The sequence below is a fragment of the endosymbiont of Acanthamoeba sp. UWC8 genome (assembly GCF_000730245.1).
In the GTDB taxonomy this organism is placed as follows: Bacteria; Pseudomonadota; Alphaproteobacteria; order Rickettsiales; family Midichloriaceae; genus Jidaibacter.
Genome location: NZ_CP004403.1, coordinates 1,095,761 through 1,153,431 on the forward strand (window position 1 = coordinate 1,095,761; position 57,671 = coordinate 1,153,431).

Consider the following 57,671-nt stretch of genomic DNA (forward strand, 5'->3'; position numbering starts at 1 on the left):
CTATATTAGGCAAATTTCTATTTAGCCACTCGCTTAATTCAGGTTTAAGTAATTCAATAACTAAATCTTCTAAAGTAGCACCTGACCTAAAATTTATATTTTCGTCATGATTTTTAGTGGTAGCTTTTATAAATGATCTTAATAGGTCTTGTGATTCCTTAGCTACTTCTTCAGCTATAAATAATTTATTTGAAGGAGATATATTTTCTTCTTCATTAACACTTTGCTCTTCAACATCCTTTGGTTGAGTTTGATTAGTTTGCATATTTTCCTCCCTATTAATTTTCGGGGGAGAGGTTCTCAGCTTTTTAGCAGCCACGCTGTTATCAATTTTTTTTAGTATATCTTCAGAACTTTCACTTAAATTATTGGTAACTGCCTCATTAAGCTGAGCAACGTTCTTTTTTATAGAGGGCGGAGCCTTTTCAGTTACTTTATCGGAATTGCCGTCTTCTACAACTTCCGTAAGCTCAAGAATATCACTGCTGACATTAGTTTCAGAAATCATAGCCTTTCTAATATCTTGTAATGCCTCATCAATTTTTGATGCCGCTTCATTAGCACCTGATTGAGTTCTGTTATCCGAAGTATCCATTTCTTGCTTAAGTAGTTATCCTATATTAATTTTTACCAGCTTGAATCTTTTAAGTCTATATATAATTTAAATAGTTAGCTGCTCCTTAGGTTAAGTTAATTTAAAGTGCTAACCGTCAATCACCTCTTTTACCTTAAGTAATAATTCTTTTAAATTAAAAGGCTTGGGTAAAAAATTAAAGTCTCTGGCATTGCCGTAAGCCTCATTAAATGCTTCTTCTCCGAAGCCTGATATGAATATTACTTTAATTTTCGGCTGAACTTTTTTTATCTCATCAACCAGAGTAGGCCCGCTCATTCCCGGCATAACTACATCGGTAACGATTAAATCAATATTTTTTTTAAGCTCGATAATTTGACTCAATGCCTGGTGTGGTGAAGCAAAATCTATGACCTCATACCCTTTGCTTATCAACACATGCTTAGCAAAAACTCTTACCGCCTCTTCATCTTCAACCAGTATTATTAACCCCTTTCCGAAAACGTCTCTTCCGGTTTTTTGCTGTATCTGCCTATGCGCATTTTGCTCTTCAACAGTTATAACCGGTCTAGGTATTAAAACTATAAAAGTAGTACCTTCACCGATTTTAGTTTTAAAGTAAATCTTTCCTCCGGATTGTGTCACAATCCCAAAGACGGTGGAAAGTCCTAAACCAGTTCCCGATTTATCTTGCTTAGTAGTAAAGAACGGTTCAAAAATATTGTTAGCAATACTCTCATCAATACCTACCCCGGTATCTTCTACTTCAATAACAATATAATCCCCTGCCGCTGCAGGAGGTTCTCCTTTTGGCGCTATACAACTTGCGAGATAAGGATCATGTTCTTTCAATTTTAAATTAAAAGCCCGGATCGACAGCTTTCCGTTCTCTCCCATTGATTGCTGTGCGTTAATCGCTAAGTTTAAAACTACTTGCTCAAATTGCACAGGATCAAATTTAATATACCATAAATCACTAGCTATCTCCTGATTAATTTGAATTTCCCCTCCCACCAGACGCTGAACCAAGGAATAAAAATCTCCAAAAAATTCATTTAAATTCAATATTTCAGGTTTTAATGTTTGCCTACGTGAGAAAGCAAGTAGCCGGTTAACCAAGCTTGATGCTCGGTTAGCACTTTGCCTAATCTGCATAATATGGGCAAAAGAAGGATCCTCAGGGGTATGCCTGATTAATAATATATCACAAAAACCTAAGATTGCCGTAAGCAAGTTATTAAAATCATGTGCGATAGATCCTGCTAAATAACCGATAGTTTGCATTCTAAGAGCGTGAGATAAGCTCTCTTCCATTTCTTTTTGCTGTGTAACATCCGTAATTCTCGGCATAAACCCGTATAAGTTACCGCTTAAATCCAAAATCCTCCCCATATACACTGCGGTTGTTTTTCCGTTAGCAAGCTTCAGATTCTTTAATGGAATGATCGGTGAAACTATATCCGTAGAAATCTTTTGCATTTCTGATTTTATTTGTCTTTGGCTTTCCGGAGTAAATAGATTTATAAAGTTATCATTAATAAAATGCTTGCCTACCATTACTTCTAAAGATTGGTTCATTTTCGTAATCTTTCCGTCTTTTTTAAGTAACGCTACCGGGTATGGAGAGTCTTTAAAGAAACACTGCCAACTATGATCAATCCACCCCTCTTCTACACCTCTTGCTCTTGTAATTAGGCTTTTATCGGGTAATTTAATAAAGTACCCTGTAATTTTTTTAATTGCTCTTGTTTCAGAGTAAAAAGCTTTTTGTACTACGAGCGCATGAATCTGCTCATTAAATTTCGTTGAAAGAGTTACAAAACCTTGCCAGGTGTTATTTAAATGGCCGGTCTTTGTGTTTTGCCCTTCATTTTTATTTAAGTTAAGGTCAGCCTGAATAAAATGAGAAAAACTTACTAAATCATCAAGCAACTCTTCTCTTCTAAAACCAAGCGCTCTTGCAAAAAAAATCATTACATTGGATAATATGCCCCAGCTCATCAAGCTCATAATAACCACAGCCAAGCTTATCAACAGTTTCAATTATTTCTTCATCGCCGTTAAGCCTTGTACCTTTTATGACATAAAACCTTTTGTTATTGGAAAAAATGCTATCAGTCTTATCATACGGATCATAGACGGAAAACGGTTCAGCTACCAGCTTGACTTTTACGGCCTTAAACGCAATCAATACATCTGTATTAGTTGAGAATTTTATAAGTTTATTAATCGCATCCATAATAGAATTTTTTGCTGCTGCTTTGATATTCAGCAACTCAAATATGCTATCTAATTCGCTAGGTTTTAAACTACTCCCAAGCAACTTAATTTGTGAAGAAAGATTAGGATCTAAAAAAACTATCTGGTTGTTATCATTTAATATTATATAAAATTCACACTCATTGGAAAGAGCAGTAGAAAATATTTGCGTTTGATACTCAGCTAGCCTTTTAGAAAGTGATATTTTTTTTAAAATAAAAAAATTAATAACACCGGCTGCGCATAATGAGATAAAAAATGATAACGGCTCAATAACAGTATGATAATGCGATACCTTGAGCCCTAAAACCAAAGTTACTACTAAAGTAAAAAAATAAATTAGAAATACCACTATTGCAGGTATATATGACATCATAATAAAAGAAAGTAAATCTTTGCTCCTAAACTTCTAATACTACAGAATTTTAAGAGCATCAAGCAAACTTATCTTCTTACCGATGTTTTTAAACAATATCCTGCAAGTCTAATAGTTTTAATTAAATCTTCACCATTAGGGCTAGCTTTTATTAAAGCTTTTCTAAGTCTGGTTACATGCACATCTACTGTCCTTGATCCGACGTAAATATCAACACCCCAAATCTTATCTATTAAAGCCTCTCTTGAAAGCACTCTGTTCGGATGCTCCATTAGAATTTGTAATATTTGAAATTCAATAGGCGCAAGCTTCACTTCCACCCCGTTTCTGCTCACGGAATGAGTCATGAGATCCATAGTAATATCTTCAAAATCCAGAGTTTTATTTGAAAATGCAGGACGCAATCTTCTGAATATTGCTTTAATCCTTGCAATTAATTCCGCCGGAGAGAAAGGTTTAACTATGTAATCATCAGCACCGCGTTCAAGTCCGCTTATTCTATCAAATTCTTCGCCTTTAGCCGAGATCATGATAATCGGAATATTGGAAGTTTCAGGAGTTTCTCTTAAAACTCTGCAAACCTCAATACCTTGAATTGACGGTAGTAACCAATCAAGAAGAATGATATCCGGTTTACTATTTTTAGCCAAGTATATTGCTTCTTCGCCATCTGAAGTAATTTGGACTTGATAACCTTCTTTTTGTAAATTATATTTAATTACAGTAGCAATTGACTCTTCGTCTTCTACTACCAGTATAGAGGGCTTTAATACCTTCGACATTGTTTTTTTGCTCCGCTTTTCTGCTAATTTAGCTCCTAATATTAAATTTTATAAACTTTTTAATATTTTTGCAAGCAAATACACAGACTAATAACCTAAAATTTTTGCAATTATTAAAATCTCAACTCACCACCGGTTTAGATAAAGCTACATAAATTCTATAGTTCTAGCCAAAATTAAAAATTATGAAATATTACTACCTATAATAATTCAATCTATATTTAACAAACACTTAGTATTACTTTGCAACTCAAGTATTAATATTTCACATAACTTTTACTGTTTAATAAGATTTATCCCCTATTCCGATTTATTTTAAAACCATATATTTGACAAGGATTCTTAATATCAGCTATTTTTTTAACTTTTTCATATCTAACAAATTATATAGATGTTAAAATAAATTAATGGGGGAGTTATGTATTTTATTGAAAAACATATTGAAAGTATAGACAAGCAGCTTAAAAGCTCTGATATATTAATTATAGGGGTTGGTAAACACGAAATAAACTTTATTAAAAATACCTTAGAAAAGGAGAGTTTTAGTAAAGTGAGTATAGCCGACACCTGCCATGAAGCTTTAGAAACAATAGAAACAAGCATTCCTGATTTAATTATTTTGGATATGGTTACTCAAGAACTCGATGGTTATCAGACTTGTATGAAGCTTAGATCAAACAGTAAAACACAGCACATACCTATAATCGCTAAAATAAATTGCAAATCTCATAGTAAAAAGAAGAAAGCTTTCGCACTTGGAATCAATGATTTTCTTAGCACCCCGGCATTAGAAGTAGAAATACTTACCAGAGTTAAGATGCACTTATCTCAAAGCAAACTCTTTAAAAGCCTTGTAGAGTTTCAAGAAAGATTAAATTTTGAGCTGGAAGAAGCAAGAAAAATGCTTTTAAGCTTAATCTCCAAAGATAATGTTCATAGCGAAATTTCTAAAAGAAATAACCTTTCTATCGCCTCTTACTATAAAACCTCAGAAGAACTGGGGGGAGATTATTATGCCATAAAGGAAATGGATGACGGTTTGGTTGCAAGCTATATATGGGACTTTTCAGGGCACGGCATCAGGGCAGCTATTAATACTTTCAGATTACATTCATTAATTCAAAGCATTACGGGAACCCAGATAAATCCGGCTGAATTTTTAAATGAAATAAATAGCTATCTCTTTACCATGCTAAGCAGAGACCAATTTGCTACTATGTTCTACTGCTTAATAGATATTCCACTGCAAAAGCTAACTTATGCCGCAACCGGTACTCCCTGCCCTTACCTGGTCTCATTTAAGCATTCCAAGGTAAAAAAATTGGATTCTACAGGTTTTCCGCTTGGTATAATTGATAATCCCCGCTATAAAAATCATATTATCGATTTTACTAACTGGGACTTAATAATATTTTACAGCGATGCTTTAATTGAAACAAAAAGTCGAGATAACATTTTGTTTAACCTAAGTAATTTTCTGAAAACCCTGGCTATTAATCCTCAGGATATACCAAGTAGCAATATAAGCAACTGGCTGCTTGAAAAAATTATATTTGAATTTGACAAAAGCTATGCTTTTAACCTCAAAGATGATCTAACAATTTGCATTATTTCAAAAGTCTAAGTGAAAATTTATTAATTTTTAAATTAGTCATCTTATTATTATTATGTTTTGTTGTATTCATATATTAACTCAGTATAGAGGTTACAAATTTTATGCAACAAGAGAAAACATACTTATTGCCAAAAATTTATGGTAAAGCCGGGTGCATAATTAAAAAAAACGGAAAGCTCTTAGCCGTTAAAAATGCAAATTGTCATAAATGGGACATACCCTCAGGTAGACCGGAAGGAGAAGAGTTGGCTTATCAAACAGCTGCAAGAGAGACTTACGAAGAGACCGGGCTTAAAGCTGAGCCTATTAGGTTACTTAAGAACTCAGGAGATTTCTACATCTTCGAATGTAAAATCATATCTAACGAACCTCCAAGCCCACAAGTTCCAAAAGAGTTTGAAAATGAAATAGAAATGGCAAAATTTATTGAAATCGATTTTTTAAATAAAGATAACGTTAGATTTCCGGATGCCCTGGAAGATTTTAAAGAGGTTTTTAGTAAAGTAGAATAATTCCATCTACTACCCAGCTTTCTAAAATAGGGATGATATTATTTGCCCTTATCTATTTTTTTCTAAAAATAAACTGTAAGATACACATTCCGTTAGCTGCATCGGTAGTATAGGGTGCGGTAAGAGTATTAGGAAAATAGCAACCACCCGGAAAACCGTAGATTGAAGCTCCCCAAACTAAGCCGTTTCTCGGATATCCGTCATCAATTTTATTATCTATGCTGTAAGCATCGATGGTAGGAAGTATGGAATCATCCGGAGGAAAGCCCAAACGAGGCCCCCCTATATTTAAATATTGCCCCGGCGAATTAGGCGGGTCATAGGGAACATCCGATAGAATACTCCATCCTTTTTTATTGTATTGAGATATTGGAGCATTGACTCCAATATAAGTCCCTCCCTCCATATCGGTAACACCAGTATAATTCCCGATAATCATCCCAGCTAAAGATAAGTGCTGCCATGCTCTTAACCCTTCATTTTGCGTACGAGTTGTATAGCTGTATTCAATTACTCCGTTACCATTGCCGTTACAGTTACTTGGAGTGGAATCACATGCAGCTCCCCATTGAACGGATGCATAAGGAAAATCACCCGGAAGGCTTTTATACTTTTGTTCGAAGAGATTAATAGCCTCCGTAAAAGTATTAGCTTCGGTAATTATACTTCTTAGACTCGTTTGCTTAATCATGGAATATGCAATAGAAATACTACTGATTAAGAATGCGATTATTAAAATCACCACTGCTAACTCTATTAAACTAAATCCTGTTTTCTTATATTTCTGCATATTTCTCTCTTTCAATTTTTCCTATTTTCTAAATATAAATTTCAAAATACAAACTTGGCTATTAAGGTCATAATTGTAAAGGGAATCAAGAGTTTTAGGCGCACTGTAGCAATCATTAAAATCTGCATAAACCAAGCCTCTTCTGGGATAACCGTCATCAATTTTATTATCTACAACATAAGCATCGGTCGGAAATAATAAAGGATTATCTGACGGCCCACCCGGATGGAAACCCCCGATTTGTAAATATTGGCCTTGCGGATAAGGTGAACCGTAGGGATCAACGGAAAATATACTCCAACCGGCAGCAGAATAAGCTGAAGCCGGGCCATTAATTCCAAAACCGTTTGCCCTGCAACTGTCGCAATCCCTGTATAGCTTCCGCTGATCATTCCGGCTAACGATAAATGCTGCCATGCTCTCATGGACTCATTTTTTAAAAGAGAAGAAGAGTAGGAAATCATACCATCACCATCCCCATTACAGTTACTTGGCGTAGAATCGCATGCCGTTCCCCATTGAACAGATGCATACGGAAAATCACCCGGAAGGCTTTTATACTTTTGTTCGAATAGATTAATAGCCTCCGTAAAAGTATTAGCTTCGGTAATTATACTTCTTAAACTCGCTTGCTTAATCATGGAATATGCAACGGAAATACCACTGATTAAAAATGCAATAACCATTACTACCGCTGCCAACTCTATTAAACTGAATGCTTCTTGTTTATGATTTTTCATACTTTATATTTTATAGTGTTTACTTGCTATTAAGCTAATCTCTTATCATGCTTATTAAAACCATAAATTAGGTTTTCTAAATATAAAACTTAAGATACATGCAGGGGTAGTCGTATTTACGATATTATAAGGAGAATCAACATATGTTGCATTAACGAAACAAAATGTAGTTGCTGAATCTCCCCATACCAATCCCGTTCTTGGTAAGCCATCATCAATTTTAGTATCAATATTATAAGCATCTAAAGGAATTATTAATGAGTTGCCTGGCAAAGAATTTGCCTGGAACATACCTATTATTAAGGATTGTCCTGTATCATAGGGAGGATTATAAGGTTGATGATAATATATACTCCACCCTCCGTTGCTATATTTTGATTCCGGCGCATTAACTCCGATATCGGTTTGATTAGCAATGCTTGCTATTCCTGTATAGCTTCCTCTGATCATTCCGGCTAACGATAAATGCTGCCATGCTCTCATAGCTTCATTTTTTAAAAGAGAAGAAGAGTAGTAAATCACGCCATCACCGTTCCCGTTACAGTTACTTGGTGTAGCATCACATGTTGTGCCCCATAGATCGGAAGCGGTCGGAATATCTCCGGGTAGATTACCGTATTTTTGCTCAAACAAGTTTATAGCCTCCATATATTCGTTAGCCTCGGTAATTACACTTCTTAACCGAGCTTGATCGGCTAAATTCAACCCGTAAGATACGCTGCTTATTATTATGCCGATTATTAAAATTACGGCTGATAGTTCAATTAACGTAAAACCTTTTATCGAGTGATTATTCATAATTTTTCTTCACTTCCTAAATACAAATTTTATCCAGCAATAGGGATTTAATTCTCCTAAATTATAAGTAGAGGGCGTAGTTCCATCATTAGTACAAAGACTACCTTCAGCCCATACTAAACCATTCCTTGGAAGGCCGTCATCAATTTTAGCATCAATGGTATATGCATTATTAGGAGTAATTATATTTTGACCATAAAAGTTCACCAACTGAATAAATTGGCCTTCATAATCGGGAGGGTTATACGGGTAATTATAATAAAAGCTCCAAAAAGCACTATTATTATAATTTGAAACCGGGGAATTATATTGATCTAAATTGAATACCGCCACTGTAGAAACCCCGTTATATTTACCTTTAATCATACCGGCTAAGGCCAAATGCTGCCATGCTCTTAATGCTTCATTCTGATTTGTGCTACTTGCTGTAAATCTTGTAATCCCATCGCCGTCTCCGTTACAATTACTTGGAGTTGAATCACAATTTGCACCCCATACATTAGAAGCGGTCGGGAAATCCCCCGGTAGGCTACCATAAGTTTGTTCAAATAAATTAACTGCATTGATAAAATCTTTTGACTCAGTGATGATACTTCTTAGTTTAGCAGTTTGAATTAAAGAATATCCATTATATACTGCTGAGATTAACAAGCTAATTATAACTATTACAAAGGTTAACTCCAACATAGTATAACCTTTTTGCAATTTGTTTGGCATCCCCCCCTTCCTCAAATTTTTTCTTGCTATTAAACCCTTACAAATTATGGTAGTACTTTCTTAAATTTAAGTAAATTATTTTATAATTAAATGAAAAATATTGCTTTAATTATGGCAAGTGGACTAGGAACTAGAGTTAATACTTCTACACCTAAACAATATTTAAAATTAGGCCATACCTCGATCTTAAAACTTACCCTTCTTAAGTTTATTAATAATCCTAAAATTGATGCTGTAAGGGTAGTAATAAATCCAGAGCATCATGATTTATATTGTGAAGCGACTGAAGGGTTAGAGGACAAGTTACTGCCTCCAGTTAGTGGCGGAGAAAGAAGGCAGGATTCGGTAAGAAACGGATTACAAAGCCTAAACTTATTATCGGAAATTAAGAATGTATTAATCCATGATGCAGCCAGGCCTTTTATAAGCGAAGAAGTAATCTTAAATGTACTAAAAACCCTGGAGTTATTTAAAGCAGTGGATACCGGAATATCAATAAAAGATACTTTAAAATCTAAACATCCTAATGCAACTTATAACAGGGATAACTTTTACCTTACCCACACACCTCAAGGGTTTGATTTCCAAACTATTTTAGAACTTCACAATAAATACCAGCATCAAACCTTCACTGATGATATAAGCTTGTGCATAGAAGAAGGAATTGAGGTCGGTTTTGTAGAGAGTAATGTACAAAATATTAAAATTACCACACCTGAGTGTTTAATTTACGGAGGATTAATTATGCAGCAAAACTATATTACTCGAGTCGGTTACGGCTTTGATATACATAAATTTCAACCTGCTTCAGACCACGATAATACCATAAAATTATGTGCGGTAGATGTACCGTTCAACAAGTCATTATCCGCGCATTCCGACGGGGACGTTGCACTACATGCGATTACGGATGCATTACTTGGCGCGATGGGCGAAGATGATATTGGAATGTATTTTCCCCCGACCGACGAGAAATGGAAAAATGCAGACTCTACGATATTCTTAAAGCATGCTTATATGTTATTAACCGATAAGGGAGGCATTATAAATAATATAGATGTCACAATAATTACGGAAAAGCCTAAGCTCATGAATTTTAAGGATATGATGCGAAAAAAAATTGCAGAATTACTTAATATAAGTAATAATCAGGTATGTGTAAAAGCCAAAACTTCCGAGAAACTGGGATTTGTCGGCAGAGAAGAAGGTATTTCCGTTTCTGCGGTATGTGCTATTATGCTTCCTAAGAACTATTGAGAGGAATTTTGAGTAACATTTATAAAAATTATGATCTTTCCAGGATCACCCATGCTAAGCATACTAAAGTAAAAATTCCTTTTACTTTATATTCACTAATATCAACTTGGTTTTTTATAGGTAGAATCAGGTTTGCAAGCGGCACATTAGGCAGCTTAGGGTTTTATCCGCTTTATTATTGGTTATTGCTTCATGCAGCCGATAGTTCTGAAGCAATTTTAAACCTTTGGATTTGTACTATCGTATTATTTATTTTAGGGTTATGGGCGGTAACGGCCTTTCAAAATAATACTAAAACTTTTGACCACTCCTCAATTGTTATTGATGAAGTGATCGGAATGAGTTTAACTCTTGCAATAAGTTTTAAATGGTTATATCTCATCTCACAAAGTTATTTCACTCTATTTGGGATTTCTCAGATGGATTTAACCTTTATTATTGCTTTTATCGGGTTTAGGTTTTTGATATAAGGAAACCTTTTTTTATAAAATATGTTGATAGGTATTATAAAAATCCTTTTGGTGTGATATTAGATGATTTATTGGCTGCAATATTTGCAGGAGTTGTTTTTTATATTTTATATGTGATATATGATTTTTTTAGATTCTTATAAACTTGCAGAAGAAGTAATAATTAAAGCCAAGGATCAGCTGGTTAGAATTGGTACCGCCGAATCATGTACCGGTGGAATGCTATCCTGTTACCTGACAGCCGTGCCCGGAAGCTCACAAGTTTTTGAGAGAGGCTACGTTACCTATACTGAGAAATCCAAGCGAGAAGTATTAATGGTAAGCTCTAAGGTGTTGAACGAGCAAGGAGCGGTTTGTGAAGAGGTAGCACGCCAAATGTTATCGGGGTTATTCGAACTCTCCTCAGTACATATGGGAATAAGCATTACAGGTATAGCAGGCCCAAGCGGTGGCAGCTCTACAACACCTGTGGGTTTGGTTTATATTGGTTATGGCAGCAGAGGTGATATCAAATGTAAAAAATATACTTTTGTCGGAGACAGAAATGAGATTAGGCAGCAGGCAACGGTAGAATCTTTAAGATTATTAATTAAATTACTAAGTTTTTAATTAAAAATTTATTTTCTTTTCGTATGTTCAGCATAATTAAACTTTAGTATCATGATAGTTCTTAAGTTTAAGTATAGTAAACTCACCTTTTATTTAGTATAGATAAAATAAAATAGTAAAAACCATATCAATTTATGAAAAGCAATTATCGAGAATTAAAAAGAACAAGACTTAAGGATATTAAACCTGAAGATAATAAATCAAAATTATCCCTAAATTTATTTTTAAAAATTAAGCCTCGTTATGCTTTTTTATTAATCTCCGTGTTGGCTTTTGCAATAATATACTTTTATTCTTATACATATACCGTAAAGCCGGTCGATCTGGAAAACCTCCCTTTAATCAAGCGTGATCCTTCCTATTTAAGAATCATTCCGGAAGATAGAGGGGGTATAATATTTTCCAATCAGGATAAAGAAATATATAATAGTATCACTCCTCAAAATTCGACTTTACAAACTAAGGCAGCAACTCGGGCTAACCAAGCTGAACAGCTCCATTCAGACAAGATGTCTGATTTAATTACCAAGATACAAAATGCTAAAGACAGTACTGAAGGAATGGCACAAAAACCTCAAGAGATTATAGCCAAACCTGAGAAGCTTGAAGAAAAATCAACACAAGCAACAACAAAACCAAAAGAACCTAAAAACAATTCTAAACAAACTTTAGAAAGAAATGCATCCATTAAAAACGATAAAAAATCTTTAAGTAGCGTTTTTGATGTGATAGAAATTGATAATAACAAATAAATTTTAGCTTGAAAAGCATTGGAATATGAAAAACTTAACCACCTCTTTAGTAACAAATGTAATATTCGGGTTAAATAGCACTCAGCTTAATTATGAAGAAAAAGCATTTTTTAAAGAAGTTAATCCATTGGGTTTTATTCTTTTTAAAAGAAACTGTGAAACTAAGGAGCAGATAAAAAACTTAATAAGATCGCTTAAAGATTTATTGGGCAGAGATAGTATTCTAGTACTTATCGATCAGGAAGGTGGTAGAGTTGCAAGATTAAGACCACCTAATTTTAGAGAAAGCTTACCTGCTAAAATTTTTGGCGACCTTGCACTTATGGATTTAGAGCAAGCTAAAGTTGCAGTATATGTTAATCATCTACTTATGGGTAGAGAACTTACAAACCTTGGAATAAATGTAGACTGCACACCCGTTGCCGACCTTTATTATAAAGATGCCAACGACATCATCGGAGATAGAAGTTACGGGAATGATCCATATATCGTAGGAGAGCTTTGTAAAATTGCCGATATTGGCTTAAGAGATGCCGGGGTTCAATCAATTATTAAGCATATACCGGGACATGGCAGGGCAGATAAAGATAGCCACCTCGACCTACCTATCGTAAATGAAAATTTAGCGACTCTTGAACAAAATGATTTTAAAGTGTTTAGCCGGCTATCTGATTTAAATTTAGCTATGACTGCGCATATAATTTATAGCGCAATAGATGATAAATTTCCCGCAACAATTTCACCCCGAGTTATAGATTATATACGCAATATAATAGGTTTTAAAGGCTTATTAGTTACCGATGATTTATCGATGAAAGCTCTGACAGGTTCACTAAAACAAAATGCTGCACGAGCTTTAGAAGCAAAATGCGATATATTACTTCACTGCAATGGTGAAATAGAAGAAATGAAAGAAATTGCGGAAGCAGTGCAACCTTTAACCACACAACAAATAACTAAAGTTAGCAGGCTTAACAATTTTTTGAATTTTGAACCCTATAATGATTTGCTATATGAAACGGAATTTGCCGAGTTGGAAGAAAGGTTATCGGCTATTATTAAAGTTTAAAAGGATAGTCGGAATCCTACTTCTTACTTTTATTGTGATTTATTTCTTTCAAAGCCATGCCTTAAAGACTGAAGACTATTTTCTAATTAGCGAGAATAATATTATTAAACTAAATTTAGAAATCGCTGAAGATACTTCCGATATCAGAAAAGGTTTATCCAATAGAGATCATCTGGCTAAAGATAATGGCATGTTATTTATCTTTAATAAACCGAAAAATTTAAAGTTTTGGATGGATAATACTCGTATACCTCTTGATCTATTTTATCTTGATAAAAATCTTATTATAAGAGAAATACACCATAATTTAAAACCCTACAGTAAAAAGATAATAGAATCTGAACATCCTTACTCCTACGCACTTGAAGTAAACGCAGGCTTTGCTGATCATCACAATATCAAGCCAGGAGATAAATTAATTAAAGCTTCTAATTAATTGGCATAAAATTTGCTTAACCAATAACTAAGTTATATTTATAATGCTGTATAATGGATAGTTTAATAGTAGGAAGTTTACCCGTCAATATTGCTGCAAATGAGCAGAGCGTTATTACACAGCCTCTACTTAATGGGATAATAGGTGGTAATATCGATTCGGAACTTGGTAATTTTGAACAATTACTAAATGGCTTATCTAGCTTCTTGCCTTCTGAAGGTAATATAAATTTAGAAATAAAGCCTGAAGCAAATCAGCAAAACTATAATTTTTACAGTAGCCTCACCTTATTAAATGAAAAGCAGGATATAGCAGAATCTAATCCTTCTATGCCTTCTTTGATAAACCATTCTTTTTCTCAACCGGAATTTAATTTAGCTCAAGATATAACATTTCAGAGCACCCCTACATTCGATATAGAGAAAAATTTTGATTTTGAAGGATTTATTGGCCAGCCAAGAGAATTTATAACTTTGGTAAACCTTGAAAATGCAGTTAAACAATTACCCTCAAATGATCAAATAGAAGAGCAAAACACGGAACTGTTTCTAACCCCGAATGTTAAAAAAGAGAATAATACTGATTTAAACATTAATAGTAAATTAACAAACGAATACAGCGAAATCCAAATCATTCCAAATGAAATGAGTAATATCCCGCTCAAAGAAAACTTACCTTTAGACAAAAAATATTTTATAGCTGATAAAGAAGAGTATACATTCTTTGAAGAAAATGATTCTTTACCATATTCGCCAAATTTAATATATGAGGAAAATTCTCATTATATTAATACTCAAACACTACCGATTCAGGAAACTTCTACTTCAATAATATTTCCTAAGGAAAAGCCGGATGTAGATTTAACAAACTTTAAAGAGAAAGAGCCTAAATTAAATATTAAGAAAGATGATGACCAAGGAAAGTTAAATTCAGAAAACTTGGAACCACATGCTGAAATACAGCCATTAAAAGATTCGCGGCTAAATCATCAGGTTCAGGCAAATTTATCTACCGGATCATTGAGTGAATTTGATAAAGAATTAACAGTTGAAGCTGATTCAAGTGAAAGCAATTATCAAAACTCAATCAGCGGAATAACACCTAAAGCCGGCAAATACTCCGTAAAACCTCTTGAAGAGTTAAAAACAAATAATCTGCCGAGCTATAGCCACATTGCCGAGCAAGTTTCCATGCGAATCAATAAAGCAATCAACTCCGGAGAAACAAGAATCCAAGTTGAATTATCACCTCAAGAGCTTGGCAAAATTGAGATATCTTTGCAGGTTGATGCTATGGGAAATAAAAAAATAGAAATATTAAGTGAAAAATTTACTACTTTTGATATTTTGCAGAGCTCGGTAAAAGAATTAGAATCATCCTTATCCGCATTAACCGGAGGGAATGAGGGCACTTCATTAAATTTCGGGCTTCGCGATCATCAGCAACATCAGCAGCATAGAAGCCAACAAGACAGCAACTTTAAATTTGAACAGGAAAATCTTGATTCATTTGAAAGCCAAGAATCTGAATTTTTGATAAGTACTGAGCATGAAGAAGACAACATTAATATTTTAGCATAGCGGAGAGAAAAAAATGGTAACATCAGCATCCCTATCAACCAATATTTCCGATCTTAAAAGAAGAGAGCCCGGCAATGAAGACTTAAGTAAAGCCGAGCTTGCGGAGCAGAAAATTGCTCAGCAGAAAAAAACCTTTTTTAAATTGCTTGCAGTTCAACTACAGAATCAAGACCCAACTAGCCCGATGGATACTAATCAGATGACCGCACAAATCTTTACTATGAATGCGGTTGAGCAACAATTAGAATCAAATAGATTGCTGGAAAAAATTTATGATGTTCTCCATGATCAGCAAATAGCTCAACCTTCAGCGAATATCGGTAAGGTTGCTTCATACGAAGGCAATTCGTTCAAATTATCAAACAGCAGTGGTGAATTTAGTTATACTCTAAACTCAAACCTTAAATCAGTAGGTGTTGAAATTAAAAATCAAGCTGGTGCCGTAGTATATAAAGATTTATTAAAAACTAATATAGGTAACCATACCTTCCAATGGAACGGCGAAGATAGCAATGGCAATAAATTACCTGAGGGTAATTATAATTTTTTAATTACCGCACTTGATGCTAATGATGACCCGGTCTCAATTAAATCCTTCGTCAGCGGTAAAATTGACGGGATAGTTTCAGAAAACAACGATTTCAAATACAGCATTGAAGGAAAAGAAATCAATAAAGAAAAGATTAGAACAATTAAAGATGATAATAATACTTTTAACCCTAATGCTAAAGGCAGTTCGTCTACCGAAAGCAAAGCAAAAGAAACTACCGGGCAGGATACGGATTCAGCAGCAAATAACAATAAACCTTCTCTATTTAAGCACTTTTTAAACTTAATAAGCTAATATTCCCTGCATAAAACACTTAAACTTAGCTGCGTAGAATACCTAGTAGTTTATACGCAGCTAAAATCCGAAGAGGCTCAGTAATAATATTTATTACTCTAGTTTTTTTAAAAACTGCTATGTGTTTGTATTGTTTACCGAATACTCCGGATCTTCATTTTAATAACTCCCCCTCTTAACAGGATACGGTTTTTTGCATTATTACAGCTTTCATAGCAGCTTCAGTTAAAAGATTTTCATTAGTAAATTTATAACTTGAGAATGCATAAACAGATAGTGCTAAAGCACCTAGGATAAAAGCTTTTTTAAAAATAGACATTTTAAAAACCTATATTATGTTTAACCTACTCATACGGTAAATACCTCCCAACCATTTAACAACTTACTTTTTATTAAAAATCAGGTAACAAATACATCTTCTTTACTACAATGAATTATTTGACAATATATTTTCTTAACACTAACTTAATTCTTATTTAATTTAATTATTATAAAAATAATATTATTTTGTTTATGACAAGTTTTAGAACTTTACAAATTTATTTGCATAGCAATATTTATTTCGAACCTATATCAAAATCACTACAACCATTCTAAGTAGTAATCCGAGTAATTAAAAATAGATTCGCTTGATAACTCTAATCCTCTTAGGCTTTCCACATACAACCCTTTTGTTATTTCACTCTCTCCCTCTATTTACCGCTGCATCCTCAAACTCCTTACTATCCTTATCTCTTCTCCTCATTTCTCTTGCTGCAAATCCCTCCCCCCGCTCTCTTTCTGCATTATTTTTGGAATTATCTTGATTGGCATGATTTATACCGCTTATCCCTACATAACTACCTACCACTACCATAATCCACACTTCATTTGGGAACAGCTGAGCAAGTTTAATATTACCGCTATTATTACTAACTTTAACCTTTTCCACTTGCACACATAGTTTTATTCTATATAAATTTCCAATATAAATCACCGGGGGTGCTGTTAATAATGATAGCTGAGAAAAACCCTTATAACCTGATCCGGATAACGCCGGCGGAGGGAGTGTGTAAAACTGTTAATCTATTTTTACACCCCTCTCTCTCTTACTGCATATTCGGCTATTTAATTTAAAGGCTAAGATATGCAAATTACGAACAATCTATCTCTTCTTGACTTAAGTGTTTTCGCTATTTGGATTACTCTCTCAATAGGAGTGATTATCATACGCCGGCTCAAAAATTTGAATTCTAAAACAAGCGACAAGGATTATATCCTGATGGGCAGAAAACTGACCCTACCGTTATTTGTTGCAACCCTGGTCTCCTCTTGGTATGGCGGGGTATTCGGGGTAACGCAGATTGCTTTTGAGCATGGGATATATAATTTCATTACTCAAGGGCTGTTTTGGTATATTGCTTATATTATTTTCGCCTATTTTTTGGTTAAAAAAATACATCAAAAAAACGCTCTTACTTTTCCGGATTTAATCAAAAAAACTTACGGTGAAAAATCAGCTAAGCTTGCTGCAATACTGCTTATTTTTAAAGCATTGCCGATAACTTATGCCCTAAGCCTTGGCGCTTTTATTCAAACAATGTTCGGTTTATCGCTTCCGCTTTCAATTGTAGCGGGTACTTCGGTAGTCGTGTTATATACCTGCATTAGCGATTTCAGGTCAGTGGTATACTCTGATTTCCTGCAGTTTTGCTGTATGTACTTCGGGGTAATAACGGTAGTAATATTTTCATTTTACAGCATAGGGAATCCGCTAGTGTTAGTAGAAAATTTACCTCCCCATTATTTTACTCCTTCCGGCAAGCATGAATTCAGCACTATTATATTATGGTTGTTTATCGCATTTTCAGCTACCCTGATAAGCCCGGTTTTTTACCAAAGATGTATGGCGGCAGGCAGTCCGCTTATAGCTAAAAAAGGAATAATTATTTCCACAGCTTTTTGGATAGTTTTTGATATCTGCACTACATTAGGCGGAATGTACGCCAAAGTGCATATGCCTGATGCTAATTCGTTAAATGCCTACCTGCTATTCGGCTTAGAAATTCTCCCTTCCGGCTTTCGGGGTATTTTTCTTGCGGGAATTACAGCAACGGTTATCTCAACATTAGATTCATTTATTTTTGCAAGTAGCACCCTTTTTTCTTATGACCTTAGACCTAAGAAATATACCGCTTCTGGTAGATATAGAACGATAAGCGTGTTATCAATCGGTTTCCTCACTGTAATCATTGCACTTCAATTTGATAATGTAATTGAAGATGTTTGGATAACTTTGGAAGGATATTTCGGCGCTCTTTTAATTATTCCGATTATTTGGAGTTATTTCATTAAAACTAAAATTTCGGATAAGGCATTTATATTCACTGCTTTTTTAAGTATGAGCATAATGCTAATAAAAGATGTCTTTTTCAGAAATATAAAAATAGAAGCATTTTACTTTGGGCTTATTGCTACCTTGACAGTTTATAGCTTTATTTTTTTATATGAGAGATCTATAAAAAAACTTATATGCAAAGTCTTTAAAAAAATACTATTCTAATTTATTAAAAGTTATGCTAATACTTCTGACCATATCTCTTTTAAAATGGGGCCATAGCTCAGTTGGTAGAGCGCTTGGATGGCATTCAAGAGGTTGGCGGTTCGATCCCGCCTGGCTCCACCAGATAAAATAAGGCTTTTAAGGTTTTTCTTCATTTTATAAAATTACCTCGTACTACTCTAGTGCTACCCTTAGTTATTATACGGGTGCAGGACAAGAATGATAGTATAAACAAGAGAAGACAAACTCTTAAAATATAATGCACATGTTATATACGTAGAAAAACTTACCAAAGTTAGAGAATTTGTTAACTAGCTGTTAATATTTATCTAATATAGTTAAAAATTAGTGAAAGACCTTAGGGGAAAGGGATGAATAATAAATCGGATGATAACCGCGGCGGCTTAGGTAAATCATTACTTGAAAGGGTAAAAGATATATCTCAGAAAGCCGGAAAAGCACTCGCCGGGTTTGTCGGGTCAGGCGGTGAGCTTGAGAAGGAAGCACGGAGAAAAGCTGAAATAAGGATTAATGAAATCATCAAGCGATTAAGCAGCGGAAATTTGAGCGCTACAGAAATACAAGAATTGATTAGAGAGGGTAATGAATTATTACAAACCTTTCCCGGCTTATCCATAGCCACTGCGTTCTCCTCAGTTGCCTCACAAGTCGGCGGAAATTCGGCAACCATCAGTCAAAGCCAACCGATTGTAACAAACAATGCAGGAGGGATAAAAGATGAGAAAATAATAAGTTTAAGTGAATTATTTGATTTCCATCCTGATATCATAAAAGCTGAAGAAGAGAATAAAAAATTACAGAACAGATTCGATGCTATTAAACGTGAGCCGCCTAATGAAGAAAGTATCAAAGCAACGCGTGAGGGGCTTGATGATAGCCGCGATGATAATTATATAACTAATTACGTTGAAACTCAAAAGAAAAGTTTGCAAGTGATGAAAGAAAAACAGCAAAATTTACATAAAGAAGTACATGAACATAATCGAATTGACTTAAAGGAAAATCTTAAACATGTAGAGAATGCTATAAAACATCATACGGAAGAATGTGTTGAACATTTAAAGGATATATTTAGAATAAGAAAAGTAGCGAGCCAACTTGGTGATAAGAAAGCTAGTGAGTTAGATGATAAGAAAATATTAGAATGTAGAAACAATTTAAAACAAGTAGAACTTACTTCCAATGAGGAGAAGAGGGTTAATAATATTATAAGACAAAGTACATCTATAGGCGAAAATAGTAGCTTAAAAAGCCTTCTTAATAGCACAGCACTAAAACAGGAAGTTGATCAACCTTCGAGAGAAAACCAAAACCCTGAAAATGGAAAGTGGGTTAGAAAAATTTCACTTGAAAATGATTCTAATGAAAAAGGTAAGAATGGTAGTGGAGACAATAATAAAAATAGAGGAGGAAGAGGTGGGTGATCATAATTTATTAAATAGAACTATATTTTAATATAGTTCTATTTTTAAAATACTACATCATTATACAACAACCTTTATTTTCTTTTTCAGCTTTCTGTTGAAAATTTTTAGTGCTATAATTTTGCTTAGGTTCTATGAGAGAATCCTTGTATGCTGCTTTAAACGACCCATCATCAAGTTTAATATGCGAAGAATCCTTAGTAAACTTATTTATAACTTCTCTTAGATCTTCACTTGCCGTTATACCCTGATCATTTGGTAAGTTTAAATCAGCTCCATAACTTACAAGAAGTCCAAGTATAGGAGAGTATAATTTCAAATAATCTTTAGCAATATTTTCTCTATATTTCTCTAACATACCTGCACCTATCTCATGTTTTATTGCAGCTTTAATAGAGTTGATTACATGATGTGCAGGGGTATCACCATTTTGGTCAAGTACATTAGGATTAGCACCGTTTTCTAACAATATTTTGCTTATTTCTTTTTTATCATAATAACTTGTGTGGTGTAATAAAGCCATTTCATTATTTATATAGTTAAGACTATTTAAAACTGATGATAAAGCGGTTTGCATTAAATCTTGTCTTTCTTGTGCTAGTTTAGGATTAGTGCGCGCTTCAAATGAGGTCAAGTGCTTGTAATCATCATCGCTATCAATAAGTACATATATCTCTCTTTTGATCTTAACAAAATTAGCTTTAATTTTTTCAGGATCTTTCCCTTCAATTATAGATCTAACTAGCTCACTGGAATTTAACATAAAAAATCTCCATAAATAATAATAATACTGTTTTGCCTTATTATATTAAGCTAACAGCATAAAAAGATATAAATATCTTAATATTAATGTAATTTTACTATGAAACAAACTAAAATGGAAGCGCATTATTTAATAAAATATCAAAATTTTCTCATATATTATAAAAAACTTTAACCTAAAAGGTAATTAATACTTACTTTATGTTTAACTAAAGTTAATATATTTACTTAATGCCTTGGTTAAAAAATTTTAAAGTTAAATATTATTATATTTTTTATTTTTAAAACTGTCATGTTAGCACAGTAATAAGGCTGCAATTATTTTTAGTATATCAAGCTCTTAGACTTTTAACCATTATTATTCAGGTGTAGTAAATGGTAATTATTTATTATCCAATTCTTAATAAAATAGCTATTGTCAAATTAATTAACATTCTTTAATCTATTTCAAAGTTAAATAAATAACTTTGAGGCTATTAAAATGTCTATTTTCAAAAAAGCTTTTGTTGCAGGTATTATAGCTATAGCAATGATTGGAACATCTAATCCAAAACATACTGTAACACAGTCTTTCAACAATATTGAAAATACAATTTCTTTAGCAACAAATTCTAATATCCTTCTAAGCCAAGGAATAGGTAATGGGGATTAGATTCATAACTTTATTAATAAAGTTATAGGGCTCACCGCTTAATATCATTAATATTAATTATTTAGTCTAATTTAAACATATTTAATCATAAAAATTGATAATAATGTATCATTTATTATTTGTATATTTTAATATAATAAGAATTATTTTATATTGATTGTGTGAGTTAATACAATCTACTTACAAGCTAGTAAAAAACTTAGCGGCCATTTAATTCCCCTTAAATTTTTCATTTAAAAAGTATTATAGTAATATTTTTTTTGTAATATATAAATATTTAGTTTATAATTTAGTAACTTTTTCTTAATAAGAGATGAGATGCTAAAATTAAATTATATTGATTTATTAATTGTTGTAGTTTTTTTAAGTACATGCTTAATAATTGGATTGTATAGAACTACAAAGATAAATACTATTAAGGAGTTTGCTTTAGGATTTAAAAATATATCCGTAATAGTGTTAGTATGTGCTGTATTCTCTTCCTCAATCGGGGCTGCAGGCACTCTTGGCGCTGTTGGGAAAATTTATGAATTTGGTGCAGTCTTTGTAGTAATCCAGCTGCTTTCTCCTCTATACTGGTTAATAACAATCAAAGTTATCGCTAATAATATTGAACGTTTTAAAAAATGTATGACGCTAGGCGAAATAATGTATAAGCTTTATGGAGCTCCAGGTAGATGGATAATAGCCATAGCTTCAACACTAAGAAGCTTAGGTTCTATAGCAGCTCAAGCTTTAGCGTTAGGACTTGTGTTTAATTATTTTTTAGGTATTGAAACTGGTTATGGTATATTAATTGGTTATGGAATTATTGCTATATATTCAGCTTTAGGCGGAATAAGGGCAGTTATACATACAGAAGTTTTTAAATTTGCAGTATTTTTCTTTATTATTCCAATATCCTATATAGTTATCTTTTCTAAAACAGGTGGGCTTGAAAATTTTGTTTCTTATTTACCAAATTCTCATTTAAATATAAAATTATCTAAAGATAATATAAGTTTATTAACTAGTTTTGCGTTATATTCTCTCTTACCGGGGATAGATCCTGCATTTATACAAAGATGCTTAATTGCAAGGGATACTAAGCAACTTAAGGCAGCATTAAAGATGATTGCCTTAATATCAATACCCTTCTCAGCTGCGCTTTGCCTTATTGCTTACGAAATGAGAATGGCATTTCCTAATATTATGCCGGATGAGGTCTTATTAAAATTCATTTCTCTCCTACCGATGGGGCTTAAAGGGATAATGGTATCTGGACTAATGGCAATTATAATGTCTGTAGGTGAGGCAAAAATTAATGCAACGAGTATTATTTTAGTTAATGACGTTCTAAAAGTATTACGTCCAACGATGAGCAATACAATGCAGCTAGGCGCATTGAGGGTTATTACTATAATTCTCTCTATTTCTTCTCTTTTTCTTATAAAATCAAGTAGAAATATTTTAGATATAGTATGGTTAGTATCAAATTTTTGGGGTCCAACAATCTTTATACCAGTAGCATCAGGATTCCTAGGCTTTAAAACTAATAGCAAATCATTTATGGTAAGTGTTATTTTTGCTATGATCTTTACTTTATCTACCGGCATTATAGTTGGAGACTTTGCTATCATGAGTTGGAGCTTCGGTATTTTAGGAAGCGCTATCGGCTTATTCGGCATGCATTACTACCAAGTTTCCAAAGGGTGGATACAAGTAAAACCCACTCCTAAAGTTATTAAAGATTCAATGCTAAGCAGGATTGTAAACACTATTTTTGACCCTGTAAAAAATACATATAAGTTTTTAATTTCCAGTATTAAGTTGCTTGCAGAGGATCCCGGGCAACATAAAATAGAAATCAGAAAGTTTTGTACCTTTACCCTTTCTTATTATTTCCTATATAGCTTGGATGTCACCTCAAGCCCGGGGCATGTTACATTTGCTTACCTTATAACCATAGGATACTTTTTCTGCATGGTTTTATTATTTAGAGAGTTTATTGTCAGCAAAAGGTTTTTAGAAAAATATCTACATTATTATTGGTATTTCCTGATTACCTTTTGTTTGCCGTTCGTTTCAAGTTATATGCTATTTATTGGGTTTAATGATCCGTTCTGGGTAGTAAACGGTATATTATCCGCCTTTTCTTTATACTTATTCGTAGATGCGAGAAGGTTTTTATTACTCTACTCGATCGGAACCTTAGGTGGGTTTATTTTATTTAAGCAAAGCGGTTTTAGTTTAGAAGCATTTCAGGAAATCACCACTACCGGCCGCATAGCCTATATTTATTTATTTTTCTTATTCGCCACCCTGTTCTTTCTTAGGAAGCGTGAGAAAGAGCAGGAAGAAAGAGTAGAAACCATGCATATATTCGGCGGAGCTATGGCACACGAGGTAAAAAGCCCGCTTGCGACACTTAATATGTGTGCAGTGACCATAAATAATTTATTCCAGGGCGCTTTTGATAATAAAAAAGTAAAAGATAATACTTATACTTTTACATTGGATAAGGAAGAAGGGGATACTTTATTAGAATTTACTCAAATGCTTACTAAAGTTAGTTCTCAGGGTATAAGTACCGTAGACGGCCTCCTTGCCTCACTTAAAAGCACGGTAATTGCCGATGATAAGAAGAATATTACTATAGAAGAATGCGTTACCGCAAGCATATTAGAATATAAGCTACTTAACCCCGAGAAAGACGGTGTCGTTATTAACATTGTAGAAAACTTTTTATTTTACGGCTCAATGCATTATATTAAACGCTTGCTGTCTAATTTGCTGAATAATGCATATAAATATGGCGGCAGGAACGTAAAAATAGAGATTAGAGCAGAGAGCAATAAGCTATATTTTAGAGATAATGGTAAAGGCATATCAGAAGATGATATACCATATATATTTGATAAGTTTTATACCAAAAGCAAAAGCGGCACCGGCATCGGTCTTGCATTTTGCAAAATGATAATGCACGATATGGGCGGCTATATTGAATGTAAATCAAGAATAGGCAAGTATACAGAATTTATCCTAACTTTCCCAGCACTTAAGAAGAAAAAGAAGAAGACCGTTAAGAAACAATAAGTGCTTCAGTAAAAGATAGGCGTAAAAGAAGCTCTTTCAAATTTTATTAAAAGAGCTTTAGCATATATCGGGGAACGGCTCGAAGCTTACTATTACTCAAAATCCCGATAAAGCGATTTTAAATTGGCAAAGTTTTAATATAGGGAGTAATGAACATACCGTATTCATTCAGCCCTACTCAAGTTCAGTTGCACTGAATAGAATAAATCACGGCAACTCTTCTGAAATACTTGGGCGCTTAGGTGCCAATGGGCAGTTAATGTTAGTTTTTAACCTTGTAAAATGGACTGAGAATGAAGATAACAATGATGAATTGATTACTATAGATTATAGCCTATAAAGATTAATATGCTAATGAAAACGCCTGAGTAAAAAACTTTTATAAAAACACTATTAAGCTTTAGTATTTAAATAATTGTTTCTTATTAAATAATTAAATACATTTAATTAAATTGGGCAATATATGAAAAAACAAGAAAGTAACAATTATAAAATTATTATTTCTAAACTTCAAGGGAACCTAAAGCCTAATAAGGATGCATTAAAAGATGCAATGGCAAATGGCAGCGAAGAAGAGCTTCTATATTTTATAGATTGTTTTTCAGTAGAAGAATTACTCAAGGTAACAGATGATCAATACAAAGCAAATTTCTTTTTTCATCTATTAAGGCGAGGTTTTACCACAGCCGCTGAAAAATTAATAAATAAATCTCCGGAAGCTAAGAATCTTTTTCTAAACTTGATTGAGGAAGGTGGAAGTGATATGCTTCCGCACCGTGTTCTAGTTAGGCAACCGGAAGTAAGGGAGTGGTTATACCGGAGAAAGCCGGATTTTATTTATCGTAAACGTCCCTTGTGGGTATATAATGATTTTATATATGCTATCGAAGATAACGACCTTGAGTTGGTACAATGGCTGTATGAGAAGAACCAGAATTTTATTAATTCCGTTGGTCGGAAGAAAAGCAATGTATTTATAGAGGCTGTTGCTAGTGGCTCCTTAGAGGTGGCACAATGGTTGTATGAAAAGAAACCGTATTTTATCGATTCAGTTGACGAGACTGGAGAAAATGCATTTCTAGTTGCTACACGGAGATCACATTTCAAAGTAATGAAATGGCTTTATGAAAAGAATCCAAATTTTATTAACTCGGTTAGTAAATATGAAAAAAATGCATATACATATGTTGATAATTATTCCCAACATAAAAGGGTAAAAATAAAATATTGGCTTTTAGAAAGAAAACCTGATCTCTTTTATTCTAAAGATGCTAAGTTGGAATTCCCTGATATTAGTATTCCTTTATTACTTCTTGCACATGGTATTAAAGGTTTTTTGTCCGCAAATGCTGATGAATTGAAAAAATACCTAGAATTATTAGAACTGAAGAGTGAAGAACAATTTAATTTACTTTATGATTATGTAGATAACTTTGGCAGAAGCTTAGCCTGGATTGAAATTAATCAAAGCATTATGTTAAGCAACATTCCTACCGAGATACAGTTATATATAACAAATATAGCTATCTCTTTATTAGTAAGCGAATCTATATTCCCAAAAATAACTAGCGCTCTTTTAAAAGATGTTAAAGCTTTAGAGATATTAAAGCAAAGATGCGCAAAAGAAATGTTACCGGAAGGTTACCCTAAATTTATTAAAGACCATTCACCTAAAATTAATTATATGGAAGAATTAAGAAAGGCAGTAATTCAAAATCACATATAAACAACTTCAAGGTTTATGGCAACCACGGCAATTAAGGCATATAATGATGATGCTAAGCCTCAGGACACATTTATAGAGAAGATAATCAACTGGACATCATTTGCGCTGGAACAAATAATTAACTGGGTTAAAGGAAAGCCTTGCAAAGAATATAATGAAAGGCAAATGAGAATTAAGATGAAATAGCTAAAATTTTAATAAATAACGGTATTGATATTAATACTATTAATGATAATAAAGAATCTCCTCTTTTTAAAATGTTAAGTTTAAGAAGCGCCGAAGGTTGGGGTAATGATGTAAGAGATTTATTTAATCAGATTTTGGATAATACGGATAATCTTGAAATTCCTTTATCACACACCTCTTTAATACAAATGGCCATCTTTAGTCCTTTATATCAGCCACTTGGTAAAAAGGGAGAAGAAGATATTTACGTTGCTGATGCAGTTAAAAAGTTGCTTGATAAGGGCGCCTCTATAGAAAAAGCAATTCTTAATGATAAAGTAGTTAGTGAATTGGGGTATGCTTTAGATACAGAGCAACAACATGTTTCTCAATTACTGTTTTGTTATGGAGCAAATAAAGACCTCCTCAATGAATCCAGACAACAAAAATTGACGGAATTAGGTGAGTTCGAGTGCGATACTCAATTTACCGCACCTCAAATGTTGCATGAAGATCTTTAAAACCGGGGATAAAGAGAGCTAAAACTCTCTTTAACATAAGTAATTATTTAATCACTCGGGGTTATAAGCTTAAACCTTGCATGTTGAAAGTAAGCCTACTAATTGGCCAGCTTCCGGTTAACAGGGGAAAAAGATGAGTCTGCCGTAAACCTTAAGGCACAAAGCCTGTATTTGAGGCATCCTCTCCCCCTTTCGCACAAGCTATGAAGCCGGACAGTACTTCAGAGAACCCCATCGGTGATTCAGCATTTACAAGGATAGCCCGTACTAATAATAACTCTTTAAAGAAGAGGGAAGTATATGAGCATTGTAACAATTGGGGTCGAGATATCAAAAAAAACTGTCCCTAATAAATTTGTATCTTCCACAAAAGTAGTAAAAAAAGCACCTTAGTAACTTCAGTCTTTACTTTTCCAATGCTCTGATTTCTTTAGAGAATCGGCAATTTCTTTGGGCATATAATTTTCATCATGCTTAGCAAGCAGTTCCCTGGCAATAAATACTTTATTGTCAACAAGTTTACCTAATGCCACCGTTCCTTGGTTTTCAGTAAATAAATTTGGGATTATGCCTCTATATTGAATAGTAAGCTCTTCATTTAAATCAGTAATCCTAAACTGCAATGTTTCCTTATCTTTAAGATATTTAATACTGCCTGCGACAACCAACCCCCCTACCCGAAACTCTTTACCTCTAAATTCGGTTTCTCTTTCCTTAAGCTCAGTAGGATTCAAAAAAAATACAATATTATCGTTAAAAACTTTTAGAGTTATAGCAATCGCCACGGCAAAAAACAGCACAAAAACTGCTATTATATATGCACGTCGCTTCCATGCCTTATTTCTTTTTATTAACGACATTCTGATATAAATACTTTAAACGTTTATACTTAAAATATACTGCTCCCGCTAGGATTAGCAGTAAAGCAAAAGTGACAGAATAAGAAATTAAAACATAAAACATTTAAAATTATTTATTCATCCAAGTCTTCATCTTCATAAGACATTCCTTTTACATCCTTAGCTTGGAAAGTAAATTTAGCCATATCCTGTTGAATTTCTAAATTATCGTCGCTATCAGGTAGATCTTCTTCTTCAACCACAGACCTGGTTAAGTATTTCTTGATTACGGATTCCCTTAAAGTCTCAGCATCGATAGCATCACTTGCAATCTCCCTTAAAGCCACAACTGCATCTTTATCATTGTCTCGCTCGATAAGAAGCCTGGCTCCCGATGATATTTCCTTAGCTCTTTGTGCCGCAAGAACAACCAGTTCAAACCTGCTCTTAATCCGTTCAATGCAATCTTCAATAGTTACGCGCGCCATAATAACTCTTAACAAAAATTTGCACCCAGTATAATTAAAATATTTTCAAATGCAACTTTTGCAATACACACTTACAATGTTTGCATAAAAGTTTGTATTAAGTTATAACATCTCAACATAAAATATTTCTGAGAATATTATGCATAAGTATAGAACCCATACCTGCGGGGAATTAAATAAATCTCATATAGGCCAAAAAGTTAAACTTTCAGGATGGCTACATAGAAAACGTGATCACGGCGGTATTTATTTTATAGACTTAAGAGACCATTACGGAATAACACAAGTGGTTTCATCCGATCAGGATCAGGATTTAATCAGAATAAGTAAAGAAAGATACGAGGAGCTTACCTCGCTAAGTTTTGAAAGTGTTTTAACCGTAACCGGCGTTGTGGTCGGAAGATCGGCAGAGACGATGAATAACGAACTTTCTACCGGTGAAATCGAAGTTATAATCGAAGATTTCACCAGTGAATCAATTGCCGAGATGCTGCCGCTCAATGTAAATAGCGAACTCCCTTTCCCGGAAGACTTAAGGCTTAAATATAGATTTTTGGATTTAAGAAAAGAAAAGTTACATAAAAATATTATGCTCAGAAATAATGTTGTCGCGCATTTACGTAAAAAAATGACTGAGCAAGGATTTATGGAATTTCAGACTCCGATCCTAACTGCGAGTTCCCCTGAAGGGGCGCGGGATTTCCTTGTCCCGAGCAGGCTCCATCCGGGTAAATTTTATGCGCTCCCCCAAGCCCCACAGCAGTTTAAGCAATTGCTTATGATTTCAGGATTTGATAAATATTTTCAAATCGCTCCTTGCTTCAGGGATGAAGATGCAAGAGCCGATCGTTCGGGAGGTGAGTTCTATCAGCTTGATATTGAAATGTCATTTGTTACCCAGGAAGATGTGTTTAATACCATTGAACCGGTGCTTTACAGCACATTTAAAGAATTTTCAGAGTTTGAGGTTACTCCAGTTCCGTTTCCAAGGATTACCTATCATGATTCAATGCTTAAATATGGTAGTGATAAACCGGATTTAAGAATACCTATCGAAATTGCAGATACTACCTCAGTATTTACCGATTCCGAGTTTACCATATTCAGAGAAGGAATTAAAAAAGGCTCATTTGTTCGCGCTATCCCTGCCCCAAAGACTTCCGAACAGCCGAGAAGCTTTTTCGATAAAATGATTTCATTTGCACAAACAGAACTGGGAGCTAAAGGCCTAGGATACATAACTTTTGCTCAAGACGGTAGCGCTAAAGGGCCGATTGCAAAATTCCTGGATCAGGAAAGACTCGCTTCTTTAAAAGATATTGCAAAACTTGAAAACGGAGACTCGGTATTCTTTGCATGTGAAGAAGCCTCTACTGCCGCAAAAATAGCAGGTCGGGTAAGAACAAAGCTTGGCGAAGAACTAAACATAATTGAAAAAAATATTTATAAATTCTGTTGGGTTACGGATTTCCCGTTTTATGAATGGAATGAAGATGAGAAAAAAATTGATTTCACCCATAACCCGTTTTCAATGCCGCAAGGTGGTTTAGAAGCATTAAATGCAGCTGATACTACCGATAAGAAACTAGCAATTAAAGCTTTCCAATATGATATAGTATGTAATGGTATAGAGCTTTCAAGCGGCGGAATCAGAAACCATAAGCCTGACCTTATGTATAAAGCCTTTGAAATTGCAGGCTATTCGAAAGATGAGGTTGATAACAAATTTGGCGGTATGATAAAGGCGTTTAAATATGGCGCTCCTCCTCACGGTGGTTTAGCTCCAGGTGTTGATAGGATTGTCATGCTTCTTGCTAATGAACCTAACATTCGTGAAGTTATCGCTTTTCCGTTAAATCAAAGCGCTCAGGATTTATTAATGAATGCTCCTAACACGGTAAGTGACAGGCAACTGAAGGAGCTTAATATTATGCTCTCTCCAAAGCTTAAAGTAAGCGAGAGCAAATAGGCTTTTTAAAAAATAAGTTTAAGTAGAAGGCTCCTAAAAGTATAATTTTCGGGAGCCTTTTTTATTATATAGTTACTTGTGATAGGGATGGCCGTTAACTATTGAATAAGCCCTATAAAGCTGCTCTACCAGCATTAGTCTTACCAGCTTGTGAGGGAAAGTCATTTTACCGAATGCAATCAGTGTATTAGCTTTTTGCTTTACCTCTTCACTTAAACCAAAAGCACCACCGATCAGAAAATAAATATTTTTATAAATACTCTGATTTTTAACTAAAGACCCGGAAAACTCATGACTTGTATACTGCTTTCCCTTCTCATCCAAAACATAAATAAAAGTATTATCAGGAATATTGCTCATCAACCATTTTCCTTCTTGTAGTTTCTGTTCATTCTCACTTAAATTTTTATTTAGCTCATGCTCGATAACAGAAATATGCCACCTGGTTCTTATTAAGTATTCTTGAGCCAATTGTTTGATTTCTCGAGATTTCTCTTTCCCCAAAGCTTTAATTACTATTTCCATTGCTTCACACAATCAATTCGCTTATTAACCTATTTAAAACTAACCTTCCCTTTTCGGTTGCGCGCACTAAATTCTCCCCTTCATCTAAGTACCCGTCCTCTAAAAGCTGCTTATATTTTCTCTTATTAAATAACAGCTTTTTATCTACCCCCTTACTTAACCTTAACCCCATAATAATTTTTTCCTCATTTTGCTCATCCTCTGATAGCTCTTCTTTATGCTGTATAGCATTACCCCTTTCTTCAATTTGCTTAAGCCATTTTTCCGGCAAATGAGTATTAACGGTTGCATACTTTATGTTATTAAAAGTATATCGTCCGTGCGCCCCAGCCCCAATACCTAAATAATCTCCGTACTCCCAATAAGTCATATTATGTATTGATTCTTCTCCCTGTGCTGCATGATTAGATATTTCATATTGCGGCATATCGTACTTACTTAAAATATTTTGAGTAATATAGTAGAAATCTGCAGCTATATTCTGATTTGGCATAGTAAATTTCTTCTTTTTATAATCTCCATAAAACTGAGTGCCTTTTTCTATAGTTAATTGATAAACTGAAATATGCTTATTAGTATATTTTATTGCAGCGCTAAGTTCCTCTTCCCAACTTTTCAAACTTTGCTCGGGAAGCGCATAAATTAAGTCGAAACTATAGCGGGAAAAATACTTTGCCGCATAAGAAATTGCTTCTCTTGCTTCATCAGCCGAGTGCTCTCTGCCTAAAAACTTTAAGTATTTTTGATTAAAGCTTTGTATTCCGATCGATACCCTATTTACTCCTGCTCTTGAGTAATCATAAAACTTTTTAGCTTCCGAAGAAGTAGGATTAGCCTCTAAAGTTACCTCTATTTGAGGAGCAAGTGTTGAGTATTTTGAAATTTTATTAATCACTTTTTCAAAAAATACGGGTGGAGCAAGAGAAGGAGTACCGCCACCGAAGAAAATACTTTTTATAATTTTGCCGTTTAGCACATGTTGATAACTATCAAGTTCAATTAAGTAGGCATCAATAAATTGATTCAAATCAACTGCGTTTCTTACATGACTATTAAAATCACAGTAAGGGCACTTTGACTTACAAAACGGCCAATGGACATATATGGAAAGGAAATCGGACAAAATAGATTCTTTATTTAATAAAAATAATTGAAAATAAGACAAGTAATCACTATCATATACTTCTAAAAATAGCAATGAATACTTATGTTCTCTTCCCTTAGTAATAATTTAACTAAAGTCTTTGATAAACTTAAACGCAAAGGTTTACTTAACGAATCCGATGTCAGTGAGGCAATGCGTGAAATTAGGATTGCTTTACTCGAAGCGGATGTTGCGCTTCCGGCAGTTAAGGAATTTATTGACAAAGTAAAAGCTAAAGCAATCGGCAGTGAAATAGTTAAAAGCATTTCACCCGCGCAGATGGTAATAAAAATTGTAAACGATGAGTTGACCGAGATTTTAGGCAGTGACCATCAGGCTTTAAATCTTGCGGCTACGCCTCCGGTCGTCATCATGCTGGTCGGCTTACAAGGCTCCGGTAAAACTACCTCTGCTGCAAAACTTGCTTTACTGCTTAGAAAGAAACATAAGAAGAAAGTTTTACTTGCTTCACTTGACGTTTATCGCCCGGCAGCACAAGCTCAACTTGAAGTACTGGGCAAACAAATTGATATCACCACCCTACCGATAGTGGCAAACGAAATGCCGGAGAAGATATCTAAACGAGCTTTAGAAGAGGCTAAAACCAATGGCTTTGATATTTTGATATTAGATACTGCCGGAAGGTTACATACCGATCAGGAATTAATAGAAGAACTAAATAAAGTTAAAATTTTAGCAAGCCCGGTTGAAACCATTTTAGTTGTCGATTCCTTAACCGGTCAAGATGCAGTTAATATTGGCAAGGAATTTAATACGAAGATAGGAATTACTGGAGTCATCCTAACTAGGGTAGATGGAGATGCCAGAGGCGGAGCAGCCTTAAGCATGAGATGCATAACCAAACAACCTATCAAGTTCATAGGGGTCGGCGAAAAATTAAGTGATTTGGAAGAATTTCATCCACAAAGAGCGGCTTCCAAAATTTTAGGAATGGGTGATATTGTTTCACTTGTCGAAAGAGCTGCCGAAATGGTAAGTGAAGAAGAAGCGAAAACTTTAGCAAAGAGAGTACAAAAAGGCCAATTTGATTTAAATGATATGCTTGCCCAGTTTAAAAACTTAAAGAAAATGGGAGGTATCGGTTCAATGCTTTCTATGATTCCGGGACTCGGCAAATTAAAAAACCAAATAGGTAGCATGGCAATCGATGATAAAATGTTTACTAAGCAGGAAGCAATCATTAATTCAATGAGTAAAGCCGAAAGAAGCGACCCGAAAATTATAAATGCTTCCAGAAAAGTTAGGATTGCAAACGGCTCGGGAACTAAAGTACAGGATATTAACCGCTTACTCAAACAACACTTGGAAATGAGTAATATGGTTAAGAAAGTCGGTAAGATGGATCACAAACAGCTTGCAAAATTAGGTAAAATGATGAATGTCTAAAGAAAAAAAACCTCCTAAAAAAGATGTTAAGAAGCTTTCTGAAGCTTTAAGACAAAATTTATTAAGAAGAAAAGCACAAAAAAAACAAAAGGAAGTAAAACAAAATGCAAATTAGAAATATATTATTGGTAGCGATTGTTTGTTTATTATCTGCTTGCGCCAAGCATGAACATTTTCATGGTTATAGCTTTGATGAAAAGGAAATCAGCTCATTAAAAATCGGTCAAACTAATGAAGAAGAAACCAGAGAATTACTTGGTTCTCCAACCACTACTTCGGATTTTGGCGACAAAACTTATTACTATATATCCATGCAGCAACAAAGTGAGGCATTCTTTCATCCGCACACGGTAGCACAAGATGTGCTTGAGATTACATTTAACCGACAAAAAGTTATTAATAATATTAAAAGCTATACTCTAAATGAGGCACGCAATATTAATTACGCCAGTGGTACAACTGAGCTTAAAGGTAATACCATGACTCCTCTTGAGCAAATATTCAGTAATGTAGGTAAATTTAATAAACCTAAAAGCCCGAAACAGTTTTAGTTAATGCGAATTGCAATTATAGGTGGGACTACTCTTCTTAAATGGGTTTTAGAGCAAGTCACTTCTCTAAAACCCTTTAATATAGAGTTTTTTGAGGAACCAGGCAATATTTCCGGCCATCCTGATCTATGTATTTTTAATGAGGTTATACCTCAAACGGTTGAGGATAATCAAATTATTATCAGTGCAAAATTTAAAGCGGATTTAAGTAAGCCTTTTAAGCTTATATCTTTAGTTGAGCTTATTATAGATAAACTTAACCAAAAAACTTATACCATAAATAATGTTAAATTTTTTCCTAGTAAAAGAACACTTGAATTAGAAGAAAATTTAATAATTCTAACTGAGAAAGAAGCAAAATTAGTTTTATACCTGGTTAATAATTACCCAAGAGGAATACCAAAAGCCGAGTTATTAAAAGAAATTTGGGAATATTCTACGGAAACGGAAACTTCAACGGTTGAGGTGCACCTTTCACGTTTAAAACAAAAATTGATTGAAAGCAGCTTTCCTGATTTTTTAACTTATAAAGATAAATTTTTATATATTGAAATTTAATTATAAGCTGCAACGCTTGAGATTTGTAATTTTTGTTCTATACTGGCTTCTAATATATAACTAATAAATTTTAGAGGCGCTAAAAAATGGCAGTTCTAGTTCGTAAAGAAGCTCCTAATTTTACTGCTCAAGCAGTATTTCCTGATAACTCTATAAAAGAACTTAATTTAAAAGAATATCTTAAAGGCAAGTATGGTGTAATATTCTTCTATCCGCTTGATTTCACCTTTGTTTGTCCTTCGGAAATTCTTGCATTCAGCAGCAAATCGGAAGAATTTGAAAAAAGAGATGCTAAAGTAATCGGAATCAGTATTGACTCACAATTTACTCACCTTGCCTATAGAAACACTCCGACTGATAAAGGCGGGATCGGACAAGTTACATTTCCGCTGGTTTCCGATCTCACACATAAAATTGCAGCCGATTATGATGTTCTTAGTGACGCGGGCGTAGCTTTAAGAGGAACTTTCTTAATTGATAAGCAAGGCATTGTTCGCCATCAAATTATTAATGATCTTCCGTTGGGTAGAAATATTGAAGAAGCAATCAGAATGGTTGACGCTCTTCAATATTCCGAAAAACACGGTGAAGTTTGCCCGGCTAACTGGAAGCAAGGAAAAGAAGCTATGAAGCCGACTCAAGAAGGCGTTGCAGCTTATCTAAAAACCAATGCAGGAAAGATTTAATTAATGAAAACATTGCATACAAAAGTATTAATTATCGGTTCCGGCCCCGCCGGTTACACGGCTGCAATATATGCGGCACGCTCTTCGCTTGAGCCTGTACTGGTAAGCGGGTTCCAGCCGGGCGGCCAGCTTACTATTACAACCGATGTAGAAAACTATCCCGGTTTTGCCGATACCATTCAAGGTCCTTGGCTGGTTGAGCAAATGGAACTTCAGGCAAAGCATGTCGGCACCAATATAATCAATGATCATATTAATCAAATCGACCTAAGTTCAAAACCTTTCAAAGCAGTCGGAGATACAGGTAGAGTTTATACCGCTGATACGGTTATTATTTCTACCGGTGCTCAAGCCAAGTGGCTTGGGCTACCTAGTGAAAAGAAATTTCAAGGGTTTGGAGTTTCTGGGTGCGCTACATGTGACGGTTTCTTTTACAGAAATAAAGAAGTGGTTGTGGTGGGCGGTGGTAATACCGCGGTTGAAGAAGCTTTATACCTTACTAATCATGCAACAAAAGTTACGCTTATCCATAGAAGAAATGAATTAAGAGCTGAAAAAATAATGCAAAGCAGGTTATTTTCTCACCCCAAGATTTCGGTGATTTGGGATAGCATAGTTGATGAGGTTTTAGGTACCGATGAACCATTAGGTGTAACGGGGATTAGAATAAAGAATATTAAAACCAATGAACTAAGTGAATTCAATGTTGACGGAGTATTTATAGCAATCGGGCATGTACCGAATACTTCTATGTTTAAAGACCACCTGGAAATTGATAATGAAGGCTATATATTAACCGCTCCTGACAGCACAAAAACTAATATACCCGGAGTGTTTGCCGCAGGCGACGTGCAGGATAAAATTTACAGACAAGCCGTAACTGCTGCGGGAACCGGATGTATGGCAGCATTAGAAGCAAATAAACATTTAAACGAACAGGGGCTTTAATATGAGCTATAACAATTTAGAAGAAAAAAAAGAGCTTGCTTCTAAATGGTTTAAATCTTTACGGGATGAAATCTGCCTAGCTTTTGAACAAATTGAAACCGAATTCGGTAAAAGCAATAGTAAATTCAAACAAAAGCAATGGGATAGAACAGGCGGCGGCGGTGGAGTTATGTCCGTAATGAAAGGCGATATTTTTGAAAAAGTAGGGGTTAATATTTCTACTGTTTACGGGGAGTTTCCGGAAAAGTTTGCTAAAGAAATTCCCGGGGCTGAAAACAATCCCGGCTTTTGGGCTAGCGGCATTTCATTAGTCGCTCATATGAAATCTCCTTTAATACCCGCTGTTCACATGAATACCCGAATGGTTGTAACCACTAAGACTTGGTTCGGTGGCGGAGCTGATCTTACTCCAACGTTTCCTGCCGATGAACAGACACAATTCTTTCACTCAGAACTTAAAAAGGTCTGTGATAAATTCGATAGTGACTACTACCCGAAATTCAAGAAAGAATGCGATGAATATTTTCACATAAAGCATAGGAAGGAAGCGCGAGGCGTCGGCGGCATATTTTTCGATTATTTAAATACCGGTGACTGGGATAACGATTTTAACTTTACAAAAGAAGTCGGGAAAGCTTTTATAAATGCATATGTGCCGATTGTTAAACAAAATGCATTAAGAGAATGGACGGCCGCACAGAAAGAAGAGCAATTAATAAAACGCGGCAGATATGTTGAATTTAATTTAATTTATGATCGAGGCACTAAGTTCGGCCTCATGACTGATGGAAATATAGAAGCAATTTTAATGTCACTACCACCGGAAGTAAAATGGGTTTAAGTATGGAACTGGAATTTTCTGACGACGAATTAAGACCTTTTGAGTCCCTTGAAGGTAAACTTTTAGTAGCTTCAAAAAGCTTGGACGGAAGTTGCTTTGAAAGATCGCTTATTTACATATGCGCTCATGATGATAAGGGCGCACTCGGCATAATTATTAATAATAAGATCGGTAATTTTTATATTAAGGATTATGTAGGTAATGCTTATGTGAAACCTGCGCTTAAAAATAAAAAAGTTTCTATTATGTTCGGGGGGCCAATCGACCAAGATAGGTTAATAATCTTAAGCATTACAAAAGAACAGGAAAAAAACTTTGAATATTTTCCTGCTGTTACAATATACACTGAATGTAAACAATTCCTGCAAGACTATGCCTCAGGCAATAATAAAGATAAATTTTTATTAGCTAAAGGTTTTGCTGCCTGGGAACCTAATCAGCTTGAACAGGAAATTGAAGAAAATTCCTGGTTAATTGCCCCCGCAAATTTAGATATTTTATTTTCCCAAAAAGTTAAAAATAAATGGTCGAAAATGGTTGAATCACTCGGGGTAAAAAGCTTCCTGCAACTAGTTAATTATACAGGCAATGCTTAATTTAAGATAACTTTAAAAGCTAAATTTACAAAATAGTTTTATCCGATATATATAGTAAATTAAGTTGAATAACTTACATATTTATTTAAACAAGCCTTCAGATAATCTTAATAATTTATTATCAAAATTAATAGTAACGCGCCCCTCCGCCCCTTCTTTTAGAGGGGCAGCGTACATAAAAATTATTAAATAATTTTTATGTATCTTTAATTTACTATAAAGCACCCGGGTTAAATAAATATCACTGTATGATTTATAACTTAATTTACTATATGTAGGATATTCAACTTGATCCACTATATCCCTATGCCCGAACTAATAGTTGTATTAAGGGCTGCTAATCCGGTAGCTATAATAGCTTTCGGTATTTCAATAATAGCCGGAATTGAAGCCATTGAATATATGGCCTGAAATACTCCCCACTGCCATAATTCATTTGCACATATAGAACCTAATATTATACCGCATGTTATACCTAATGTAATATCTTTCAATAAAGTTGTATTCAGTAATGTACTACTTTGCTCAGTATAACCAAGTATTGTATTATTCTGGTTTTTAAATGTATCAAATAAAAACTTGTTTAAATAGACTTGAAGTTCATCAGGAAGCCCTAATAATAACGAGTTGCCCTCTTGCTTATTATTATATTGCTTACAAATACCAAGCAATGATAATAAATTTTCTTGGCTAAAGTTCTTTGCCTTATCCCTAAGTAATTTATATAGCTCTACTTCTTCCGTCTCAAAGAATTCTTCATTATTAATAACATATTTAATACTCGGCCAGAGAGGTTTTATTTCATTAAAAGTATTTTTAGTAAATTTTTCTGCTTTTAAAGCCTTGCACTTATCTTTAAGTGCTTGCCTATTTTCGATTAATAATCTTTCAATGTTATTAAGTAATTCTTCAGCTATATTATTACCGGATAGGTTAATACTAAGTATTGACCTATTATCTTGCAAAGCAATAAATATTTCCTGTGCAACTTGATCTCCTATATCATTCTCAGATAAATCAAGCGCGATTAGTGTTTTATTTTCTTCTAAAGCCTTAGCAAGTTTTTTAACACCATTGGATGTGTATGAAGTTAATTTATCCTTACTATTATAATAATAGTCTAATCTTCTCAGCCTTTCAAAGCTTTCTTCGCTAATATCATTTCCTGATAAATTGAGAGTAGTAATAGTCTTATTATTTTCTAAGGCTTCAGCAATAAGCACTAATTGATGATGATCTATATCACATTCTTTTAAATCAATTCCTATATACTTATTTAACTCTTTTATTAACCTTTCTGATCTCATAAAAGTTAATTTGGAAAATAATATTTGCCATTCAGTTTTGGTAAAAATGCTCATATCCTACTCCTATTTTTAATGGTGGTGAATATGTATAACACAGATATGTTAAGATAATATTATTTGAGCACTCATTTTTACAAAAATATCGCCCTACCATAAAAGAAACTTTATAAGCAATAAAGAGAATAAAAGTGCTTTTCAATTTACTAAAAAGATAAAAACTTAAAAATCCTATCTTTCATTCTTGTTTCAGTCTCTTTTAGTTTGATTTTCAGGCCTATACTAATTATCAATATTTTTTGCATATTAACATAGTGATATTAGGTAGTATTCAGTACTTTTACAAAGTATAAATAAACCAGACCACGTATAGAATGGTACAGATAAATTTATCCCTGTTCACCGGAACAGATGAGAATGTATCTCCTTAAATTTTTAATTTTATATAGTCCTTGTTCTTAGCTTAAAAAAGCTTAGTTATTGTGTAGTAATATTGCTATTTCTTAAAAAATAAGTAGCCTGGATTTATATAACTAAATTCCAAGCTACTAAGGTGTATTTTAATATTTATGCTTCAATCGGTTTATCATCAGCAACCTTACCTTCATGGTTAGTTGAAGGTACTGATGAGCTTTTCTGAGGTTTAGAATCTGAATCATTTTTAGAATCGGTTGAATCATTAATTTTAATGTCTTTACCTGCGATAAGGTCTTTAATTTCTTCACCGGTCAAGGTCTCATATTCTAACAGTTTTGCTGCAAGCAGGTGAAGCTGATCAAGATGCTTAGTTAAAATATGATGAGCCTGATTATAGCATTCGGTTATAATTCTTTTAATCTCAGCATCAATCTTACAAGCCAACTCATTGGAGATATGAGTCTGATGGCCTAAAGATTGACCTAAAAATACTTCATCACGGTCATCACCAACTAAAACCGGACCGATTTCATCACTTAAGCCCCATTGAGTAACCATTTTACGTGCAATTGAAGTAGCACTCTTAATATCACTGGAAGCACCGCTGGTAATTTTATCCTTACCGAATATTATCTCCTCGGCGACTCTTCCACCCATAGATACAACAATATCAGCAAGTAGCTTTTCTTTTGTCGCTGAAAATCTGTCTTCTTCGGGAAGGCGCATTACCAAACCTAAAGCTCTGCCTCGCGGAATAATAGTTGCTTTATGAATCGGATCGGAAGCTTCGCTGTAAACGGTAACGAGTGCATGCCCGCCTTCATGATAAGCAGTCAATTTCCTCTCTTCTTCTCTCATTACAATGGACTTTCTCTCAACACCCATCATAACTTTATCCCTTGCTTCTTCAAACTCATGCATGGTAACTACGTTCATATTTTTTCGTGCGGCAAGAATTGCAGCTTCGTTTACAATATTTGCCAGATCTGCACCCGCAAACCCCGGAGTGCCTCGAGCAATTGTTCTAATATTTACGTCAGGCGCTGCGGGTACTTTTTTAATATGCACTTTAATAATTTGCTCCCTACCGTTTATATCAGGAACCGGAACGGTAATTTGTCTATCAAATCTACCGGGTCTAAGCAGTGCCGGATCAAGTACATCGGGACGGTTGGTTGCCGCAATAACTATTACTCCTTCATTTTCTTTAAAACCATCCATCTCCACCAGCAATTGATTAAGAGTCTGTTCTCTTTCATCATTGCCGCCTCCGAGACCAGCTCCTCTTTGGCGCCCCATTGCATCAATCTCATCGATAAATACTATACAAGGCGCGTGTTGATGGGCTTGCTTAAACATATCTCTAACTCGGCTCGCTCCGACCCCCACAAACATTTCAACAAAATCAGACCCTGAAATACTAAAAAACGGTACCCCTGCTTCTCCGGCTATTGCTTTGGCAAGCAAAGTTTTACCCGTTCCGGGTGAACCGATTAATAAACAACCCTTAGGAATTTTTCCGCCCAACCTTTGGAACTTTGCAGGAAACTTTAAAAATTCTACTATCTCTTGTAATTCTTCTTTAGCCTCATCCACTCCTGCAACTTCAGCAAAAGTAACTTTATTTTTTGAATCCATCATAAGCTTTGCTTTTGATTTACCGAAGCCCATTGCCTTACCTGTACCGCTTTGCATATTGCGCATAAAGTAAATCCATACTCCCACCAAAAGTAGAACCGGGAACCATGATAGCAATATTCCGAATAAACTATTCATTGAAGATTCGGTCGGAACCACGTCAATTTTAATATTCCTTGCAGTTAGTTCATCAATAACTCGGGGATAATATATCGGCACCAGCGTATTAAAAACTTTACCGTCACTAAGCTTTCCTTCGATAGAGCTTCCTCTTATCGTAACTTCGGCAACATTCCCACCTTTTACATTATTTAAGAAATCAGAAAAAGGAATTTTCGTAGAAGAAAAAGCAAATTCACCTATTAATTCATACACAAAAACAGTTAATAAAATAATTGCCGCCCATGCAGCAAAGTTCTTCCCCGTATTTCCTTTCATAAATCTATTCATCCGTTAATCCAATTTAATTATCTATATATGTTCGATTTATTAATATATCAAAAAGTGTTTTTACTGACCAGCATAACAAATTTATTTAAGCATTAATAAATAAAAGTCTTTTAAATAGAATATAGGGTAACTTAGTCGGATTTCAAGTCTGCTCTTAGATTTTACCTTAAAATATTATCTCCGTGCTAATTATCTATAGTGCATATTCATAACGGCTATATAAATAAAAGGATGAAAATAAATAATTTATGAGTATAGTATTTTATGAAAGATAGCCGGATGGCTGCTGAAATTTAAAAACTTTCAGAGGAAAGTCCGGGCTTTATGGAACAATGATCCCGGGTAACGCCCGGAGAGGGTAACCTCATGGAAAGTGCCGCAGAAAATATACCGCCGGTAATTTTTATCGGTAAGGGTGAAATGGTGGGGTAAGAGCTCACCGGGCTTTTAGTAATAAAAGTTGCATGGTAAACCCGATCAAAAGCAAGACCGTATAGGTGCGATTATAAGTATGTTCCACTTTTTTGCACGGGTAGGTCGCATGAGCTGAATGGTGACATTCAGCCAAGATGAATAGCCGTCAAAAAGGATTTTATCCTTTTTACAGAACCCGGCTTACAGGCTATCTTTCAATATCAGCACTTTATTAATTCAAAGGTTAATTATCTACCTTTATAACAAGGTTAACCTTGTTTTTATTTAAAATATCACTATATTAGCTGAAATATAATGTTTAGCAGATACGAGGAACAAATGAAATCAAACTTAGTAAACATAATACCTCTAAGTAGTGAAGGAATGGAAAATCTTTCTAAACTAAATACTTCTGCTTCAAATTTTATAACAAATTATTATTTAACAGGTTTATTTCAGGATGTTTTTAGCCAGCTGGTAGGAGCGAATCCGGAACATAACTACAAAACTCAAGCCTTTATCTTAAAACTAGGTGAGAAAAAAAGTCACTACGGCTAAGCTTGCCGAGAAATTATATAATTGCCTTAATCTGAAACATGATACAGAGTATAAAAATCTGGTTAACAGCACAAGCATTAATGCAGATAATGATGAAGTACATGCGCAAACGGGTATCTTTAATTTTTTATCAAATCTCTTTAGCTTTCAAAATACAAATACACTTATAAATTCAGATCCGAAAGATAACATTATAGACGCTTTATTCCTTTTCGGTAATATTAAGGATAAATTAAAATTACTATGCAAAACTGATAAAGCTGATTTACAGGAATTAAATCCTAATTATTGCCCTTCCGTACAAACAGGTGAAATCATGCTTAAACTATATACGATATTTAGAGATATGCCGGAATATATTGAGCCGGGTACTATGAATAAATATGATTTAATTATGGAATTAATAACTAAGTTAAGCACTGTTTTATACGATTGGGCTACATCCTTGAATGTTGAAACCCCTGAAATTTGCAACGATGTGTTTAATATTGATCCTAAAATATCATTCCTTATAAAAAATGCTGCCGAAGAGGTCGCTATATTACTATTAGAAAAGAAAGCTGCCGAAATTCAAGAGTGCAATGCGGAATTATTAATATCCATTGCCGGTAATGATTCCGAAGATATGCTTGATTACCCTTTTGCTGACCATGACTGTAGCATAATATTTGAGAATACCAATATTGAAGTAGAAGGTTCAATATTTCTTCCTGAAGAACTCTAATTATTAATCCGAGCTTTTAAATTCCTTTCACGGTATAAGCGGATTTGTTATAACCTATAAAGCATTGTGTATTTTAGTCGTATTAACCTAAATATATAACTATAATGTACCTGACATAAAACTAGTTCAATTCCTCACTTTCATCTTCAACGGGAAGTGACATTTTTATATTCAGAGATTTAATTTTTCTATGAAGCGCTGTCCTATCCATCCCGATAAAATCCGCAGTTTTAGATATATTCCAGGAGAACCTGTTCAGCTGCGCATATAGGTACTCTTTCTCAAATAATTCTCGCGCTTTTTTAAGCTCTTTAGAAAGAATATCACTGTTAACGGGATTTAAATTTTTATGTTTTCCGTTTACCGCCTGCACAACTTCTTGAGGTAATATATCAGCCGTAATCTCTTTTACATTGTCAGGAGTCATGATATAGAGCCACTCTACAACATTACTTAACTGCCTTAAATTCCCCGGCCAATCATATGCGCTCATGAGAGTAAGTGCTTCTTGGGTAAGAGTTTTATAGGGAACTCCTAAGCTTTGTGAAAAGCTTTTTAAAAAATGTTCAGCAATATGTTTAATATCTTCTTTACGTTCAGTAAGAGGAGGAACCTTAAGTGGCACAACATTCAATCTGTAATATAAACTTTGATTAAATTTCCCAGATGTTATCTCTTCTTCTAAGTTTTTGCTTGAAGCAGCTATAATCCTTACATCAGGTTTAAGATCTTTGCTGCCCCCTATTTTTTGAAAAGTTTGGGTTTGCAGAAATTTGAGTAACTTACCTTGGGTAGCAACCGGCATTTCCGATATTTCATCAATATAAAGCGTACCATGATCGGCTTTTTCAAGTAAACCCGCTTTCTTCATACTTTTATTTTCCGTACCGAATAACTCAACTTCAAGCTGTTCTTCGGAAAGATTTGAAGCATGCAAAATACAAAAAGGTTTCTTAGCTCTCTTTGAACTATCATGAATAAGACGCGCTAAAACTTCCTTTCCGCTTCCCGGCTCACCCGTAATTATAATTCTGCTGTTTGACGGCGCTGCCATTAATGCCGCAGTCTTCAGCTGCTGAATTGCTTTAGAAGTTCCGATTAGCTCCCCGACAAGTTTTTCCTGGGATTTTAAAACTTTATTTTCTTGAGCTAGCCGTGAAGCTTCAATTGCTCTATTTACCATTATAATTAATTTTTCAGCCTTAAACGGCTTTTCGATAAAATCATAAGCCCCATGCCTAATAGTTTGTACTGCGGTTTCAATATTGCCATGACCGCTAATCATAATTACAGGGATAGTAGGATGATTACTTTTAATATATTTTAATATGCCGATCCCATCCATTTCACTTCCTTCAAGCCAAATATCAAGGACAACCGCCGATGGGAGCTCATTATTTTCAAAGCACTGGATAGTTTCACTTGCTGAAGATGCACAAAGCGGATGATATCCTTCATCTTTTAAAATATCAGCAACTAACTCTCTAATATCCGCTTCATCATCAACAATTAAGATATGAGCCACAAATTTCTCTTAGTCAATTATTAGCTGATATACTACAAACTTGTTATTCTAATATCAAGTTCTGAATTAAACTAAACCGAACTTAGATATTATGCTTAAACTTAAATTTATAAAAAAAGAATATTTATAAATGTGATAGACAAGTATTTATCTTTATTTTATAAGTAAGCCCTAGTTTTATTAACAAAATTTATCTTAATAAAATACTTATATGCACTTTATCACTAGGCTTTTATTACTTACCCTAATATTTATTCCTTATAATTTATATGCAAGTGATAAATTATTAATTGAAATCGAGTACAATGAATTAGAGATAAAGTTTCCTCTCGAGCATAATGATTCAGTTACAGAAATTACTAACAATATGCAAAAAAATTCTAATTTTAATATATTGATAGAAGCCAGCGCCTATAAAGATTATGCTCCCCTCCCACAATTAAGGATAATCGCATTAAAACGAGCTATGGAAATTAGAAAAAGCTTCTTAAGCAAGGGAGCTGATATTGAAAGAATATCCATAAATATCTTAGATATGGAATCAAACAAAGAAAATAAAATTAAAATTTATCAGGTCGGAAAGTGAATTTACTTTGGCTTAATCCAAGCAAATTTGAGCAGCATTTCAAGGTATTAATTTACTCATTTGCTATAATTTTTATCAGTGCTACATCCTGTGCATTATTTCTGGTTTTCAAATTTGTCCCGGATGATTATTTGCAAAAGGAACTGGTTAAAATTATGTATATACACGTTCCGGCCGCATGGCTATCGCTTATGCTTTATGCCTGTCTTTCTATATTCGGCATGTTATTTATTATTTTTCACAACCCGTTTTATGACATCATTTCTAAATCATTTGCCGGGGTCGGGAGTTTTATGACTCTTATTACCCTTCTTACCGGTTCAATATGGGGGAAACCTGCTTGGGGAACTTGGTGGGTTTGGGATGCGAGGCTCACTTCAATGCTTATATTATTTTTTATTTATATAACTTATATATTGATTAGGGATGCATTTGAAAATGAGCAGCGAGCTGCTAAAGTCAGTGCTGTGTTTGCATTAATCGGACTAATTAATATCCCGATTATAAAATTCTCAGTTTATTTATGGAACACACTACATCAAGGCGCAAGTGTCATAAGGTTCGGTAGCCCGACCATCCATGAAAGTATGCTTTATCCGTTACTTACAATTTTCCTAGGCTTTTTAGCTTTTGCCTTTCTTATGGTTAGTATAGAAATTAAATCAGAACTGTATGCTCGTAAGCTTAAAAAACTTTCCTCTAAATAAAACCGCCTTTTATTTTTGGATAATACTCCTAAGCTTAGGACAAAACTATGCTTATGCCAAGGCATGGCCTCAAGCGAAGGGTGATGTATACACAGCTCAAAAAGTTATTTTAAATGTTGCTACATTAAGTTCTACTACTGAACAAATTGACCTTTTCAATCAATTAAAAATAGATATAAAGACTAAAGAAAAAATTCTTGAAAACTATGTAGAGTATGGCTTGAAGAATAACTTTACTTTAGAAGCTAAACTTAATATCAGCGATATTAGAGATACTATAAAGCTAGAAATAGATTCTCAAAACAAAAAATATGAAAACGAATTTACTTTAAGTTACCAAAAGATGAGCACAAAATTCGGGCTAAATAAAAAGTTTTTTAATTCAGGCGATGAAGTTGCAAGTGTTTTCGCAATGGTTAACCCCGGAGAGTACATTATATCAAACATGGGGGATAGGTTTAATACAAAAAATTGGCATATAACCACAGGTATTGCTTACGGCAGAAGTTTCTATCTCAATGAAACATTTAAGAATAATTACCAAGAGGTGAGCATAGAAAGCAAATACCATCCCAGGCAAAAAAGCATAGAGACAGACTTGGTGATTAAATTCGGGTTCAAAGCAAACGACACATGGACATTTACCGCTGCATCTTATAACACATTTAACAATCTAAATTACCAACTCAAACCCTACTTAAATAACTCTGACTATCTACTGGAAAATTTAGATATATTACGGAAATATAAAAATTTTTATAACTCACGAATAAAAAAGTTTCTAACTTATACGGAATCCAAGAATATTAACAAAATACAACTTGGGGTTGCTTGTTTAATTTCTAAAAAGAAAGAAATTCAATTTGATTTGTTTATTGATCCTTTTAATGGAAAAAACAATAACAACTCAAGCTTAGTAGTTTCTTTTAATCAAAAATTTTAGAAAGTTTAATTAATGCAAAATACCTCATCTGATTATCAATATGATAATATTGATAGTGATCAACCTACGTTAAAAGATGCGGCCATTGCTACATTTGATTATAACTTCGCCGACAGCAATTTTTTAGAAGAGTTGATAAACAAAGAGGAGGGCGCTGAAATCTTCCTTTCTTTTAAGCAAAAAATCTTTTTCTCAATAACTCTTGCAACACTTATAGCTTTTTGCATTTTCAACTTAAGTATGGTTACTTATTATTTTTTATTAGCAATCAATTTACTGTATTTTCTTATTCTTATTTTACGTGTTTATATTATTTTAATCGGCAAAAAAAATCTCCCTATTAGTTTGGGAGTGCTTGACTTAAATGAGCAGGAATTACCGGGATACACTATTTTGGTTCCGCTTTTTAAAGAATCGGAAGTAATAAGCCAATTAGTACACAATTTAGAAAACTTAGATTACCCGAAAGATAAATTACAAATATTACTTATACTCGAAGAAACCGATATACAAACTCAAACGGCTTTAAAACAAATTAAGCTTAAAAATTATTTTACCCCCCTAATTGTTCCTTATTCTTATCCTCAAACCAAACCGAAAGCTTGTAATTATGCTCTTAAATATACAACCGGAGAATATTTAGTAATCTTTGATGCGGAAGATAAACCGGAAACTTTACAATTGAAAAAAGCTGTAGCTAATTTTAAAAACAATGACTCTAATCTAGTATGCTGCCAAGGGGTTTTAAGCTATTATAATTTAAAGGAAAATTGGCTAACTCAAATGTTTAGCTTAGAGTATGCCGTTTTATTTCAAAGAATATTACCTGCTTTTGATCACTTAAACCTACCTATCCCCCTGGGCGGCACCAGCAATCATTTTAAAACCAAAATTTTAAACCAATTAGGCGGTTGGGATTCTTATAATGTTACAGAAGATGCCGACCTCGGAATAAAATGTGCAAGAGCAGGTTTTAAGGTAAAGATGATCCCTACCCTCACGGAGGAAGAGGCAACAATAACTCTTAAAGCTTGGCTAAAACAGCGTTCAAGATGGATAAAAGGTTTTATTCAAACTTATTTTGTCCATATGAGAAACCCATCTCAGCTCTTTCGAACTTTAGGTTTAAAAGGCTTTATAACATTTAACCTGATGTTCGGGGTTTGTAACTTTTTATATATATTAGTGCCTCTTGCGTTTATTGTTATGTACTTAGTTAGTTTGAATATAATTCCGCTCAATTCCTCTGAAATTATTTTTCTTAAGTATTTAAATATATTATCTTTAGTTACGGGTATATTAAGCATAATGTGGAGCGCTTTTGAAATAAAGCAATCTAATGCTCAATTTAAAAATATAAGCTGTTGGTGGTCTTATCCGTTATATATTTTATTACTACCGATTGCGAGCTTGCTGGCTGTATATCAGATTTTCACCAAATTGCATTTTTGGGAAAAAACAAAGCATGGAGTGAGTCTTATAAAAAACCAAAAGTTGAATTTTTAAAAAGTTCTATTATACCTAGCTTATAAAAATCAATTTTTATGTCTACTCATAGCCAAGAATACCTATCAGATCATTCCGTTAAGCAAATTTATTCTTTAATTACCGATATTGAAAGTTACCCTGAGTTCTTACCTTGGTGCGGTGAGGCCAAAGTTATTGATAAGTTTGATAACACAATTATAGCAGATCTATCAATTAGCTTCAAATACTTGACCGAACGCTATAGAAGCGAGGTAAAACTTGCTCCTCCTAAAAAGAGCAAAGCAAAGATTGAAGTAAGCACAATATCAGGGCCGTTTAAATATCTTAACACTACTTGGGAATTAAGCAGTAAGGGTAAAGGAACTTTAATTAAATTTAATATAGATTTTTGCTTTAAATCCACTGTACTTCAAAAAATTATTGGTATATTTTTTAATAAGGCATGTGAAAAAATGTTAGCTGCTTTTGTATCAAGAGCTAATGAACTTTACGGGAAATGATGTTTGAGAAAAATGAATTAGCAAAATTTTGTGAAGAACTGCGCCTCAAGCGCATAGAAATGAACATTTCCTATCAAGAAATAGCCAACAAGTTAAAAATTAAGATTTCTTATATTAAGGCAATCGAACAAGGAGAGATAAATAAATTTCCTTCCCATGCATATTTCATAGGATATTTTAAATCTTATTCACAATTATTAAAAATCAATAATCTTTTAGAGTTAAAAGAGTACCTTCAGCCGGTAAATGAAAACCTAAAATTGAAACCTCAGGAAGTAATTTCCACTGAATATTTAGCTCCCTCTTACTCAACATTATTTATTAGCATTATTTTAAGTATATTTATTTTTTTCATTTCATATTTTATTTTTTAAGGGGTTAGAATGACACAAACAAGAATTGCAATTAATGGTTTTGGAAGGATAGGAAGGTGCATATTAAGAGCATTGATTGCAGGCGAAAGAAAAGATATCGAGATAGCTGCAATCAATGCCGGGATGGGTGATATAGATTTACATTTGCATTTACTTAAATACGATTCAACTCATGGCACACTTAGAAATGTTGAAAAAATTAGTGATACTATTATTAAAATCGGGCACAGAGAAATTCCTATTTTATTAGAAACGGATCCAGAAAAAATTGCTTGGGATAAATATAATGTTGATATAGTTATGGAATGCTCAGGAGTATTCACTAAGCGGGAAGCCGCAGCCAAGCATATTGCTTCGGGAGCTAAAAAAGTTATAGTATCCGCTCCTTGCGATAATGCTGATAAAACAATAGTATACGGGGTTAATGAACATATTTTAACAAGCCACGACAAGGTGATTTCCATCGGCTCATGCACAACAAACTGCCTAGCTCCCGTAGCTAAGGTACTTAATGACTTTATCGGTATTGAAAGCGGGTTCATGACCACTATTCATTCTTATACCAATGACCAAAACGTTTTAGATAGTATTCATAAAGATAAACGAAGAGCCAGAGCTTGTGCACTTTCCATGATCCCGACTTCAACCGGTGCTGCTAAAGCTTTAGGTTTAGTTCTTCCTGAACTAAACGGTAAACTTGACGGAACTGCAATTAGGGTGCCGACTCCTAATGTCTCAATGGTTGATCTTAAGTTCGTTTCCCGCAATAATACATCCGCAAATGAAATAAATGAGACTATTAAGGAAGCTTGTAAGGGGCATATCGGATTAGTTCTGGATTATACCGCCGAAGAATTGGTTTCAGTGGATTTTAACCATAATACCAAGAGTTCGATATTTGATCTGACGCAAACAAAAGTAGTTAATAACAATTTTTGTCGGGTTGCTTCCTGGTATGATAATGAATGGGGCTTCTCAAACCGTATGCTGGATGTTGCAGCTTTATTTGGATCCATTAAATGAAAAATATTTGTGATAATCTTGATCTCTCAGGTAAAAAAGTTTTTTTAAGAGCCGATCTGAATGTTCCCATCGTTGGCAACAAAGTTATAGATGATACCAGAATTATTCGCCTGGTTCCAACGATAAATTTTTTACGTTCTAAGGGTGCAATTATTGTACTTGCTTCACACTTTGCAAGGCCTGAAGGGAAGTTTGTTCCCGAAATGTCATTAAAGAATATTGTACCTACTTTGGAAAAACATCTAAGTTGTAAAATAAAATTTATTGATGACTGCATAGGCAATAAAGTAGAAAATGAGATTAACCGTTCGGCGGCAGAAGATATTCTACTTCTGGAAAACCTAAGGTTTTACCCTGAAGAAGAAAATAATGATGTTAAGTTTGCCGAAAAACTGGCTTCGCTTGCCGACCTGTATGTAAATGACGCTTTTTCCTGCTCACACCGTGCTCATGCGTCAATAACCGGTATTACTCGGTTCATTCCTTCATATGCCGGAATGTTGATGGAAGAAGAGATTAGTAACTTAAACCTGGTATTAAATTCTAAAGCCGCACCAAGGGTTGCTATAGTAGGCGGCAAAAAAGTATCCACTAAGTTTAAAATCCTTAGCTTCCTAGCTGATAAAGTAGATTACCTAATTATTGCCGGAGCTATGGCCAACACATTTATTAAAGCCCAAGGTGGTGAAGTTGGAAAGTCATACTTCGAAGCAGATTATATTAAAGAAGCTAAAGAGTTTTTGCATAAAACTTATCAAGCAAAAATTTTTATACCTAATGATTATGTGGTTAAAGACGCAGTATCGTCCGAGATAGAGGTGTTAGATACTGATCAGCTAAAACCTTCGTCGCAGATATTTGACATCGGCACCACTTCAGTCATAGATATATGTAATATTCTCGCCTCTTCTAAAGTTGTATTGTGGAATGGCCCACTCGGATTATTTGAGGATGAGAAGTTTTCAACTTCAACCTTCTTTATTGCAAGGTTTATAGCAAAGCTTACTAAAGCTGATAAACTTAAAAGTGTTGTCGGCGGAGGTGACGTGGTTGCAGCAGTTGAGAAATCCGGCACTGCAAGCTCAATGAGTTATATTTCAACGGCAGGCGGCGCATTTTTAGAATATTTGGAAAGCGGAAGCTTGCCCGGAATTGATGCTCTTAAAACATCTTCCCAATAATACTCTAAGTCACCGAATTATACACCTAATCCTTTTTCTTATATTATCTTAACCGATTAATAACTTATTAACTAAGTTTGAATATAATAATAAAAAAGTTTAAATATGAGTAGTATATATGGAAACTGATTATAAATACGCAGGGTTTGGAGAAGGTTTTTTGCTATGCTTGTTGATACTAATATTACCGGTGCTCTTCATGTTTTTCTCTTTATATGTCTACTCAAGTTCTATTTTCATGCTGATCTAAGCGTTTTTTTTACTGATAATGATTCTATAAATGACAAGATTAATTTGCATTTATTAGGGCTTAGTTTTATTGCTTTCATGGTTTGCTTCCCAATAACTTATCTCATATATAGTATCAATCCTATTACATCAAAATGGCAGGGCACTTTAGGAAAAAGGATAATGGGTATATATGTTATTAACCGGGATGGAACAAAACTTACCAAAATTAAAATGGTGGGTAGGAGTGTTTTTGTTTATATTATTCCATTTGGATCATTTGTATGTTTAGATAAGCCACTTTTCTCTTTAAATGAAATAAACATAATTATTTGCATAGGTTTTATCATATCGGCATTTACTCCTAAGAAAGTTGCTTTGCATGATATAATTTTTAAAACTTATGTAATACGTGGGAAACTTTAGTATTAGCGCAAAAGTTTAATTAGCAAGTAATAGCTGATCAGTTATTACTCAGAGCCTCCCTCTTCCCTATCCGCTCATTTAAGAAGCCTAGCCTGTCTCTTATAAAATAGTTCATGAAGTTCATCTCGCCTTCAGAGTAGTTATCATGCTTTTCAGCCAGATCCTTAATTATTATTAATGCCTGCTCGAATTCGCCCATCTGCTCTAAGATGAAAGCCGGCATTTGCTGTGCCCAACTCGGCATTTTATCATTCGGAGTTGAAGAAAGTTTATATGCAAGCCTTAATGCGAGCGGCTTGTCTTTTAGTTTGTTGTTGGAAATAATTACCGCTTGTGAAAGCCACCACCACTTTTCAGTAGGGTTATAATCATAATTACTTTCTAAATAATCAACTATATATCTGTTATCCTCCACTCGCTGAGTATTACTATAATAATAGCTTGCAATTGCAGGTACGAAATTCGACTTGTTATCAAGTTTATCAAGCAGCATAAACCATTCTGACAGCGCCTTATAATCATAATCTTTAAGTGCGGTAAACCTGCCGAACGTATCACCGGAATTTTGTATATAAAGAGCAAGAAAGCGAAAATAAAACTGCTCATCACCAAGTGCGGAAATTTTAGCATCGAGAGTACTTGGAACTTCCGGCACTACGCCTAAGAGAGGCGTAATCTTATGAGTCTTAGCCCAAAACCCGACTTGAACACCAAGCAAGATTACAATTAGAATACTGATATAAAAATTTTTCTTCATATTAAAATTGTTTTTTTGAAAAATCAAATAATGCCATTAGTAAAATAAAAGGGATGTATAATAATACCGCGGCTAAAAATAAGGAAATTTGCTTAAGGTCATTAATTCCATATATCAGCCACTCACTCTTAGTCAACATATCAAACCTGGGTATTACAATTCCGATAGTGTTTAGAATTTGCTCCATAACACCGGAAAGTTTTGAGCCTTTTGTCACTGAATTAGGGTTGTTTATTGAAATTAAGAAAAAGCCGAATATGCGAGATAAGAAATAAAAAGCAAAACAGAATAACACCGAAGAAACAGCACTGGATAAAACTACTGCTGCAAAAAATGCCAGCGCTAAAGCAACCGAAGCCTCCAGATAAAAACTCACCCCCCATATTAATAATCCTTTCAGATTTAAGGTGATCAGCCCGGTTAGACTTAAGATATAAAGCATAAACACTATAGGAACTATAGTTATTAATGTTAAAACCATAAAACCGACAAAATAAGAAATAATAAATTTAGTTCTTGAAATCGGACGAGTTAAAGTAAGTTCAACTTCTTTGTTTTCAAAGGATCTTCTTACATGGAAACAAACAAATAAAGTTAAACCGATTATAACTATAATCCTGGTTATACCCCCGATATAAGCTGCTGACATCATTCCTTGTTCGGCAATTGCAGTACCGCCTAAAAATGCGGAGAGCATAGTCGCAAGCATTACCAACAAAAAAATTCCTAAGAAGAGCCAATCACGTAAGGCAGTAAGAAGTGTATATTTAATTATGCTTTTCATATCTTTTTTTAAAATGTTAAAGGCCTAGTATCTTGTGTGAAAGTTTCATAAACTTTCTTATCCTGTGGATGATAACTACTATTACCGTTATTGACAATAGTTGCCTGTAATAAAATAACAGTTTCCTGCACAGATACTTTTTTAGTAACTTGCTTAGTTAAATTACCTAAAATAGGAATTTTACTTAAAAGCGGCAAACCGGCATCGGTATTTTGATCATTATGCTTAATCAGCCCGCCAATAACCATGACTTCTCCACTTCTTGCTTTTAAAATAGTATCAAGCTCTTTTACCTGGATAGTAGGTATGGAGCTACTGGTCAGTATATCTGCCAGTGTACCATCTTTGCCTCCGGCACTTAGCGCAAGTATCTGTACTGCGGGATCTTTAATATTATCACCAGTATCGGTAGTAAGAGTAGGCCTGATATTCATGGTGACTTCTTGAGTTTCCAAATCAATTGACGGCTGCAATGTTAATATTACACCGATCGGAACCGAGTGTAGAGTGCTGGTGATCGTCGGTGGAGTGGAACTTGTTGTGCCATTAGTAGTTTGGGTTTGTTCTAATGTTCCGCTCACGGTAAAATAAGGTTTATTAATCGCAAAACTTAGTACGGCTTGTTGGTTATTAATCGCATTAATTCTCGGGTTGGATAACGTTCTTACCGTGCCGAACCCTTCCAATAATTTTAAAGTGTGATCTACACCTCCTATCTTATTTCTATGTTCGATTTGTGATTTATCCACTAATCCACTAAAGAAATTAGCACCTATATTAGGAGCATAGCTGAAAGTTCCTCTAAAATCTTTTCCTTGTAAACTAGCCCAATCGATCCCAGCAGCGTATTGCTCATCAAGACTCACTTCCACTATTTTTGCTTCAATCAGCACTTGTGCGGAAAGACTGGCTTTCACGGAATCCAAATACTTTTTAATTGATTTGTGTTTTTTGCTGTCAGCCATCACATTTATAATTCCGGCCTGTTTATTAATCGTATAGTAGCTAACGGGTTGGCCAGTTGTATTACCGGTAACTTCGGCTATTTTACCGTCCACACCTTTATATAGCTCCTGGTCTCTTAATAAAATAATTTTATTAACATTATCTTCAATCGACTTCCAATTATCTCCGTCATAATCAGTAGAAATTTCGTGTGAAGAGCCAGAGTTAATAGATGAATCGCCACTCGACCCGCTTGAACCGCTTGAACCACTCGAGCTGCCCGAACTGCTCGAGCTGCCGCTGTCGGAAAGTAAATTTGTTTTTGAGGTAAAAGAACCTTTACTTGACCTGGTTAGATTTATATAATCAACCTTATAGCTAACTAAATATGCACCGTCTTTTTGTATCCTTAATATTCCGTTTTCTATTGAATATCTAAGTGATGCTTGATCAGCTACTATTTCGATCACATCTTTAACCGGTCTATCTTTCACCTTTAAAATAATACCTCCTTCAATATTCGGATCCAGTGCAAGTTCCAGGTCTGAAAGCCTTGCGAGTTCCATTAATACATCTTTAATCGGTACATCTTCGGTAATTGACATAGTAACCAGCTTAGCACTGCTGATTGAAGGATCTTCAGGCGCAAGTATTACAGGTGAGTAATTAAGGTCTTCCTCATCTTCCTTAAGCACGCTCGGAACTAGCTTAGATGAATCTTTATAAGGCCTTAAAACCTCTTTAAATTCTTCTCTGGATAAATTAACTTCCCTATCGAGAGGATCTTTAAGATTAGTTTTAAATGTATGATTAAACTCTTTGTTTGAGCAGGAAGGCGTCAAAAAAAGCGATGTAAGTAATAAGTATTTAAATACCTTATTTGTATTGTTCCTATGGAGCTTAATCATTTTTTCCCCTTTATTCCCTTATATAACAATGTATATTCCCTTATACTTAATAAAGGTATTTTGAAAATCGTTAAGCTTCAAGTAAAAATATTATAAATTAACATTCTCTTAATCTGCTTTGCCTTGACTCCAGGTATTTAAATGCTATCTTTTTTATAAAAATCATGAAAGATAGTTATGAAAATAAGATCAATTAGAGCTAGAGAAATCCTGGATAGCCGAGGAAATCCGACTATTGAAACCGATATCATTTTAAGTGATGGCAGCTTAGGCAGAGCTTCTTCCCCAAGCGGTGCTTCCACCGGTTCTAAAGAAGCATTAGAACTTAGAGACGGAGGCAACAGATACTTAGGTAAAGGAGTATTAAAGGCGGTTGATAACGTAAATTCCATAATAGCTAAAAAAATTATCGGTAGAGAATTTACCTCCCAAGCTGATTTAGATCAATTTTTAATTGAACTGGACGGCACGGAGAATAAATCCGAACTCGGGGCAAATGCAATTCTTTCAGTTTCTTTGAGTTATGCTAAAGCTCATGCAGTAGCAAACGGCCAACAATTATTCCAAAGTTTAGCAAGTAAAGAAATAAGCATGCCAAGGCCGATGATGAATATCATCAACGGTGGTGCACATGCGGATAATGCACTTGATATCCAGGAATTTATGATAATTCCTCTTAAATATAGCCGCTTTAGTGATGGGCTAAGAATGGGAGCTGAAGTATTTCATACTCTTAAAAAGATTTTAAGTAACAAGGGATATAACACCAATGTCGGGGACGAAGGAGGTTTTGCACCTGCTTTGGGCTCGGCTCAAGAGTGCTTAAATTTAATATTGGCAGCAATCGAAAAAGCCGGATATAGACCGGGAGAAGATATAAGCCTTGGACTGGATGTAGCGGCAAGCGAATTTTATGATAATAATTCATACCATCTAAAAGGAGAAAATAAAATATTAAGCTCTGAGCAGCTGGTAAAATATTTTGAACACTTAGTTAACCAGTACCCTATTATTTCTATTGAAGACCCGATGTCAGAGTTTGATTATGAGGGATGGCAAAATATTACGCATGCTTTAGGTTCTAAAATTCAAATTGTCGGTGATGATATTTTTGTTACTAATAAAAAAATATTTGCAGAAGGTATCGAAGATAAAATTGCTAATGCGATTCTTATAAAGTTAAATCAAATCGGAACTTTAACTGAAACTTTGGAAACTATTAAACTTGACCCAAAAAAATAACTATAATGCCATCATTTCGCATAGATCCGGAGAAACCGAGGATACAACCATTTCTCACCTTGCAGTCGCAGTAAATGCGGGGCAAATTAAAACTGGCTCGTTATGCAGAACTGATAGGGTGGCAAAATACAATGAATTACTTAGAATTGAAGAATATGTTAACAAACAGTAAAAATATATATAAAACTTTCTAAAAATTTCATAGTATATAAATGGTTTTAGATTGATTAGTATATTATAAGTTATATAATATATAATACTTGAAAACGATCTGCATTACATTAAACTATTTTGAAATTTAAGGACTCAATCATTTATGGCGATTTTATTTAATCAGGATAACGTATTTGAAAATGTACCCATTGAAGAAATGGCAAAGTATTTTATTTCTAGAATTGACTTAAAGCCTTTCTATGATTCTCAAAGATTATTAGTGAATGAATTGGGAGAAATAAAGGTTGAATACTATAAAGGGTCTGTTTTCTTTTTTGACCATAAGCACTTAAATGAGGAGAGTATACATAAATTAGAAGAAGTAACCAGAGTTCTCCAAAATGCTTATAATTACTCTAACAAATTTTTTGAAAATAGATTTAATTTAGGAAAATTATATTTCAGCATAACTGACGGTGAAATTGAAATTCATTTAGAATCTCCGAATAAAGATTGTTCAATTGATTTTAACCGCCAGGCATTATTGCGATCAATAAAATTGTCGCAACAGGAAAATTCAATTAGAGAAGCAACCGCTAAACTACTCTCTATTATCCCTACTAACCATTTATCATCAGCAGCAAATGTTAATTCCAATACAACCCCTAATGTAGATTTTAACATTAGTGACATCCACCTTGCTAACGACAACAAGCTACTTACCGAGCCTTTATCAAATAGGGAAGCATTAGTATCAAGAAACTATAAGAAAAGCC

Annotated in this window: 59 protein-coding genes, 1 tRNA gene, 1 other RNA gene, 2 pseudogenes and 1 riboswitch (2 of these 64 running past the window's edge); of the genes and pseudogenes, 42 read left to right on the forward strand and 21 right to left on the reverse strand. The window is 34.2% G+C overall.

The window, feature by feature from the left end; all coding sequences use genetic code 11:
- The 4 genes from I862_RS08550 to phoB all read right to left on the reverse strand — a co-directional run.
- Positions 1 to 595, reverse strand: the 5' portion of a protein-coding gene (locus I862_RS08550) for a DUF2497 domain-containing protein (RefSeq protein WP_052646486.1). It extends 53 nt beyond the left edge of the window; the window shows 595 of its 648 coding nt (coding positions 1–595); its start codon is at positions 593 to 595; its stop codon lies beyond the left edge, outside the window.
- A gap of 108 nt (positions 596 to 703) precedes the next feature.
- Positions 704 to 2,548: a hybrid sensor histidine kinase/response regulator gene (locus tag I862_RS05250; protein ID WP_052646487.1), complete on the reverse strand. Its 1,845-nt coding sequence runs from the start codon at positions 2,546 to 2,548 to the stop codon at positions 704 to 706.
- Entirely contained in the window at positions 2,517 to 3,209 is a 693-nt protein-coding gene (locus I862_RS05255; RefSeq protein ID WP_148299495.1) for a hypothetical protein, read from the reverse strand. The genes I862_RS05250 and I862_RS05255 overlap by 32 nt, the downstream gene beginning before the upstream one ends.
- A gap of 68 nt (positions 3,210 to 3,277) precedes the next feature.
- The gene (gene phoB, locus I862_RS05260; protein ID WP_038539703.1) at positions 3,278 to 3,991 is read right to left on the reverse strand and encodes a phosphate regulon transcriptional regulator PhoB; all 714 of its coding nucleotides are present in this window, start codon (positions 3,989 to 3,991) and stop codon (positions 3,278 to 3,280) included.
- 418 nt (positions 3,992 to 4,409) lie between these two features.
- On the opposite strand from phoB, the gene I862_RS05265 reads away from it, so the two are divergent.
- A complete protein-coding gene (locus I862_RS05265; protein WP_038539708.1) occupies positions 4,410 to 5,615 on the forward strand; it encodes a response regulator in 1,206 nt (401 codons plus the stop codon).
- Positions 5,616 to 5,707: 92 nt separating this feature from the next.
- Complete coding sequence (locus I862_RS05270) at positions 5,708 to 6,118, forward strand: NUDIX hydrolase (protein ID WP_038539711.1); 411 nt, start codon at positions 5,708 to 5,710, stop codon at positions 6,116 to 6,118.
- Between the two features lie 52 nt (positions 6,119 to 6,170).
- Here the strand turns inward: I862_RS05270 and I862_RS05275 are convergent, their stop codons facing one another.
- The 4 genes from I862_RS05275 to I862_RS05290 all read right to left on the reverse strand — a co-directional run bounded on the left by I862_RS05275 (position 6,171) and on the right by I862_RS05290 (position 9,163).
- Positions 6,171 to 6,908: a type II secretion system protein gene (locus I862_RS05275; RefSeq protein WP_038539714.1), complete on the reverse strand. Its 738-nt coding sequence runs from the start codon at positions 6,906 to 6,908 to the stop codon at positions 6,171 to 6,173.
- A 21-nt stretch (positions 6,909 to 6,929) separates the two neighbouring features.
- Positions 6,930 to 7,325 (reverse strand): hypothetical protein, encoded by a 396-nt coding sequence (locus tag I862_RS08315; RefSeq protein ID WP_148299496.1) that lies wholly within the window; start codon positions 7,323 to 7,325, stop codon positions 6,930 to 6,932.
- 377 nt (positions 7,326 to 7,702) lie between these two features.
- Positions 7,703 to 8,446, reverse strand: a complete 744-nt coding sequence (locus I862_RS05285; protein ID WP_038539719.1) for a prepilin-type N-terminal cleavage/methylation domain-containing protein — start codon at positions 8,444 to 8,446, stop codon at positions 7,703 to 7,705.
- A 9-nt stretch (positions 8,447 to 8,455) separates the two neighbouring features.
- Positions 8,456 to 9,163 (reverse strand): type II secretion system protein, encoded by a 708-nt coding sequence (locus tag I862_RS05290; RefSeq protein ID WP_038539722.1) that lies wholly within the window; start codon positions 9,161 to 9,163, stop codon positions 8,456 to 8,458.
- Positions 9,164 to 9,274: 111 nt separating this feature from the next.
- On the opposite strand from I862_RS05290, the gene ispF reads away from it, so the two are divergent.
- The 8 genes and pseudogenes from ispF to I862_RS07925 all read left to right on the forward strand — a co-directional run bounded on the left by ispF (position 9,275) and on the right by I862_RS07925 (position 16,180).
- A complete protein-coding gene (gene ispF, locus I862_RS05295) occupies positions 9,275 to 10,420 on the forward strand; it encodes a 2-C-methyl-D-erythritol 2,4-cyclodiphosphate synthase (protein ID WP_158499275.1) in 1,146 nt (381 codons plus the stop codon).
- An 8-nt stretch (positions 10,421 to 10,428) separates the two neighbouring features.
- Positions 10,429 to 11,033, forward strand: a pseudogene (locus I862_RS05300) (phosphatidylglycerophosphatase A family protein).
- Positions 11,011 to 11,499 carry a CinA family protein gene (locus I862_RS05305; protein ID WP_038539730.1) on the forward strand — a complete coding sequence of 163 codons (489 nt, stop codon included), beginning with the start codon at positions 11,011 to 11,013 and terminating at the stop codon, positions 11,497 to 11,499. The pseudogene I862_RS05300 and the gene I862_RS05305 overlap by 23 nt, the downstream one beginning before the upstream one ends.
- Positions 11,500 to 11,633: 134 nt before the next feature.
- Positions 11,634 to 12,251: a hypothetical protein gene (locus I862_RS05310; protein WP_038539733.1), complete on the forward strand. Its 618-nt coding sequence runs from the start codon at positions 11,634 to 11,636 to the stop codon at positions 12,249 to 12,251.
- A 25-nt stretch (positions 12,252 to 12,276) separates the two neighbouring features.
- On the forward strand, positions 12,277 to 13,320 hold the full coding sequence (nagZ, locus tag I862_RS05315; RefSeq protein ID WP_052646488.1) for a beta-N-acetylhexosaminidase: 1,044 nt from the start codon (positions 12,277 to 12,279) through the stop codon (positions 13,318 to 13,320).
- Positions 13,265 to 13,756, forward strand: coding sequence for a DUF192 domain-containing protein (locus tag I862_RS05320; protein WP_158499277.1), 492 nt, complete (start codon positions 13,265 to 13,267; stop codon positions 13,754 to 13,756). The genes nagZ and I862_RS05320 overlap by 56 nt, the downstream gene beginning before the upstream one ends.
- A 53-nt stretch (positions 13,757 to 13,809) precedes the next feature.
- Positions 13,810 to 15,336: a flagellar hook-length control protein FliK gene (locus I862_RS05325; RefSeq protein WP_038539736.1), complete on the forward strand. Its 1,527-nt coding sequence runs from the start codon at positions 13,810 to 13,812 to the stop codon at positions 15,334 to 15,336.
- 13 nt (positions 15,337 to 15,349) lie between these two features.
- Positions 15,350 to 16,180 carry a flagellar hook assembly protein FlgD gene (locus I862_RS07925; RefSeq protein WP_052646490.1) on the forward strand — a complete coding sequence of 277 codons (831 nt, stop codon included), beginning with the start codon at positions 15,350 to 15,352 and terminating at the stop codon, positions 16,178 to 16,180.
- 175 nt (positions 16,181 to 16,355) lie between these two features.
- Here I862_RS07925 and I862_RS08410 read toward each other — a convergent pair whose 3' ends face one another.
- Both I862_RS08410 and I862_RS08320 read right to left on the reverse strand, forming a co-directional pair.
- The gene (locus I862_RS08410; protein WP_158499278.1) at positions 16,356 to 16,499 is read right to left on the reverse strand and encodes a hypothetical protein; all 144 of its coding nucleotides are present in this window, start codon (positions 16,497 to 16,499) and stop codon (positions 16,356 to 16,358) included.
- A 360-nt stretch (positions 16,500 to 16,859) separates the two neighbouring features.
- Entirely contained in the window at positions 16,860 to 17,111 is a 252-nt protein-coding gene (locus tag I862_RS08320) for a hypothetical protein (protein ID WP_158499279.1), read from the reverse strand.
- A gap of 36 nt (positions 17,112 to 17,147) precedes the next feature.
- A riboswitch (TPP riboswitch) is annotated at positions 17,148 to 17,245 on the forward strand.
- A 61-nt stretch (positions 17,246 to 17,306) separates the two neighbouring features.
- Between I862_RS08320 and I862_RS05340 the strand changes: the two genes are divergently transcribed.
- The 3 genes from I862_RS05340 to I862_RS05350 all read left to right on the forward strand — a co-directional run bounded on the left by I862_RS05340 (position 17,307) and on the right by I862_RS05350 (position 20,167).
- Positions 17,307 to 18,722: a sodium:solute symporter family protein gene (locus I862_RS05340; protein WP_075260597.1), complete on the forward strand. Its 1,416-nt coding sequence runs from the start codon at positions 17,307 to 17,309 to the stop codon at positions 18,720 to 18,722.
- Positions 18,723 to 18,769: 47 nt separating this feature from the next.
- A tRNA-Ala gene (locus tag I862_RS05345) sits at positions 18,770 to 18,845 on the forward strand.
- 248 nt (positions 18,846 to 19,093) lie between these two features.
- Positions 19,094 to 20,167, forward strand: coding sequence for a hypothetical protein (locus tag I862_RS05350; RefSeq protein ID WP_038539742.1), 1,074 nt, complete (start codon positions 19,094 to 19,096; stop codon positions 20,165 to 20,167).
- A gap of 52 nt (positions 20,168 to 20,219) precedes the next feature.
- Here the strand turns inward: I862_RS05350 and I862_RS05355 are convergent, their stop codons facing one another.
- Complete coding sequence (locus I862_RS05355) at positions 20,220 to 20,930, reverse strand: ankyrin repeat domain-containing protein (RefSeq protein ID WP_038539745.1); 711 nt, start codon at positions 20,928 to 20,930, stop codon at positions 20,220 to 20,222.
- 480 nt (positions 20,931 to 21,410) lie between these two features.
- On the opposite strand from I862_RS05355, the gene I862_RS08415 reads away from it, so the two are divergent.
- The 6 genes from I862_RS08415 to I862_RS05370 all read left to right on the forward strand — a co-directional run bounded on the left by I862_RS08415 (position 21,411) and on the right by I862_RS05370 (position 27,068).
- Positions 21,411 to 21,581 carry a hypothetical protein gene (locus tag I862_RS08415; protein ID WP_158499280.1) on the forward strand — a complete coding sequence of 57 codons (171 nt, stop codon included), beginning with the start codon at positions 21,411 to 21,413 and terminating at the stop codon, positions 21,579 to 21,581.
- Positions 21,582 to 21,899: 318 nt separating this feature from the next.
- Positions 21,900 to 24,656, forward strand: a complete 2,757-nt coding sequence (locus tag I862_RS05360) for a sodium:solute symporter family transporter (protein ID WP_038539748.1) — start codon at positions 21,900 to 21,902, stop codon at positions 24,654 to 24,656.
- 64 nt (positions 24,657 to 24,720) lie between these two features.
- Positions 24,721 to 24,996 carry a filamentous hemagglutinin N-terminal domain-containing protein gene (locus I862_RS08860; protein WP_084173803.1) on the forward strand — a complete coding sequence of 92 codons (276 nt, stop codon included), beginning with the start codon at positions 24,721 to 24,723 and terminating at the stop codon, positions 24,994 to 24,996.
- 123 nt (positions 24,997 to 25,119) lie between these two features.
- Entirely contained in the window at positions 25,120 to 26,382 is a 1,263-nt protein-coding gene (locus I862_RS05365; RefSeq protein WP_038539751.1) for an ankyrin repeat domain-containing protein, read from the forward strand.
- Positions 26,383 to 26,397: 15 nt separating this feature from the next.
- Entirely contained in the window at positions 26,398 to 26,568 is a 171-nt protein-coding gene (locus I862_RS08420) for a hypothetical protein (RefSeq protein WP_158499281.1), read from the forward strand.
- Positions 26,569 to 26,639: 71 nt separating this feature from the next.
- Positions 26,640 to 27,068: a hypothetical protein gene (locus I862_RS05370; protein WP_038539754.1), complete on the forward strand. Its 429-nt coding sequence runs from the start codon at positions 26,640 to 26,642 to the stop codon at positions 27,066 to 27,068.
- 398 nt (positions 27,069 to 27,466) lie between these two features.
- Here I862_RS05370 and ccmE read toward each other — a convergent pair whose 3' ends face one another.
- Positions 27,467 to 27,928: a cytochrome c maturation protein CcmE gene (gene ccmE / locus I862_RS05375; protein ID WP_038539759.1), complete on the reverse strand. Its 462-nt coding sequence runs from the start codon at positions 27,926 to 27,928 to the stop codon at positions 27,467 to 27,469.
- 113 nt (positions 27,929 to 28,041) lie between these two features.
- The gene (gene rpoZ, locus I862_RS08775) at positions 28,042 to 28,395 is read right to left on the reverse strand and encodes a DNA-directed RNA polymerase subunit omega (RefSeq protein WP_052646492.1); all 354 of its coding nucleotides are present in this window, start codon (positions 28,393 to 28,395) and stop codon (positions 28,042 to 28,044) included.
- Between the two features lie 139 nt (positions 28,396 to 28,534).
- On the opposite strand from rpoZ, the gene aspS reads away from it, so the two are divergent.
- A complete protein-coding gene (gene aspS, locus I862_RS05385) occupies positions 28,535 to 30,364 on the forward strand; it encodes an aspartate--tRNA ligase (RefSeq protein ID WP_038539763.1) in 1,830 nt (609 codons plus the stop codon).
- Between the two features lie 72 nt (positions 30,365 to 30,436).
- On the opposite strand, the gene I862_RS05390 is transcribed toward aspS, so the two are convergent.
- Both I862_RS05390 and hemW read right to left on the reverse strand, forming a co-directional pair.
- Positions 30,437 to 30,889: a 23S rRNA (pseudouridine(1915)-N(3))-methyltransferase RlmH gene (locus I862_RS05390; protein ID WP_038541538.1), complete on the reverse strand. Its 453-nt coding sequence runs from the start codon at positions 30,887 to 30,889 to the stop codon at positions 30,437 to 30,439.
- 4 nt (positions 30,890 to 30,893) lie between these two features.
- Complete coding sequence (gene hemW, locus I862_RS05395; RefSeq protein WP_158499282.1) at positions 30,894 to 32,012, reverse strand: radical SAM family heme chaperone HemW; 1,119 nt, start codon at positions 32,010 to 32,012, stop codon at positions 30,894 to 30,896.
- Between the two features lie 84 nt (positions 32,013 to 32,096).
- Between hemW and ffh the strand changes: the two genes are divergently transcribed.
- The 8 genes from ffh to I862_RS05430 all read left to right on the forward strand — a co-directional run bounded on the left by ffh (position 32,097) and on the right by I862_RS05430 (position 37,620).
- Positions 32,097 to 33,440, forward strand: a complete 1,344-nt coding sequence (gene ffh / locus I862_RS05400) for a signal recognition particle protein (RefSeq protein WP_038539766.1) — start codon at positions 32,097 to 32,099, stop codon at positions 33,438 to 33,440.
- Positions 33,433 to 33,555 carry a hypothetical protein gene (locus tag I862_RS08720; protein ID WP_267880531.1) on the forward strand — a complete coding sequence of 41 codons (123 nt, stop codon included), beginning with the start codon at positions 33,433 to 33,435 and terminating at the stop codon, positions 33,553 to 33,555. Before ffh ends, I862_RS08720 begins: the two co-directional genes overlap by 8 nt.
- On the forward strand, positions 33,545 to 33,991 hold the full coding sequence (locus I862_RS05405) for an outer membrane protein assembly factor BamE (RefSeq protein WP_038539768.1): 447 nt from the start codon (positions 33,545 to 33,547) through the stop codon (positions 33,989 to 33,991). Before I862_RS08720 ends, I862_RS05405 begins: the two co-directional genes overlap by 11 nt.
- 3 nt (positions 33,992 to 33,994) lie before the next feature.
- Positions 33,995 to 34,549, forward strand: coding sequence for a winged helix-turn-helix domain-containing protein (locus I862_RS05410; RefSeq protein WP_038539773.1), 555 nt, complete (start codon positions 33,995 to 33,997; stop codon positions 34,547 to 34,549).
- A gap of 86 nt (positions 34,550 to 34,635) precedes the next feature.
- Positions 34,636 to 35,235 carry a peroxiredoxin gene (locus tag I862_RS05415; protein ID WP_038539776.1) on the forward strand — a complete coding sequence of 200 codons (600 nt, stop codon included), beginning with the start codon at positions 34,636 to 34,638 and terminating at the stop codon, positions 35,233 to 35,235.
- A gap of 3 nt (positions 35,236 to 35,238) precedes the next feature.
- Positions 35,239 to 36,183, forward strand: a complete 945-nt coding sequence (gene trxB, locus I862_RS05420) for a thioredoxin-disulfide reductase (RefSeq protein ID WP_038539779.1) — start codon at positions 35,239 to 35,241, stop codon at positions 36,181 to 36,183.
- 1 nt (position 36,184) lies between these two features.
- Positions 36,185 to 37,024 carry an oxygen-dependent coproporphyrinogen oxidase gene (gene hemF, locus I862_RS05425; RefSeq protein WP_038539782.1) on the forward strand — a complete coding sequence of 280 codons (840 nt, stop codon included), beginning with the start codon at positions 36,185 to 36,187 and terminating at the stop codon, positions 37,022 to 37,024.
- On the forward strand, positions 37,015 to 37,620 hold the full coding sequence (locus I862_RS05430) for a YqgE/AlgH family protein (protein WP_038539785.1): 606 nt from the start codon (positions 37,015 to 37,017) through the stop codon (positions 37,618 to 37,620). The genes hemF and I862_RS05430 overlap by 10 nt, the downstream gene beginning before the upstream one ends.
- A 296-nt stretch (positions 37,621 to 37,916) precedes the next feature.
- Here I862_RS05430 and I862_RS05440 read toward each other — a convergent pair whose 3' ends face one another.
- The gene (locus tag I862_RS05440; RefSeq protein WP_038539791.1) at positions 37,917 to 38,981 is read right to left on the reverse strand and encodes a leucine-rich repeat domain-containing protein; all 1,065 of its coding nucleotides are present in this window, start codon (positions 38,979 to 38,981) and stop codon (positions 37,917 to 37,919) included.
- Between the two features lie 510 nt (positions 38,982 to 39,491).
- Positions 39,492 to 41,429 carry an ATP-dependent zinc metalloprotease FtsH gene (ftsH, locus tag I862_RS05445; protein WP_084173805.1) on the reverse strand — a complete coding sequence of 646 codons (1,938 nt, stop codon included), beginning with the start codon at positions 41,427 to 41,429 and terminating at the stop codon, positions 39,492 to 39,494.
- Positions 41,430 to 41,696: 267 nt separating this feature from the next.
- On the opposite strand from ftsH, the gene rnpB reads away from it, so the two are divergent.
- From rnpB to I862_RS05455, 3 genes are all read left to right on the forward strand, one after another.
- Positions 41,697 to 42,063: RNase P RNA component class A (rnpB, locus tag I862_RS08030), an RNA gene on the forward strand.
- A gap of 95 nt (positions 42,064 to 42,158) precedes the next feature.
- On the forward strand, positions 42,159 to 42,401 hold the full coding sequence (locus tag I862_RS05450; protein ID WP_038539797.1) for a hypothetical protein: 243 nt from the start codon (positions 42,159 to 42,161) through the stop codon (positions 42,399 to 42,401).
- Entirely contained in the window at positions 42,376 to 43,125 is a 750-nt protein-coding gene (locus I862_RS05455) for a hypothetical protein (protein WP_038539800.1), read from the forward strand. Before I862_RS05450 ends, I862_RS05455 begins: the two co-directional genes overlap by 26 nt.
- A gap of 121 nt (positions 43,126 to 43,246) precedes the next feature.
- On the opposite strand, the gene I862_RS05460 is transcribed toward I862_RS05455, so the two are convergent.
- Positions 43,247 to 44,650 (reverse strand): sigma-54-dependent transcriptional regulator, encoded by a 1,404-nt coding sequence (locus tag I862_RS05460; RefSeq protein ID WP_038539803.1) that lies wholly within the window; start codon positions 44,648 to 44,650, stop codon positions 43,247 to 43,249.
- A gap of 211 nt (positions 44,651 to 44,861) precedes the next feature.
- Here I862_RS05460 and I862_RS05465 point away from each other — a divergent pair, with 211 nt between their 5' ends.
- The 9 genes from I862_RS05465 (at position 44,862) to I862_RS05505 (ending at position 52,106) form a co-directional block, all read left to right on the forward strand.
- On the forward strand, positions 44,862 to 45,236 hold the full coding sequence (locus tag I862_RS05465) for a hypothetical protein (protein WP_038539806.1): 375 nt from the start codon (positions 44,862 to 44,864) through the stop codon (positions 45,234 to 45,236).
- Positions 45,233 to 45,943 (forward strand): heme ABC transporter permease CcmC, encoded by a 711-nt coding sequence (gene ccmC / locus I862_RS05470; protein WP_038539808.1) that lies wholly within the window; start codon positions 45,233 to 45,235, stop codon positions 45,941 to 45,943. The genes I862_RS05465 and ccmC overlap by 4 nt, the downstream gene beginning before the upstream one ends.
- Positions 45,909 to 46,886 (forward strand): hypothetical protein, encoded by a 978-nt coding sequence (locus tag I862_RS05475; protein WP_038539811.1) that lies wholly within the window; start codon positions 45,909 to 45,911, stop codon positions 46,884 to 46,886. Before ccmC ends, I862_RS05475 begins: the two co-directional genes overlap by 35 nt.
- A 12-nt stretch (positions 46,887 to 46,898) precedes the next feature.
- On the forward strand, positions 46,899 to 48,392 hold the full coding sequence (locus I862_RS05480; RefSeq protein ID WP_052646495.1) for a glycosyltransferase family 2 protein: 1,494 nt from the start codon (positions 46,899 to 46,901) through the stop codon (positions 48,390 to 48,392).
- A 38-nt stretch (positions 48,393 to 48,430) separates the two neighbouring features.
- Positions 48,431 to 48,874 (forward strand): type II toxin-antitoxin system RatA family toxin, encoded by a 444-nt coding sequence (locus I862_RS05485; RefSeq protein WP_038539814.1) that lies wholly within the window; start codon positions 48,431 to 48,433, stop codon positions 48,872 to 48,874.
- On the forward strand, positions 48,874 to 49,248 hold the full coding sequence (locus I862_RS05490; RefSeq protein WP_038539816.1) for a helix-turn-helix domain-containing protein: 375 nt from the start codon (positions 48,874 to 48,876) through the stop codon (positions 49,246 to 49,248). Before I862_RS05485 ends, I862_RS05490 begins: the two co-directional genes overlap by 1 nt.
- A 9-nt stretch (positions 49,249 to 49,257) precedes the next feature.
- Positions 49,258 to 50,271 (forward strand): type I glyceraldehyde-3-phosphate dehydrogenase, encoded by a 1,014-nt coding sequence (gene gap, locus I862_RS05495; protein ID WP_038539820.1) that lies wholly within the window; start codon positions 49,258 to 49,260, stop codon positions 50,269 to 50,271.
- Positions 50,268 to 51,452 carry a phosphoglycerate kinase gene (locus tag I862_RS05500; RefSeq protein ID WP_038539823.1) on the forward strand — a complete coding sequence of 395 codons (1,185 nt, stop codon included), beginning with the start codon at positions 50,268 to 50,270 and terminating at the stop codon, positions 51,450 to 51,452. Before gap ends, I862_RS05500 begins: the two co-directional genes overlap by 4 nt.
- Before the next feature lie 135 nt (positions 51,453 to 51,587).
- The gene (locus I862_RS05505) at positions 51,588 to 52,106 is read left to right on the forward strand and encodes an RDD family protein (RefSeq protein WP_267880542.1); all 519 of its coding nucleotides are present in this window, start codon (positions 51,588 to 51,590) and stop codon (positions 52,104 to 52,106) included.
- Positions 52,107 to 52,143: 37 nt separating this feature from the next.
- Here the strand turns inward: I862_RS05505 and I862_RS05510 are convergent, their stop codons facing one another.
- The 3 genes from I862_RS05510 to I862_RS05520 are packed head-to-tail and all read right to left on the reverse strand — an operon-like array spanning position 52,144 to position 55,500.
- Entirely contained in the window at positions 52,144 to 52,863 is a 720-nt protein-coding gene (locus I862_RS05510; RefSeq protein WP_148299498.1) for a hypothetical protein, read from the reverse strand.
- A gap of 1 nt (position 52,864) precedes the next feature.
- Positions 52,865 to 53,647, reverse strand: a complete 783-nt coding sequence (locus I862_RS05515) for a hypothetical protein (protein ID WP_038539834.1) — start codon at positions 53,645 to 53,647, stop codon at positions 52,865 to 52,867.
- A gap of 8 nt (positions 53,648 to 53,655) precedes the next feature.
- Entirely contained in the window at positions 53,656 to 55,500 is a 1,845-nt protein-coding gene (locus I862_RS05520) for a type II secretion system protein GspD (RefSeq protein WP_038539837.1), read from the reverse strand.
- Between the two features lie 177 nt (positions 55,501 to 55,677).
- Between I862_RS05520 and eno the strand changes: the two are divergent.
- Both eno and I862_RS05530 read left to right on the forward strand, forming a co-directional pair.
- Positions 55,678 to 56,914 (forward strand): annotated as a pseudogene (gene eno, locus I862_RS05525) (phosphopyruvate hydratase).
- Positions 56,915 to 57,058: 144 nt separating this feature from the next.
- Positions 57,059 to 57,671: the 5' portion of a hypothetical protein gene (locus I862_RS05530; protein ID WP_038539839.1), read on the forward strand. Its footprint extends 65 nt past the window's final position; only the first 613 of its 678 coding nucleotides appear in the window; its start codon is at positions 57,059 to 57,061; its stop codon lies beyond the right edge, outside the window.

Bases quoted from the DNA above. Each gene is read 5' to 3' on its own strand.
- I862_RS05250 (WP_052646487.1), bottom strand. From the start codon at position 2,548: ATGATTTTTTTTGCAAGAGCGCTTGGTTTTAGAAGAGAAGAGTTGCTT.
- I862_RS05255 (WP_148299495.1), bottom strand. From the start codon at position 3,209: ATGATGTCATATATACCTGCAATAGTGGTATTTCTAATTTATTTTTTT.
- phoB (WP_038539703.1), bottom strand. From the start codon at position 3,991: ATGTCGAAGGTATTAAAGCCCTCTATACTGGTAGTAGAAGACGAAGAG.
- I862_RS05265 (WP_038539708.1), top strand. From the start codon at position 4,410: ATGTATTTTATTGAAAAACATATTGAAAGTATAGACAAGCAGCTTAAA.
- I862_RS05270 (WP_038539711.1), top strand. From the start codon at position 5,708: ATGCAACAAGAGAAAACATACTTATTGCCAAAAATTTATGGTAAAGCC.
- I862_RS05275 (WP_038539714.1), bottom strand. From the start codon at position 6,908: ATGCAGAAATATAAGAAAACAGGATTTAGTTTAATAGAGTTAGCAGTG.
- I862_RS08315 (WP_148299496.1), bottom strand. From the start codon at position 7,325: ATGGCAGCATTTATCGTTAGCCGGAATGATCAGCGGAAGCTATACAGG.
- I862_RS05285 (WP_038539719.1), bottom strand. From the start codon at position 8,446: ATGAATAATCACTCGATAAAAGGTTTTACGTTAATTGAACTATCAGCC.
- I862_RS05290 (WP_038539722.1), bottom strand. From the start codon at position 9,163: ATGCCAAACAAATTGCAAAAAGGTTATACTATGTTGGAGTTAACCTTT.
- ispF (WP_158499275.1), top strand. From the start codon at position 9,275: ATGGCAAGTGGACTAGGAACTAGAGTTAATACTTCTACACCTAAACAA.
- I862_RS05305 (WP_038539730.1), top strand. From the start codon at position 11,011: ATGATTTTTTTAGATTCTTATAAACTTGCAGAAGAAGTAATAATTAAA.
- I862_RS05310 (WP_038539733.1), top strand. From the start codon at position 11,634: ATGAAAAGCAATTATCGAGAATTAAAAAGAACAAGACTTAAGGATATT.
- nagZ (WP_052646488.1), top strand. From the start codon at position 12,277: ATGAAAAACTTAACCACCTCTTTAGTAACAAATGTAATATTCGGGTTA.
- I862_RS05320 (WP_158499277.1), top strand. From the start codon at position 13,265: ATGAAACGGAATTTGCCGAGTTGGAAGAAAGGTTATCGGCTATTATTA.
- I862_RS05325 (WP_038539736.1), top strand. From the start codon at position 13,810: ATGGATAGTTTAATAGTAGGAAGTTTACCCGTCAATATTGCTGCAAAT.
- I862_RS07925 (WP_052646490.1), top strand. From the start codon at position 15,350: ATGGTAACATCAGCATCCCTATCAACCAATATTTCCGATCTTAAAAGA.
- I862_RS08410 (WP_158499278.1), bottom strand. From the start codon at position 16,499: ATGTCTATTTTTAAAAAAGCTTTTATCCTAGGTGCTTTAGCACTATCT.
- I862_RS05340 (WP_075260597.1), top strand. From the start codon at position 17,307: ATGCAAATTACGAACAATCTATCTCTTCTTGACTTAAGTGTTTTCGCT.
- I862_RS05350 (WP_038539742.1), top strand. From the start codon at position 19,094: ATGAATAATAAATCGGATGATAACCGCGGCGGCTTAGGTAAATCATTA.
- I862_RS05355 (WP_038539745.1), bottom strand. From the start codon at position 20,930: ATGTTAAATTCCAGTGAGCTAGTTAGATCTATAATTGAAGGGAAAGAT.
- I862_RS08415 (WP_158499280.1), top strand. From the start codon at position 21,411: ATGTCTATTTTCAAAAAAGCTTTTGTTGCAGGTATTATAGCTATAGCA.
- I862_RS05360 (WP_038539748.1), top strand. From the start codon at position 21,900: ATGCTAAAATTAAATTATATTGATTTATTAATTGTTGTAGTTTTTTTA.
- I862_RS05365 (WP_038539751.1), top strand. From the start codon at position 25,120: ATGAAAAAACAAGAAAGTAACAATTATAAAATTATTATTTCTAAACTT.
- I862_RS08420 (WP_158499281.1), top strand. From the start codon at position 26,398: ATGGCAACCACGGCAATTAAGGCATATAATGATGATGCTAAGCCTCAG.
- I862_RS05370 (WP_038539754.1), top strand. From the start codon at position 26,640: ATGTTAAGTTTAAGAAGCGCCGAAGGTTGGGGTAATGATGTAAGAGAT.
- ccmE (WP_038539759.1), bottom strand. From the start codon at position 27,928: ATGTCGTTAATAAAAAGAAATAAGGCATGGAAGCGACGTGCATATATA.
- rpoZ (WP_052646492.1), bottom strand. From the start codon at position 28,395: ATGGCGCGCGTAACTATTGAAGATTGCATTGAACGGATTAAGAGCAGG.
- aspS (WP_038539763.1), top strand. From the start codon at position 28,535: ATGCATAAGTATAGAACCCATACCTGCGGGGAATTAAATAAATCTCAT.
- I862_RS05390 (WP_038541538.1), bottom strand. From the start codon at position 30,889: ATGGAAATAGTAATTAAAGCTTTGGGGAAAGAGAAATCTCGAGAAATC.
- ffh (WP_038539766.1), top strand. From the start codon at position 32,097: ATGTTCTCTTCCCTTAGTAATAATTTAACTAAAGTCTTTGATAAACTT.
- I862_RS08720 (WP_267880531.1), top strand. From the start codon at position 33,433: ATGTCTAAAGAAAAAAAACCTCCTAAAAAAGATGTTAAGAAGCTTTCT.
- I862_RS05405 (WP_038539768.1), top strand. From the start codon at position 33,545: ATGCAAATTAGAAATATATTATTGGTAGCGATTGTTTGTTTATTATCT.
- I862_RS05410 (WP_038539773.1), top strand. From the start codon at position 33,995: ATGCGAATTGCAATTATAGGTGGGACTACTCTTCTTAAATGGGTTTTA.
- I862_RS05415 (WP_038539776.1), top strand. From the start codon at position 34,636: ATGGCAGTTCTAGTTCGTAAAGAAGCTCCTAATTTTACTGCTCAAGCA.
- trxB (WP_038539779.1), top strand. From the start codon at position 35,239: ATGAAAACATTGCATACAAAAGTATTAATTATCGGTTCCGGCCCCGCC.
- hemF (WP_038539782.1), top strand. From the start codon at position 36,185: ATGAGCTATAACAATTTAGAAGAAAAAAAAGAGCTTGCTTCTAAATGG.
- I862_RS05430 (WP_038539785.1), top strand. From the start codon at position 37,015: ATGGGTTTAAGTATGGAACTGGAATTTTCTGACGACGAATTAAGACCT.
- I862_RS05440 (WP_038539791.1), bottom strand. From the start codon at position 38,981: ATGAGCATTTTTACCAAAACTGAATGGCAAATATTATTTTCCAAATTA.
- ftsH (WP_084173805.1), bottom strand. From the start codon at position 41,429: ATGAATAGATTTATGAAAGGAAATACGGGGAAGAACTTTGCTGCATGG.
- I862_RS05450 (WP_038539797.1), top strand. From the start codon at position 42,159: ATGTTTAGCAGATACGAGGAACAAATGAAATCAAACTTAGTAAACATA.
- I862_RS05465 (WP_038539806.1), top strand. From the start codon at position 44,862: ATGCACTTTATCACTAGGCTTTTATTACTTACCCTAATATTTATTCCT.
- I862_RS05475 (WP_038539811.1), top strand. From the start codon at position 45,909: ATGCTCGTAAGCTTAAAAAACTTTCCTCTAAATAAAACCGCCTTTTAT.
- I862_RS05480 (WP_052646495.1), top strand. From the start codon at position 46,899: ATGCAAAATACCTCATCTGATTATCAATATGATAATATTGATAGTGAT.
- I862_RS05485 (WP_038539814.1), top strand. From the start codon at position 48,431: ATGTCTACTCATAGCCAAGAATACCTATCAGATCATTCCGTTAAGCAA.
- I862_RS05490 (WP_038539816.1), top strand. From the start codon at position 48,874: ATGTTTGAGAAAAATGAATTAGCAAAATTTTGTGAAGAACTGCGCCTC.
- gap (WP_038539820.1), top strand. From the start codon at position 49,258: ATGACACAAACAAGAATTGCAATTAATGGTTTTGGAAGGATAGGAAGG.
- I862_RS05500 (WP_038539823.1), top strand. From the start codon at position 50,268: ATGAAAAATATTTGTGATAATCTTGATCTCTCAGGTAAAAAAGTTTTT.
- I862_RS05510 (WP_148299498.1), bottom strand. From the start codon at position 52,863: ATGAAGAAAAATTTTTATATCAGTATTCTAATTGTAATCTTGCTTGGT.
- I862_RS05515 (WP_038539834.1), bottom strand. From the start codon at position 53,647: ATGAAAAGCATAATTAAATATACACTTCTTACTGCCTTACGTGATTGG.
- I862_RS05520 (WP_038539837.1), bottom strand. From the start codon at position 55,500: ATGATTAAGCTCCATAGGAACAATACAAATAAGGTATTTAAATACTTA.